This window comes from Actinomadura sp. RB99, from assembly GCF_014706005.1.
Classification (GTDB): Bacteria; Actinomycetota; Actinomycetes; order Streptosporangiales; family Streptosporangiaceae; genus Spirillospora.
Genome location: NZ_JABMCA010000010.1, coordinates 82,488 through 137,576, shown reverse-complemented (window position 1 = coordinate 137,576; position 55,089 = coordinate 82,488). Strand labels below are relative to the sequence as shown.

The 55,089-nt window shown below is 72.3% G+C and carries 54 protein-coding genes and 2 pseudogenes (1 of these 56 cut by a window edge); 19 read left to right on the top strand and 37 right to left on the bottom strand.

The window, feature by feature from the left end:
- On the bottom strand, nt 1–548 hold the 5' portion of the coding sequence (locus amrb99_RS12500) for an AraC family transcriptional regulator (RefSeq protein WP_190856080.1). The gene continues 418 nt to the left of window position 1, outside the view; the window shows 548 of its 966 coding nt (coding positions 1–548); its start codon is at nt 546–548; its stop codon lies beyond the left edge, outside the window.
- Between the two features lie 126 nt (nt 549–674).
- Between amrb99_RS12500 and amrb99_RS12495 the strand changes: the two genes are divergently transcribed.
- Nucleotides 675–1,607: an NADP-dependent oxidoreductase gene (locus amrb99_RS12495; protein ID WP_190856079.1), complete on the top strand. Its 933-nt coding sequence runs from the start codon at nt 675–677 to the stop codon at nt 1,605–1,607.
- 387 nt (nt 1,608–1,994) lie between these two features.
- On the opposite strand, the gene amrb99_RS12490 is transcribed toward amrb99_RS12495, so the two are convergent.
- Both amrb99_RS12490 and amrb99_RS12485 read right to left on the bottom strand, forming a co-directional pair.
- A complete protein-coding gene (locus amrb99_RS12490; RefSeq protein WP_190856078.1) occupies nt 1,995–2,435 on the bottom strand; it encodes an ATP-binding protein in 441 nt (146 codons plus the stop codon).
- A 16-nt stretch (nt 2,436–2,451) separates the two neighbouring features.
- The gene (locus amrb99_RS12485; RefSeq protein ID WP_021597910.1) at nt 2,452–2,805 is read right to left on the bottom strand and encodes an STAS domain-containing protein; all 354 of its coding nucleotides are present in this window, start codon (nt 2,803–2,805) and stop codon (nt 2,452–2,454) included.
- A gap of 248 nt (nt 2,806–3,053) precedes the next feature.
- Between amrb99_RS12485 and amrb99_RS12480 the strand changes: the two genes are divergently transcribed.
- Nucleotides 3,054–5,360, top strand: coding sequence for a DEAD/DEAH box helicase (locus amrb99_RS12480; protein WP_190856077.1), 2,307 nt, complete (start codon nt 3,054–3,056; stop codon nt 5,358–5,360).
- 60 nt (nt 5,361–5,420) lie between these two features.
- Here amrb99_RS12480 and amrb99_RS12475 read toward each other — a convergent pair whose 3' ends face one another.
- From amrb99_RS12475 to amrb99_RS12435, 9 genes and pseudogenes are all read right to left on the bottom strand, one after another.
- On the bottom strand, nt 5,421–5,792 hold the full coding sequence (locus amrb99_RS12475) for a hypothetical protein (protein ID WP_190856076.1): 372 nt from the start codon (nt 5,790–5,792) through the stop codon (nt 5,421–5,423).
- A gap of 173 nt (nt 5,793–5,965) precedes the next feature.
- Complete coding sequence (locus amrb99_RS12470) at nt 5,966–7,204, bottom strand: hypothetical protein (RefSeq protein ID WP_190856075.1); 1,239 nt, start codon at nt 7,202–7,204, stop codon at nt 5,966–5,968.
- Nucleotides 7,205–7,465: 261 nt separating this feature from the next.
- The gene (locus tag amrb99_RS12465; RefSeq protein WP_347256651.1) at nt 7,466–7,858 is read right to left on the bottom strand and encodes an Rv3654c family TadE-like protein; all 393 of its coding nucleotides are present in this window, start codon (nt 7,856–7,858) and stop codon (nt 7,466–7,468) included.
- Between the two features lie 509 nt (nt 7,859–8,367).
- Entirely contained in the window at nt 8,368–8,721 is a 354-nt protein-coding gene (locus amrb99_RS12460) for a TadE family type IV pilus minor pilin (RefSeq protein WP_190856073.1), read from the bottom strand.
- A 23-nt stretch (nt 8,722–8,744) separates the two neighbouring features.
- A complete protein-coding gene (locus amrb99_RS12455; protein ID WP_190856140.1) occupies nt 8,745–8,924 on the bottom strand; it encodes a DUF4244 domain-containing protein in 180 nt (59 codons plus the stop codon).
- A 123-nt stretch (nt 8,925–9,047) separates the two neighbouring features.
- The gene (locus amrb99_RS12450) at nt 9,048–9,857 is read right to left on the bottom strand and encodes a type II secretion system F family protein (RefSeq protein ID WP_190856072.1); all 810 of its coding nucleotides are present in this window, start codon (nt 9,855–9,857) and stop codon (nt 9,048–9,050) included.
- Nucleotides 9,858–11,336: 1,479 nt separating this feature from the next.
- Nucleotides 11,337–12,047, bottom strand: a complete 711-nt coding sequence (locus amrb99_RS12445; protein ID WP_190856071.1) for a type II secretion system F family protein — start codon at nt 12,045–12,047, stop codon at nt 11,337–11,339.
- Nucleotides 12,044–12,634 (bottom strand): annotated as a pseudogene (locus tag amrb99_RS12440) (ATPase, T2SS/T4P/T4SS family); the annotation flags it as partial. The gene amrb99_RS12445 and the pseudogene amrb99_RS12440, both read right to left, overlap by 4 nt.
- A 256-nt stretch (nt 12,635–12,890) precedes the next feature.
- On the bottom strand, nt 12,891–13,178 hold the full coding sequence (locus amrb99_RS12435) for a hypothetical protein (protein ID WP_190856070.1): 288 nt from the start codon (nt 13,176–13,178) through the stop codon (nt 12,891–12,893).
- Nucleotides 13,179–13,343: 165 nt separating this feature from the next.
- Between amrb99_RS12435 and amrb99_RS12430 the strand changes: the two genes are divergently transcribed.
- Nucleotides 13,344–13,586: a GntR family transcriptional regulator gene (locus tag amrb99_RS12430; RefSeq protein ID WP_190856069.1), complete on the top strand. Its 243-nt coding sequence runs from the start codon at nt 13,344–13,346 to the stop codon at nt 13,584–13,586.
- A gap of 76 nt (nt 13,587–13,662) precedes the next feature.
- On the opposite strand, the gene amrb99_RS12425 is transcribed toward amrb99_RS12430, so the two are convergent.
- The 12 genes and pseudogenes from amrb99_RS12425 to amrb99_RS12370 all read right to left on the bottom strand — a co-directional run bounded on the left by amrb99_RS12425 (nt 13,663) and on the right by amrb99_RS12370 (nt 27,387).
- On the bottom strand, nt 13,663–13,944 hold the full coding sequence (locus amrb99_RS12425; protein ID WP_190856068.1) for a hypothetical protein: 282 nt from the start codon (nt 13,942–13,944) through the stop codon (nt 13,663–13,665).
- Nucleotides 13,945–15,192: 1,248 nt separating this feature from the next.
- Nucleotides 15,193–15,549: a hypothetical protein gene (locus amrb99_RS12420; protein ID WP_190856067.1), complete on the bottom strand. Its 357-nt coding sequence runs from the start codon at nt 15,547–15,549 to the stop codon at nt 15,193–15,195.
- A gap of 306 nt (nt 15,550–15,855) precedes the next feature.
- On the bottom strand, nt 15,856–16,071 hold the full coding sequence (locus amrb99_RS12415; protein WP_190856066.1) for a hypothetical protein: 216 nt from the start codon (nt 16,069–16,071) through the stop codon (nt 15,856–15,858).
- Between the two features lie 13 nt (nt 16,072–16,084).
- Nucleotides 16,085–16,498: a hypothetical protein gene (locus amrb99_RS12410; protein ID WP_190856065.1), complete on the bottom strand. Its 414-nt coding sequence runs from the start codon at nt 16,496–16,498 to the stop codon at nt 16,085–16,087.
- Nucleotides 16,491–17,339 (bottom strand): hypothetical protein, encoded by an 849-nt coding sequence (locus tag amrb99_RS12405; RefSeq protein WP_190856064.1) that lies wholly within the window; start codon nt 17,337–17,339, stop codon nt 16,491–16,493. Before amrb99_RS12405 ends, amrb99_RS12410 begins: the two co-directional genes overlap by 8 nt.
- Before the next feature lie 76 nt (nt 17,340–17,415).
- Nucleotides 17,416–17,610 carry a hypothetical protein gene (locus amrb99_RS12400; RefSeq protein ID WP_190856063.1) on the bottom strand — a complete coding sequence of 65 codons (195 nt, stop codon included), beginning with the start codon at nt 17,608–17,610 and terminating at the stop codon, nt 17,416–17,418.
- Between the two features lie 498 nt (nt 17,611–18,108).
- Nucleotides 18,109–18,501 carry a hypothetical protein gene (locus tag amrb99_RS12395; RefSeq protein ID WP_190856062.1) on the bottom strand — a complete coding sequence of 131 codons (393 nt, stop codon included), beginning with the start codon at nt 18,499–18,501 and terminating at the stop codon, nt 18,109–18,111.
- 2,724 nt (nt 18,502–21,225) lie between these two features.
- The gene (locus tag amrb99_RS12390; RefSeq protein ID WP_190856061.1) at nt 21,226–23,121 is read right to left on the bottom strand and encodes a recombinase family protein; all 1,896 of its coding nucleotides are present in this window, start codon (nt 23,119–23,121) and stop codon (nt 21,226–21,228) included.
- Nucleotides 23,122–23,228: 107 nt separating this feature from the next.
- Nucleotides 23,229–23,798: pseudogene (locus tag amrb99_RS12385) on the bottom strand (ATPase, T2SS/T4P/T4SS family); the annotation flags it as partial.
- Nucleotides 23,795–24,868 (bottom strand): septum site-determining protein Ssd, encoded by a 1,074-nt coding sequence (ssd, locus tag amrb99_RS12380; RefSeq protein ID WP_190856060.1) that lies wholly within the window; start codon nt 24,866–24,868, stop codon nt 23,795–23,797. The gene ssd and the pseudogene amrb99_RS12385, both read right to left, overlap by 4 nt.
- Nucleotides 24,869–25,868: 1,000 nt before the next feature.
- Nucleotides 25,869–26,489 (bottom strand): pentapeptide repeat-containing protein, encoded by a 621-nt coding sequence (locus tag amrb99_RS12375; RefSeq protein WP_190856059.1) that lies wholly within the window; start codon nt 26,487–26,489, stop codon nt 25,869–25,871.
- 106 nt (nt 26,490–26,595) lie between these two features.
- Nucleotides 26,596–27,387, bottom strand: coding sequence for an oxidoreductase (locus tag amrb99_RS12370; RefSeq protein ID WP_190856058.1), 792 nt, complete (start codon nt 27,385–27,387; stop codon nt 26,596–26,598).
- Nucleotides 27,388–27,635: 248 nt separating this feature from the next.
- On the opposite strand from amrb99_RS12370, the gene acs reads away from it, so the two are divergent.
- The 5 genes from acs to amrb99_RS12345 all read left to right on the top strand — a co-directional run bounded on the left by acs (nt 27,636) and on the right by amrb99_RS12345 (nt 33,086).
- On the top strand, nt 27,636–29,603 hold the full coding sequence (gene acs, locus amrb99_RS12365; protein WP_241755494.1) for an acetate--CoA ligase: 1,968 nt from the start codon (nt 27,636–27,638) through the stop codon (nt 29,601–29,603).
- Between the two features lie 211 nt (nt 29,604–29,814).
- Nucleotides 29,815–31,134: a Na+/H+ antiporter NhaA gene (gene nhaA, locus amrb99_RS12360; RefSeq protein ID WP_190856056.1), complete on the top strand. Its 1,320-nt coding sequence runs from the start codon at nt 29,815–29,817 to the stop codon at nt 31,132–31,134.
- 27 nt (nt 31,135–31,161) lie between these two features.
- Nucleotides 31,162–31,593: a phage holin family protein gene (locus tag amrb99_RS12355; protein ID WP_190856055.1), complete on the top strand. Its 432-nt coding sequence runs from the start codon at nt 31,162–31,164 to the stop codon at nt 31,591–31,593.
- 8 nt (nt 31,594–31,601) lie between these two features.
- The gene (locus amrb99_RS12350; protein ID WP_190856054.1) at nt 31,602–32,525 is read left to right on the top strand and encodes an alpha/beta hydrolase; all 924 of its coding nucleotides are present in this window, start codon (nt 31,602–31,604) and stop codon (nt 32,523–32,525) included.
- Between the two features lie 78 nt (nt 32,526–32,603).
- Nucleotides 32,604–33,086, top strand: coding sequence for a DUF309 domain-containing protein (locus tag amrb99_RS12345; protein ID WP_190856053.1), 483 nt, complete (start codon nt 32,604–32,606; stop codon nt 33,084–33,086).
- A 22-nt stretch (nt 33,087–33,108) separates the two neighbouring features.
- Here amrb99_RS12345 and amrb99_RS12340 read toward each other — a convergent pair whose 3' ends face one another.
- The 3 genes from amrb99_RS12340 to nth all read right to left on the bottom strand — a co-directional run bounded on the left by amrb99_RS12340 (nt 33,109) and on the right by nth (nt 35,964).
- Nucleotides 33,109–34,305 (bottom strand): MarP family serine protease, encoded by a 1,197-nt coding sequence (locus tag amrb99_RS12340; RefSeq protein WP_190856052.1) that lies wholly within the window; start codon nt 34,303–34,305, stop codon nt 33,109–33,111.
- A gap of 184 nt (nt 34,306–34,489) precedes the next feature.
- Nucleotides 34,490–35,071, bottom strand: coding sequence for a CoA pyrophosphatase (locus amrb99_RS12335; protein ID WP_190856139.1), 582 nt, complete (start codon nt 35,069–35,071; stop codon nt 34,490–34,492).
- A 140-nt stretch (nt 35,072–35,211) separates the two neighbouring features.
- Nucleotides 35,212–35,964, bottom strand: coding sequence for an endonuclease III (gene nth / locus amrb99_RS12330; protein WP_190856051.1), 753 nt, complete (start codon nt 35,962–35,964; stop codon nt 35,212–35,214).
- Between the two features lie 119 nt (nt 35,965–36,083).
- Here nth and amrb99_RS12325 point away from each other — a divergent pair, with 119 nt between their 5' ends.
- Nucleotides 36,084–37,355: a helix-turn-helix domain-containing protein gene (locus amrb99_RS12325; RefSeq protein ID WP_241755493.1), complete on the top strand. Its 1,272-nt coding sequence runs from the start codon at nt 36,084–36,086 to the stop codon at nt 37,353–37,355.
- A gap of 25 nt (nt 37,356–37,380) precedes the next feature.
- Here amrb99_RS12325 and amrb99_RS12320 read toward each other — a convergent pair whose 3' ends face one another.
- Entirely contained in the window at nt 37,381–38,823 is a 1,443-nt protein-coding gene (locus amrb99_RS12320) for a sigma-70 family RNA polymerase sigma factor (protein ID WP_190856050.1), read from the bottom strand.
- A 181-nt stretch (nt 38,824–39,004) separates the two neighbouring features.
- On the opposite strand from amrb99_RS12320, the gene amrb99_RS12315 reads away from it, so the two are divergent.
- From amrb99_RS12315 to amrb99_RS12305, 3 genes are read left to right on the top strand one after another with little or no spacing between them, the layout of a single operon-like run.
- Entirely contained in the window at nt 39,005–39,883 is an 879-nt protein-coding gene (locus tag amrb99_RS12315; protein ID WP_190856049.1) for an SDR family NAD(P)-dependent oxidoreductase, read from the top strand.
- Nucleotides 39,880–40,440 carry a carboxymuconolactone decarboxylase family protein gene (locus tag amrb99_RS12310; RefSeq protein ID WP_190856048.1) on the top strand — a complete coding sequence of 187 codons (561 nt, stop codon included), beginning with the start codon at nt 39,880–39,882 and terminating at the stop codon, nt 40,438–40,440. The genes amrb99_RS12315 and amrb99_RS12310 overlap by 4 nt, the downstream gene beginning before the upstream one ends.
- A 41-nt stretch (nt 40,441–40,481) precedes the next feature.
- On the top strand, nt 40,482–41,843 hold the full coding sequence (locus amrb99_RS12305; protein WP_190856047.1) for an alpha/beta hydrolase family protein: 1,362 nt from the start codon (nt 40,482–40,484) through the stop codon (nt 41,841–41,843).
- A gap of 1 nt (nt 41,844) precedes the next feature.
- Here amrb99_RS12305 and amrb99_RS12300 read toward each other — a convergent pair whose 3' ends face one another.
- Entirely contained in the window at nt 41,845–42,471 is a 627-nt protein-coding gene (locus tag amrb99_RS12300) for a TetR family transcriptional regulator (protein ID WP_190856046.1), read from the bottom strand.
- A gap of 1 nt (nt 42,472) precedes the next feature.
- Between amrb99_RS12300 and amrb99_RS12295 the strand changes: the two genes are divergently transcribed.
- Nucleotides 42,473–42,613 carry a hypothetical protein gene (locus amrb99_RS12295; RefSeq protein WP_190856045.1) on the top strand — a complete coding sequence of 47 codons (141 nt, stop codon included), beginning with the start codon at nt 42,473–42,475 and terminating at the stop codon, nt 42,611–42,613.
- Nucleotides 42,614–42,680: 67 nt separating this feature from the next.
- Nucleotides 42,681–43,367 (top strand): Crp/Fnr family transcriptional regulator, encoded by a 687-nt coding sequence (locus amrb99_RS12290; RefSeq protein WP_067483689.1) that lies wholly within the window; start codon nt 42,681–42,683, stop codon nt 43,365–43,367.
- A gap of 67 nt (nt 43,368–43,434) precedes the next feature.
- On the opposite strand, the gene amrb99_RS12285 is transcribed toward amrb99_RS12290, so the two are convergent.
- The 6 genes from amrb99_RS12285 to amrb99_RS12260 form a co-directional block, all read right to left on the bottom strand.
- Nucleotides 43,435–44,232 carry an MBL fold metallo-hydrolase gene (locus amrb99_RS12285; protein ID WP_241755502.1) on the bottom strand — a complete coding sequence of 266 codons (798 nt, stop codon included), beginning with the start codon at nt 44,230–44,232 and terminating at the stop codon, nt 43,435–43,437.
- Nucleotides 44,233–44,383: 151 nt separating this feature from the next.
- Entirely contained in the window at nt 44,384–45,202 is an 819-nt protein-coding gene (locus tag amrb99_RS12280) for an NUDIX domain-containing protein (protein WP_190856136.1), read from the bottom strand.
- Between the two features lie 131 nt (nt 45,203–45,333).
- Nucleotides 45,334–45,795, bottom strand: a complete 462-nt coding sequence (locus amrb99_RS12275; RefSeq protein WP_190856044.1) for a RidA family protein — start codon at nt 45,793–45,795, stop codon at nt 45,334–45,336.
- A gap of 53 nt (nt 45,796–45,848) precedes the next feature.
- Nucleotides 45,849–46,007: a DUF4177 domain-containing protein gene (locus amrb99_RS12270; RefSeq protein ID WP_151540233.1), complete on the bottom strand. Its 159-nt coding sequence runs from the start codon at nt 46,005–46,007 to the stop codon at nt 45,849–45,851.
- A gap of 49 nt (nt 46,008–46,056) precedes the next feature.
- The gene (locus amrb99_RS12265) at nt 46,057–46,422 is read right to left on the bottom strand and encodes a DUF4345 domain-containing protein (protein ID WP_190856043.1); all 366 of its coding nucleotides are present in this window, start codon (nt 46,420–46,422) and stop codon (nt 46,057–46,059) included.
- A gap of 156 nt (nt 46,423–46,578) precedes the next feature.
- Nucleotides 46,579–46,983: a helix-turn-helix domain-containing protein gene (locus amrb99_RS12260; RefSeq protein WP_190856042.1), complete on the bottom strand. Its 405-nt coding sequence runs from the start codon at nt 46,981–46,983 to the stop codon at nt 46,579–46,581.
- 133 nt (nt 46,984–47,116) lie between these two features.
- Here amrb99_RS12260 and amrb99_RS12255 point away from each other — a divergent pair, with 133 nt between their 5' ends.
- Together amrb99_RS12255 and amrb99_RS12250 are read left to right on the top strand one after the other, a co-directional pair.
- Nucleotides 47,117–48,067, top strand: coding sequence for an NADP-dependent oxidoreductase (locus amrb99_RS12255; RefSeq protein ID WP_190856041.1), 951 nt, complete (start codon nt 47,117–47,119; stop codon nt 48,065–48,067).
- 158 nt (nt 48,068–48,225) lie between these two features.
- Complete coding sequence (locus tag amrb99_RS12250) at nt 48,226–49,416, top strand: FAD-dependent monooxygenase (RefSeq protein ID WP_190856040.1); 1,191 nt, start codon at nt 48,226–48,228, stop codon at nt 49,414–49,416.
- Nucleotides 49,417–49,440: 24 nt separating this feature from the next.
- Here the strand turns inward: amrb99_RS12250 and amrb99_RS12245 are convergent, their stop codons facing one another.
- Nucleotides 49,441–50,022: a MarR family transcriptional regulator gene (locus tag amrb99_RS12245; RefSeq protein ID WP_190856039.1), complete on the bottom strand. Its 582-nt coding sequence runs from the start codon at nt 50,020–50,022 to the stop codon at nt 49,441–49,443.
- Nucleotides 50,023–50,102: 80 nt separating this feature from the next.
- On the opposite strand from amrb99_RS12245, the gene amrb99_RS12240 reads away from it, so the two are divergent.
- The gene (locus amrb99_RS12240; RefSeq protein ID WP_190856038.1) at nt 50,103–51,350 is read left to right on the top strand and encodes an MFS transporter; all 1,248 of its coding nucleotides are present in this window, start codon (nt 50,103–50,105) and stop codon (nt 51,348–51,350) included.
- A 77-nt stretch (nt 51,351–51,427) separates the two neighbouring features.
- On the opposite strand, the gene amrb99_RS12235 is transcribed toward amrb99_RS12240, so the two are convergent.
- A complete protein-coding gene (locus amrb99_RS12235; protein WP_190856037.1) occupies nt 51,428–52,504 on the bottom strand; it encodes a slipin family protein in 1,077 nt (358 codons plus the stop codon).
- 220 nt (nt 52,505–52,724) lie between these two features.
- Here amrb99_RS12235 and amrb99_RS12230 point away from each other — a divergent pair, with 220 nt between their 5' ends.
- Together amrb99_RS12230 and amrb99_RS12225 are read left to right on the top strand one after the other, a co-directional pair.
- Entirely contained in the window at nt 52,725–53,720 is a 996-nt protein-coding gene (locus amrb99_RS12230; protein WP_347256650.1) for an ArsA-related P-loop ATPase, read from the top strand.
- Between the two features lie 79 nt (nt 53,721–53,799).
- Nucleotides 53,800–54,960, top strand: coding sequence for an ArsA family ATPase (locus amrb99_RS12225; RefSeq protein WP_190856036.1), 1,161 nt, complete (start codon nt 53,800–53,802; stop codon nt 54,958–54,960).
- Nucleotides 54,961–55,089: the final 129 nt, after the last annotated feature.

Below are 55,089 nucleotides of genomic sequence, written 5' to 3'. Positions count from 1 at the left end.
GGGGGGACGATCCCGTCCGCGCCCGGCCGCCCGCCGGACAGCTCCGCGCAGAGCAGCGCCACCGCCGAGCGCAGCTCCGGATGCCGGCCGTGCCGCGCCCGCACGTGGATCACCGGCGGCAGGCCGCGCAGCAGCGGATGCGGGCGCGCCTGGTCGAGGTCGTACGCCCCGCACAGCATGACCGTCCGCGCCCCCGGCCCCTCGATGGTCAGCTCGCCGAAGCCGCCGCCCCCATCCGGCCCGGTGTGGAGCCTGGTCGGCGTCGTGGCCGGATCGTCCGCGAGGACGTGCTCCCGCCCCGACCGCAGGAACACCACGTCGCCCGCGGCCAGCTCGACGGGCTCGCCCGCCTCCCCGACCCCGCCCAGTTCGCTCGGCCCGCTCGGCCCGCTCGGAGGGACGAGCCAGCAGGCGCCCTCCAGGATCACGTGGAATCCGGGGCCCGCGACGGGGCGGAGCCGCATGGCCCAGGGGGCGCGCGCGTCGGTGCGCGTCGCCGCCGGGAGGCCGGTCCGCATCGAGGCGATCACTTCACTGAGCACGTCCATGCCCGGAATGCTACGCGGGGCCCGAGACGGACGGACATGAATCGGCGACTGCGAGACATTCAGCGTCTCCAGCTCGCTCCGTAGCGTGATCGGTGTCAGGTCCACGCCCACACCAGGAGAGACATCATGCGTGCGGTCACCCAGCGGGCCTTCGGCGGCCCGGAGGTCCTCGAAGTCGTCGAGACCGAGCGCCCCGTGCCCCTGCCGTCCGAGGTCCTCATCCGCGTCCGCGCGACGGCGGTCAACCCGGTCGACGCCTACATCCGCGCGGGCTCGTTCCCTCTCCTCGGCGAACCGCCGTTCGTCCTCGGGTGGGACGTGTCCGGGGTCGTGGAGGAGGTCGTCCCGGGCGTGACGCGCTTCCAGCCGGGCGACGAGGTCTACGGCATGCCGCTGTTCCCCCGCGCCGCCGGCGGCTACGCCGAGTACGTCGTGGCGCCGTCGCGGCAGATCGCGCGCAAGCCCGCCGGACTCGGCCACGTCGAGGCCGCCGCGCTGCCGCTCGTGGGCCTCACCGCCTGGCAGGGCCTCGTGGACGCCGCCGGAGTGCGGGAGGGCGACCGGGTCCTCGTGCACGGCGCCGGCGGCGGCCTCGGCCATGTCGCCGTGCAGATCGCCAAGGCGCGCGGCGCGCACGTCGTCGCGACGGCGAGCGCCGGCAAGCACGACTTCGTCCGGTCGCTCGGCGCCGACGAGGTCATCGACTACCGGACGGCCGACTTCACCGAGGCGACCGGCGACCTCGACATCGTCTACGACGCCGTCGGCGGCGGGTACGGCGAGCGCTCGCTGCGCGTCCTGCGGCCGGGCGGCCTCCTCGTCACCGCCGTGGACCGCGAGGACGCCGCCCTCGCGGCCGCCGCCGCCGCTGCCGGGCGCCGCTTCGCGGGCATCACCGTCGAGCCCGACCACACCGCCCTCGAAGCGCTGACGGCGCTCGTCGAGGACGGCCTGCTCCGCCCGCACGTCGCCCAGGTCCTGCCGCTCGCGGACGCCGCGAAGGCGCACGAGCTCGTCGAGTCCGGCAGCACCCAGGGCAAGATCGTCCTCACTCCCTGACCGCCCCGCCCGACGCCGAGCACGGGGCACGGGTGCGAGGCGTGGAACGTGGAGCGCCGGGCGCTGGGGGTGATGCCGGGCGGGGGGTCACGCTGGGGGCGGGGTCACGCTGGGGGCGGGGTCACGCCGGGCGCGGGGTCACGCCGGGCGCGGGGTCACGCCGGGCGCGGGGTCACGCCGGGCGCGGGGTCACGCCGGGCGCGGGGTCACGCCGGGCGCGAGGTCACGCCGGGCGCGAGGTCACGCCGGGCGCGGGGTCACGCCGGGCGCGGGGTCACGCTGGGGGCGGGGACGGCGAAGGCCCCGCCGGAGCGGGGCCTTCGCCATGCGGTCTGGGGGATGGGCGCGAGCGCGCGTTCCGAGGAGCGCCCCCCGGCAGCGCCGAGGTCAGATGGTCGCCTCGGCCTCCGCCGGCCAGCTCATCCTGATCTGGACGCCCTTCGGGGTGGTGGCGATCTCCACGTCGTCGGCGAGCCCGGCGATGACCGCCAGGCCGAGTTCGGCGGTGCCCTCGCCCAGATCGAAGTCCAGGTCGTCCTCGTCGGGCCGGGCCGGCGGCCCGCCCGCCGCGTCGTCCCCGGGCACGGCGTCGCTCACCGTGACCTCGAAGCGGCGGCCCGCCCCGGTCAGCTCGAGCCGGACGGGCTCGTCCGGGCAGTGCAGGCGGTGCGCCTCCACGGCCCGCGAGCACGCCTCGCCGACCGCCAGCCTCACCTCGTCGAGCAGCGCCTCGGCGACGCCGCTGCGGCGGGCCACCGCGGTCACGATCAGCCGGGCGGTCCGGACGTGGACGGGCAGCGCACTGAAGGAGAGTTCAACGGTCGCCATCGTGGTGTCAGGCCGCCTACTTCGCGCCCTTGCGCTTCTCCTCGGCCTCGGCGATCGAGTCGTGGATGCCGAAGACCTTGGTCAGCCCCGTGATCCGGAAGATCTTGAGGATGCGCTCCTGGGTGCAGACCAGCTCCAGCGAGCCGTCGTGCGCGCGGACCCGCTTCAGCCCGCCGACCAGGACGCCGAGGCCGGTCGAGTCCAGGAACTCGACCTTCTCCATGTCCACGAGCAGGTGGAACTTGCCCTTGTTGACCAGGTCGATGAGCTTCTCGCGAAGCTTCGGCGCCGTGTAGACGTCGATCTCGCCCTCCACGTTGATGACGGTGAGGCCATCGTCGGTGGTGTAGTCGTTCACCTTCAGGTCCACAAATCCTCCAGCGCCGTGCAGCACAATCCGATCCCGCCCTCCGGGCTCCGCGGCGGCGGCCCGGGCGGCGAGACATCGCCGTGATTCAACCACGCTCCGGCGCGGCGCACGCACGTTATCGACCAGTCGGGCGAAAGTTCGCGCCGTCCCGTCTGACCTGCTGATCCACAGATGAGCACAGGGGGAACGGGCCCACCGGCGCCGGGGCGTTCCCGTTGTTTTGCCCCGGCTGGCAAACTGAAAACCTGATGGCCGCCCAAAGATCTTCAACCCCTCTCGACCGGCTGCTCGCCGACCCGTCGCGGCGGGACCGCATCACCCATGTGGAGCGTGTTCCCGCACGTGAGGGCCGCCGTGCACCGTGGCCGTCATGGTCGCCCCCGCTGCTCGTGGACCGGCTGGCCGCCGCCGGTATCGAGGCCCCGTGGGAGCACCAGGCCGCCGCCGCGGAGCACGCCCGCGCCGGCCGCTCTGTGATCATCGCCACAGGAACCGCGTCCGGAAAGTCCCTCGCCTACCTGCTGCCCTCCATCGAGGCGATCTATGCGGGCGAGGACGACCACCGCCGCGAGGGGACGATCCTCTACCTGTCGCCGACGAAGGCGCTGGCCGCCGACCAGCTCCGCGCGCTGCGCGCCCTGCGGCTCACCCGCGTCCGCGCCGCGACCTACGACGGCGACACCCCCCGCGACGACCGCTCCTGGGTCCGCCAGCACGCCAACTACGTGCTGACCAACCCCGACATGCTGCACCGGTCGATCCTGCCCGGGCACTCCCGCTGGTCGTCGTTCCTGCGCCGCCTCCGCTACGTCATCGTGGACGAGGCCCACGGATACCGCGGGGTCTTCGGCTCGCACGTCGCGCAGGTCCTGCGCCGCCTCCGCCGCGTCTGCGCCCGGTACCACGCCGACCCCACCTTCATCCTGGCGTCCGCCACCACGTCCGAGCCCGCGTCCACCGCGTCCCGCCTCACCGGCCTCGACGTCGTCGCCGTCGACGACGACGCCTCGCCCCGCGGACCGGCCACGTTCGCGCTGTGGGAACCGCCCCTCACCGACCTGCGCGGCGAGCAGGGCGCCCCCGTCCGCCGCACCGCCACCGCCGAGGCCGGCGACCTCCTCGCCGACCTCGTCGTCGAGGGCGTCCAGACCCTCGCGTTCGTCCGGTCCCGGCGCGGCGCCGAGTCCGTCGCGCTCGGCGCGAAACGCGCGCTCCACGAGGTCGCGCCCGCCCTCGCCGAGCAGGTCGCCGCCTACCGCGCGGGCTACCTCCCCGAAGAGCGCCGCGCCCTCGAAGCCGCGCTGCGCTCCCGCTCCATCGTGGGCCTGGCCAGCACGAACGCCCTCGAACTCGGGGTGGACGTGTCCGGGCTCGACGCCGTCCTCGTCTGCGGCTGGCCCGGCACCCGCGCGTCGCTCTGGCAGCAGGCCGGACGCGCCGGACGGTCCGGGCAGGCCGCCCTGTCCGTCCTCGTCGCCCGCGACGACCCCCTCGACACCTTCCTCGTCCACCACCACGAGGCGATCTTCGGGACGCCGGTCGAGGCGACCGTCCTCGACCCCGACAACCCGTACGTCCTCGAACCGCACCTGTGCGCCGCCGCGTCCGAACTCCCCCTCACCGAGGACGACGCCGCGCTCTTCGGGCCGTCCACCGCCGACCTGCTGCCCGACCTCGTCCGCCGCGGGTTCCTGCGCCGCCGCCCCAACGGCTGGTACTGGACGCGCCGCGACAAGGCGTGCGACCTCGCCGACATCCGCGGCGCGGGCGGCGCGCCCGTCCAGGTCGTCGAGACCGCCACCGGACGCCTGCTCGGCACCGTCGACGAGGCGTCCGCGCACACCACCGTCCACGACGGCGCCGTCTACATCCACCAGGGCGACTCGTTCATCGTCCAGACCCTCGACCTGGACGACTCCGTCGCGCTCGTCGAGGCCGCCGACCCCGACTACTCCACCACCGCGCGCGACGTCACCGACATCACCATCGCCGAGACGCTCCGCTCCACCTCCTGGGGCGACGCGACCCTCTGCTACGGCACCGTCGACGTCACCAGCCAGGTCGTCGCCTACCAGATGCGCCGCGTCCAGACCGGCGAGATGCTCGGCGAGAAGCCCCTGGACCTGCCGCCCCGCACCCTGCGCACCCGCGCCGTCTGGTGGACGCTGTCCGACCCGCAGGTCGACGCCCTCGGCGACCTCGACCTCGCGGGCGCCGCGCACGCCGCCGAGCACGCCTCCATCGGCCTGCTCCCGCTCTACGCCACCTGCGACCGGTGGGACATCGGCGGCGTCTCCACCGCCGTCCACCCCGACACGGGCCTGCTCACCGTCTTCGTCTACGACGGGCACGAGGGCGGCGCCGGCTTCGCCGAACGCGGCTACGCCGACGCGGCCGCCTGGCTCCGCGCCACCCGTGACGCGATCGCCTCCTGCGAGTGCGACTCCGGCTGCCCGTCCTGCATCCAGTCCCCCAAGTGCGGCAACGGCAACGACCCGCTCGACAAGCAGGGCGCCCTGACCCTCCTGGCCGTCCTCCTGCAAGCCGCCCCCTGACCGCACGCCCGCGCACGTCGACGCGACGGCCGGAAACGGGCAGCGCCTACCCTCTACCGCCTAGTTCGGTGCGACGCGCTGCGCGGGGACGGACGGCTGCTCGTCGAGCCCGCGGCGGGCCTGCGCCAGCGCCTGCTGAAGCTTGCGGCGTTCGAGCTCCAGCGTCTGCAGCGACTCCTCGTGCTCGTCCCGCAGGTCCCGCAGCTCCCTGCGGATGTTCATGCTGCGCCGGAACCCGAGGGCGGCGATCCCCGCGCCCGCCATGAACACGATGGCGACGACGACGCCCGCCAGGAACAGATGCCACTGCTCCGTGACGCCGGGCACCTCGTGCCCGAACGCGGTCACGTGGACCTCGCCGGTGTTGCCCAGGATGACGGCCACGGCCACGGCGATGGCGGCGAGCGTGACGACCAACCCCAGAATGATCATGCGGAGGGTCTCCTCTCCAGTGCCGGACAATGCGGGGGAATCCGACTGGCAAGGCAGCCTAGACCGTTCTCAATCCCCGTCCAAGACCACACCTGACTCCCCCGCCCCACCGCACCGTCGATGCGACGCCCGCCGCCCACCCGCGTCGTGGCCGGTCGATGGGGCGAGAGGAGCTACTTGCGGCGACGTCCGCGGCCGGAGGAACGGCGCTTGCCCGGGGCCTTCCCGGAGGACGGCCTGGCGATCTGGACGTCCACGCCGCCCGACTTGCCCAGCGCCGCGGGACGCCGCGCGGCCCTGCTCTTCGGCTTCGCCTTCGACGCCTTGGCCGCCGACGCTCCGCCGAGGACCCTCGTGTCACCGGCGCGGGCACCCGCGACCGCCTTCACGGACCCCGTCTTGGCGATGGCCTCGGCGCGGGCGATCCGCTCGCGGGCGCTCTTGACGCGCTTGCGCCCGGTCCCGCCGCGCGCGATCCGCGCGGCCGTCCCGAGGCTGTTCGATCCGGCCTGGGCGACGCGCAGCCGCCGCGTCCACGTGCCGAGGTGGGCCGCGACGATCAGCAGGACCAGCGCGATCCCGACGCTCTTGCCCCACTGCAGCCGGTCGGTCGCCGCGACGTTCACGGCCTTCGGCGCGTCCGTCGCGATCTGCGGCGCGGGGTAGGTGAGGCCGGGCGTCGCACCGTCGGGCTGGACGGACGGCAGCGTGACCGGCGACTCGTTGTTGAACGGCGTCAGCGGGGTGGACGTGCTCGGTCCGGTGGTCCCGGTCGGCAGCGACGGCGCGGAACCGGTCGGCAGGCTCCCGGTGGCGCCGCCCGCCACGGCACTGGCCGTCGTGGGGGACGAGAACAGCGAGCCGCCCGTCCCGGTCGACCGCCGGGCCCGCACGCCCACGGAGACCGTCCCGCTCGACCGCGTCAGCGACAGCCTGGCGGAGCAGCTCGTCCCGGAGCAGAGCGAGCCCATCGACCCCGACTTCGAGCCGACCCCAGACCCCGACAGGGAGTAGCCGAGCAGGTCGTCCTCATAGCCGCGGTTCCACTTCACCACGACCTTGCCGCCGGACACGCTCGCGGAGACGCCGGTCGGCGCGGCGGGCGCGATCCGCACGGTGAAGGTGTTGGAGTCGTAGACCTGGTTGGTGATCGAGCCCTTGAGGTAGGCCTTGTACTTGCCGTTGCGGCGCAGCTCGAGCGGGGCCGACAGGTCGCCGGCCCAGCTGCTCTCCTTGAGGAACGTGTCGCCGATCCCGGGACCGTCGACGCGCAGCTGCATCTTCAGCGCGAAGTCGTAGTGCGCCTTCACGGTGACGCTCGTCCCGCTGGTGATGACGGCGCCGTTCGCGGGGCTGATCACCGCCGTCGTCGCGGCGTTCGCGGGCAACGCCCCGAGAACCGGGATGCTCATCGCAAGGGGAGCCGCGAGCGCGACTGCACCGATCCTGCGAATGATGGTCACGGCCTCAATCCCTTCGACAGCGTTCTGCATCTCCACCCGCCGAGGACGACGCTCGCGGGGCGCACTGTGCCGAGTGATGACTATGGGCTCAGGGCAGCGTAACGTACCGGACGGTAGGAAAAATCACAGGAAGATGACAAAGAGGTCGCGGATACCGGGTCCACCTCACGCACCTCCCTATTGACACTCAGTGCAACGAGTCGCGCCGGGTCAGGTTACGCCCTCTGACCCCACGGGGCCAGCCCGGGCCCTCGAACGGACGCGGACGGCACCGCCCCCGAGCGGCACTCGCAGCGCCACCGTCACCTCGACATCGACGACCTCGCCGCGGACCCGGCACCGCGCCAGCCGCGCCCCGGACCTCGCCGCGACCTCGCGCGCCCTCCCGCACGCGTCCGCCGCCCCGTCCGCCGCCCGCGCCGCACCGGCCAGCGCGGCGAGGTCCGCCGCCGTGTCCCCCCGATGCCGCGCCGCCCGCACCCCGCCGACCCCGACGGCCGCCACACCACCGACCCAGATAACGACCATGAACGCCACCACCCAGACAGTCCCCGCCCCCCGATCACACCCCCACCTCCCCCAAACCCGCCGCCCGCACCTCACACCCCACCCCCTTCCAGAACCAGGCCCCACCAGAACACCACCAACCCCCCTTCTCCTCGCCGCCTTCTCCTCGCCCCCTTCCTCCAGGCCCCCTTTACGCCTGCCGCAGCACCCGGCCGTCGCCTCGCCACGCCGTGACGCCGAATTCCGCTAAGGCCCACCGATTCACCGCGCCCCCGGTCCCGTCGTGGGCGCCCAGTTCCACCTCGGCACGCGAGTCCGCCTAGGCACGCCTCCTAGCTGACACGGCGGCCGAATCAGCACGACATCCCAACTCGACACAGCGGCCGACTCGACACGATGTTCGGGCTCGACACGACGGCCGACTCGACACGAGGGCCAGCCCGACACGACGGCCGGCCCGACACGACGGCCGGCCCGACACGACGTCCCGGCCCAACACGACGTCCCGGCCCAACACGACGTCCCGGCCCAACACGACGTCCCGACTCGACACGACGTCCCGACTCGACACGTTGCGCCGTGCCATGCCTGGGGGCGCGGGGTGGTCATGTCGCGGGGGTGGGGTCGGTTGCGGCACCTGGTTCTGTGGCGGCGGCGACATGGGCGTGGACGGTCAGGGGCGGCAGGCCGGTAGCGGCGGGGGGTTCGACCGGCGCGGAGACGTCGACCTCGACGGTCGCGGCGTCGCGGTGGACCGTCACCGTGGCGTGCGGTGGGACCGCCTTGACCACCAGCTCCCGCACTGCGGCGAGAGACTCGCCGCGTGCCGCCGCCCGTGCACCGGTCCGCGCGGCGTCGATACAGGTGAGCTGGGCCGACGCGACCGCCACGCCCCAGAGCGCGATGGCGGTGACGAGCACCAGGCTGGGCAGTGCCAGCGCGATCTCGGCCGTCACCATGCCCCGGTCACGGGCACCACGGCCTACCCGGCCATCTGCAGGGCCTTCTTGATGATCCCGGTGAGCATGGTGTGGACCTCCGGACTCGTGACGATCTTGAAGAGCAGGGTCGCGAACGCCGCGGCGGCGATGGTGCCGACGGCGTATTCGGCGGTGGACATTCCTCGGTCTCCGGAAAGGCGTCGCCATCTCCGCACCACCATCTGTTTCGCCCGCATGGGGCCTCCTTGTTCTCCTTGGGGACGCCCGATCGCGTCTGATCCCAGGCTCGGGTGCGGCGGATCCGGTCACCAGGTGAACCGCGTTCTGTGGATAACTCGACGCGGTCACCACGGCAGGAGGATGGTCGAGGCGATTCCGGCGATCGCCGGCACCACTCCGAGCAGGACGAACGCGGGCAGGAAGCACAGCCCCAGCGGTGCGAGCGCCCGCACGCCCGCGGCGCGGGCGCGCGCGGCCGCCGCCGTGCGCGCCACGCGCCGCTGATCCCGCGCGAGGCGTCCGAGGGACGGCGCCAAGGCCGCGCCGCTGGAGACGGCCCGAACGGCGGTGCGAGCCAAGGGCGCCAGGACCGGCTCCTCAGTGAGCGCGAGCCATGCGTCCACGGGGTCGGCGCCGAGACGGATCTGGACGGCCACACCGCGCAGTTCCGCACCAAGGGGGCCGCTGACCGCGTCCGCGACGGCCTCGACGGCGTCGTGCCAGGGGGCACCGCCGCGCAGGCACGCGGCAAGGAGGTCCACGGCGACCGGAAGGTCCGCGATGAGTCGGGACTGCCGTCGTCGCCGGTCGGCACTTCCTAGCCGCCCGAAGGAGTACCGGACGGCTGCGGCAACGACGACGCCGAGCGCTCCACCCATCAGCCCACCGAAGGCCACCCAGCACAGGACACCGGCCGCCAAGCACGCAGCCCGCCGCAACGTCGCCTCGCGCCGCCCGCTTTCGGCACGCTCCTTGGCGTCCCCGTTCTCCGCATGCCGCGCTCGGGTGAAATCTGAGACGTCCGGGTCGCGTGTTCGCGGCCTCGGCGGCGCCTGGTCGAACTGCCCACCGAGTCGACGTCCGGCCGCGTTCGCTCCCTGTGGGAGAAGGAAGCCCGACGCCGCCGCGCAGAGCATCACCATGAACGTCACCATCGTTCCTCCGTTTCTCATGCCCTCAGCTCGCCGCCCGAGCCGCCTTCGCGCGATGCGCCTGGCTGCCCCTGTCGGGTCCACGCGGTTGTCGCCCGACGTTCCGAAGCCGCCTTGTCGGGTCTGCGGCGGCTGCGGTCCGATGTTCCGAAGCCGCCTTGTCGGGTCTGCGGCGGCTGCGGCCCGACGTGCTGAAACGACCCGTCCCAGCACTGCTGCGGCAGCCGCTGAGGCGGCGAGTCGCTGTTCGTCCGCCGAACCTGGAGCACCGAAGCGTCGTCGCCCTCCCCGGCGCGGGGCGCCACCTGCATCTCGGTCCTTAGCGAGCTGCCAGCGGCGCGGCCCGTCGCCCACTCGCGGTGGCAGCGTCCTGGGTGTGAGTGCGGTTCGTCTCGTCCTTGTCAGTGAGCGGCACGGCGGCCACGCTCAACCTCATCGGACGCGTCGCTGCTCCTTCGCCGCACGTGGGGCGCGGCCCTACCCGGTGCGGGGCCGGGCGCTGGGCTGGCTGGTGCTGCTAGTGGATTTGGTCATGGTGAGCGACGCAGCGGTGCGGGACGGCATCATCAGAAGCGTCGCTGCTTCATCTGCACCGCCGCGCTCCTTCGATGCCCTCCCGGGCGCCGGCCACCGAGCGTCGTCGCCACACTGGCGAGGTCGCATCGTTGAGCGGCGCCGCTGTCAGGGCTGGTGAGCGTGAGCGACACGGCGGTGGTGGGCCGACCCCCACGAAGCGATTTCCTACTTCATCTGCACTGCCAGGCTCCTTGGATGCACTTGTGGATGTGGGCCACCGAGCGTCGTCGCCACACTGGCGAGGTCGCATCGTTGAGCGGCGCCGCTGTCAGGGCTGGTGAGCGTGAGCGACGCGGCGGGTGTGGGCCGACACCACCGAGGCGGTTTGCTACTTCATCTGCACTGCCGGGCTCCGTCGATGCGCTTGTAGGCGTGGGCCACCGAGCGTCGTCGTCATGCTGGCGAGGTTGTTGAGCGGCCGGCCGGTGCGGTATCGGGGCTTGTGAGGGTGAGCGCGGCGGGGTGGGACGGCCTCACGGGGCGGTTTGCTGCTTCATCTGCACCGCCTAGCTCCTTCGATGTGTCAGTCGGGGGGGCACCGAGGCGTTGTCGCAGTGCTTGCGACGTCGCTTGCTGTGCGGCTGAGGGGTGCCGTTACTGGAGGAGGGTGAGTAAGGCGTGGGCATGGCCAGCCTCGTATAGGGCGCGTCGCTGCTTCTGTCGGCGTTGCCAGGCCTTTTTGTGCGCCTGGGATCTGGGGCATCGAGGCGGGGTTGGGTTGTCGGCTGCGTCGGGGCGTTCTAGACGGTGTTGCTGGTTGTCGGGTGAATGGTTCGGCGGTCGTGGCTCGGCCTCACGGAGTGTGACGCTGGTGCGTTGGCGCGGGCCTTTGGTGCGTCTGAGGGTGTCGCGGTGGCGTTGGAATGGTGGCGGGGGCGGGTTGCTGCGTTGTTGGTCAGGTGTGGGTCAGGTGGGTGACTCGGCGGTTCTGGCGAGGTGGCGGGTCCAGTAGAGGCCGGTCGCGTTGAAGGCGAGGCCCGTGAACAGGCAGGCGAGGCCGGGGAGGGAGCCGCAGAGGAAGGTGAGGGGATGGGCGCCCAGTGCGGCGGCCATGCCGACGCCCAGGAGCGGGAGCGCGGCGAGGAGGCGGGCCGTCGCGCGGGGGCCGGCCAGCTGGACCGAGACGTCCTGGCGTTGGGCTTCTTCGTCGCGGAGTGCGGCGGCCAGGCCGTCCAGGACGGTGGCGAGGGTGCCGCCGCGTTCGGTGCCGATGCGCCAGCAGGCCGCGAGGAGGCGCAGGCCCTCGGCGCCGGGCTCGCGGGCCAGTCCGGCCAGGTGGTCGGGGATCGACGGGGGCGGGCGGCCGGGGGTGAGGAGTTCCGCGGCCACGTGCGGGTCGAGGACGGCAGCGGACAGCGTGAACGCCTCTTCGGGGGTGCGGCCGGCGGCCAGTTCGGCGGCCATCCCGTCGCACAGCTCGATGATCGAGGTGCGGCGACGGGCGGGCCGGGTCCGGCGTTCCCTGAGCACTTCGATGCGGGTGCGGAGGGCTGGGGCCAGGGGTGCGGGGGCCGGGTCGGCGATGCGCGCGAGGCGCAGGCCGGCGGGGGACGGGCCGAGCAGCAGCCAGGCGGACGCGGCGGAGAAGAGGACGGCGAGCCCGGTCGCGGCGGTCATGGCGTCCACCCCAGCCGGGCCGCCAGGGCGTCGGCACCCGCAGCGGCGATCGTCTGGCCGGCGGCGGTGAACGTGACGGCGGGCAGGACGCCGACCAGGCCGTCGGCGGCGCGGCGCAGCAGGCAGACCTCGGCGACGCGGCGACGGCCGCCGCCGGGTTCGCGGACCAGGTGGACGACGATGTCGAGCGCGGCGGCGAGCTGGCTGTGGACCGCTTCGCGGGAGAGGCCGGCGGCGCACGCCAGCGCCTCCAACCGGGCCGGGACGTCGGCGGCGGTGTTGGCGTGCAATGTGCCGCAGCCGCCCTCGTGGCCGGTGTTCAACGCCTGGAGCAGGTCCGCGACCTCGGCACCTCTGACCTCGCCGACCACCAGGCGGTCCGGGCGCAAGCGGAGGGCTTGGCGAACGAGGTCGTTCAGCGTGACGCCGCCCGCGCCCTCCACGTTGGGCGGGCGGGCTTCCAGGCGGACGACGTGGGGGTGCGTCGGGCGCAGCTCGGCGGAGTCCTCGACCAGCAGGAGCCGCTCCCCTGGGTCGGCCAAGGAGAGCAAACTGCTGAGCAGCGTGGTCTTGCCGGTCCCGGTTCCCGCCGGTTTCACCAAAGGAACCCAAGAACCGCACCGTAACACGCACGGGCTCAGACGCGGGACGGCCCCCGCGCCCGAAACAGGGAACGGGGGCCGCTCGCGTGCCCTACGCGGGACGGTCACCACATCGCGCGATGCCGCCCGTGGTACCGCCGGGGCCGCCGGTCAACGGCCAGTGCCAGCACACCCGCCACTAGGAACCCGGTCGCCGCCGCGACCGTCCCCCACATCGCTAGCGTCACCACCGCGCCCGCGCTCACAGCGCCGCGCCTTCCTTGCCACCGGACCGCAGCCATGCAAGGCGGGCACGGCAACGCGCGTCATCCCCGCCCCGCGACGGGTAGCGGTACCACAGGATGTCCGCACGTTCCGTCTCAGCCACGCAGAACTCCCGCGTAGGGCCGAACACCTGGGATTCGAGCCCGGCCGTCTCGGACGGAAGTAGCGGCACACGCAGGGTCGCGGACCAGTGCCCGCCATCCTCGCTTTGGGCCGGTTCGTACCACCGCGCGGACACTTCCCCGCCCGTAGTCTTGTTGGCCATGTGGGGCTCCCTTCGCGAGCCTCGCTAGACCCGTCCGGCGTTCCGAGCGTCGGGCGGGTCGCTTCGTTTCCAGCCCCTCACCATAGTCCGCACTGTCAGCACTGTCAGCGGTGTAAGCACTGGTCAGACCGTAAGGCGGGTTCGGGCTGTCCGTAGTGTGGAACCGTGCTGATCGACCTTGACGGCCCCGAGCCGCTATGGCGGCAAGTGGCCGATCATCTCGCGGGCAGAATCGCGGCCGGGGAATGGGTCCGCCGACTGCCCAGCGTTCGCACGCTCGCGGATGAATACGGCGTCAGTCACACGACCGTTTCCGACGCGCTACGCGAGTTGTCACAGCGCGGACTTGTGGTGACCACACGGGGACGCGGGACGTTCCTTGCCAAGCCCCCAGCAGACAACACCTAGCCATTGCGCAGCGCTGCACAACCCGCAGACATTACAGAAGCCCCCGGGACGGAACCCGGGGGCTTCTGTGTGCCTGCTAGTCGCGGGAAGCCGCGAACGTGATGTCTTCCGCCTCACGGATGACCGTTCCGCCCGGCTCGATCAGTTCCGGCCGGTCCAACACCACCGCGTCAATCTGCGCCCGCCACTCGCGTTCTTCCGCCCGCGACATCCGTCCGTCATTGACCATCGCGGCAAGAAGGTCACTCGCGATTTCCGCGAGAACGTCAACCTTTGCCGCGTCAGTCACTTGCGACGGAATGCCATAGTCCGCCGAGTTGTCACCATTGAACGCGGACACGCTAAACTCACTGGCCATGGGGTGAAGCCTCCAGACAGGTTGATCCCCTAGGCCCCGGACCGTGCTGCAACACGGTTTCGGGGCCATCTTGTGTCAGCCATAAGAGCACCCGAAATCCCCCGCGTCAACCCGGCAGAGAACGGCGGAAACGGTGTCGCGTGAGGCACTTACGCGGGGGTGTGCAAGTTGCCTTACAGACCCCCGCGAGTTGTCAACACGGGAGCCCCGCGACTTGTGCAGCGCTGCACAACCCTCGTAAACACGTAAAACCCCGGGCTGCCCGGCGCGTAAAGCGCTAGGCACCCGGGGCTTAGTGATTACACCGTCACGTCAACCGGTGACACCAGAAATGACAAGCGACGGGAAAGGTAATGGCATCCTTTCCAGTCGAACCGGAAAGGGCGTCAACGGGCGATGGTAACTCTCTGTCTATCGTGGCGACCTGTAAACCCGTACAAACGCTCTGGTGCTAACCCCACGCGTTCGGTAACCCCTATAGAAGCCGGGCCAACCCCCGGGTCTGGTCACCCTCAGTTAGAGCAGTGAATGTCCAATGACATTGAACGTTGCTCATTCGCTCGCTAAGCGACGAACACGATTGACCGTTGCCCAGAGACGCCCCGGCCGCCCCGGGGCGGCAGGGGGCCAGTGGGGGCCGCGCACGGGCCGTCCTGTCCGCCGGTCGGCCGGACGCACCGTGCGCCGTGCAGCTCTGCCACCTCGCGGGGAGAGTCCAGCCCATTCCGCTTAGCCCAATCGGCACGCACCCGGGCAGGCGGGGGTAGGGCTAGGCGGCCCCCATTCGGCCCCTAAGCGCCGTACCCGAGTTACCCCTAGCCCAGCCCCCAGGGGGGCTCTTTCAAGCCGCGTACGCCGCTACAGCGCTAAGCATCTGGCAGCATGCCCGGGTGCTGTTCGCGGGGGCGCATGCGGGAGTTCCCCTTCGCTTTCCGCTTCGCGGCGGAACGCTGCCCGCCTAGAACCTGGTGGCAGGGATGGCACACGCTTTGCAGCATGCTTAGCCGGTGGTCGTTCGGGTCCCCAATGTGGTCAACCTCAGTAGCGCGTCCCGTGCATTTCCGCGTCCGCGCCTGGCATTCGCCCCGATCCCGTCGCAGGACCGCCGCGCGAATCCTCGCCCAGCCTCGCGGCATAGGGGCGCTTCGCCATGTGCCCATGCTCTCTATGCCCTCCTCACGGCTCTCATTTCGACTCAATCAGCCGAACGGCCCGGGGGTACCCCTACGCGAGTACCCCCGGGTTCAATCAAGCCGCATAACCGATGTCCACAAACGCGGGGCGCAGAACCAGCGCGGTAACCCCCGCCGCGCTCACGTTCACACGTGCCATTCCGTCACGCTGAACGAAACTACCGTCCAGGCGGACATACCGGGTTTCGCCAGCGGCAAGGGTGACCTTCCGCGTGAAAAGATTCTCGGACCCGTCAGCCGTGCATACAGACGGAACGGTCACAGTCGCGGCAGCCGACGCGGTGAGTCGGAGAATCTCCGAACCGTCACCTGCAATCGGGAACTGTCCGCCGTCCGCGACAGTCAGCGCGGTACCGGCAGGCTCCGCAGCATTCGGGCCGATCCGCACATCCGCGATGTTCGCACGTGCCATGTGTCTTTCCTTTCAACCGGCCGCCGGTCCGCCCGGCGGTCATGTCCATACGGGGCTGAGCGCCTTTCTCCCGCCAGGAACGGGCGGGGGCTGATATCCGATAACCCCCAGCCCGCCTCATGCCGTCTCAGCCGTTCTCAGCCTTCCGCGCGGCGTACTCCGCGTTGAATCGGTCGGCTTCCTCCTGAGTGATTGACCGGGCGTACCCCACTACCCATGGCCGGTGTTTGTGCTCGAAAATCACCGTCTGCCCGGCCCGAAACGGCCCCGGGGATTCCTCGCCGTTCGCGGGGGACTCCAGGGCGGTCACTTCCGATCCGCCTGAGAAAGCGTCCGGGCGATCTCCCCGAACGACATGCCCGCGCCCCGTAGTTCCTGGATACGCGCGTCATAGTCGGTCGCATCCGTCCATTGCGCGTCAATCGCGGCCACACGCTTAGCGGCATCCCCCGGACTCACGCCAGCGTCAAGCAACGCCTGTGCGAGCTTCTCACGCGCGGTTGTGATTTCCTGTTCACTCATCCCGAATTCCTTTTCAGTTTGTCCGACGCTTCCGCGACGCGGTTCGAGCGGCAATCTGCTGCCAACTCAGACCATTTTGGCGCATCACCATGAGCTGATCACGAGAGAAGTCCCCAAGATCGAACCCATAGGCACCCGCGTAATCGTCACCCTGTGGAGTCCCTAGAAGGGACTCCACTACTTCCATACGCGGCGCACCCGAACCGTTGACCAGGTTCACGGTAAGGGCCGCCAGCGACGCATCAAAGGCTGCGTTATCCGCCTCTTGTGCGGTGACGGCTTTCCGAATGCGCGCGGCCACGTCCTCATCAGAAGCACCCGACTCAATCAGCGCGTCAATCTCCGCGTTGCGTGCGGCCGTCCGGTTCCGAATTTCGCTACGGTGATTGATTCCCCGGGCCGGAACCCTGAAAAGGTCGTCACTCATTGTCGGCAGCCTCCCCCATACGCGCCGAGTTGTTCCGGACAAGACGCGATTCCGGCGGCAACCCGTCCACGTATTCGATAACCGCCGAGCGTTCCAGCATGAGCGCAATGTTATGCGCAACATCCCGTTCAGCCGCGTCCCGCTCCGTACCACGCACCCGTCGCATTGCCGGAAGACGGCCCCGTGAATCCGCTGAGCCGTAGTGCTCGTCCATCCAACGGGCCGCGTTCCGCACAATCACAGCGGCCGACGTGTACCCCCGCCCCGCGCCGTCTTGAATGACTTCATTCGGTAGGCCAAGCACGCCCGTTTGTGTGTCCGTACCCTGCGCGTACTGTTCCAGGTCCCGCCGGTATGAGAAGGCTGCAATGAACGCGTCACGCGCCGTGTGAAACGCCTTTTCGGCCTCCAGATAGGCGTCAGCGGCCGAACTGATCGCTTCCTGCGCACCCGGAATGGCGACCGGCGCGACCTTAACGAACACCTCCCATGCGCGGGCGTCCACCTTTTCCTTCTCCCGCATCAGCCGGAACCACTCTCCGACAATCGCGGGCCGCTTGTCCTCGGCATCCGCGACGTACCCGCCCTTAGGACGGGTGGGGGGCTTAGTGCCGTTCTGAATCGCGGCGACATAGACGCGTTCCTTGTCCTCCGCGACGGCGCGCCAACGCTCGGAAAGCAGGTCATCGTGTTCGTCGTCGTACTCGATCAGCGCGTCAATAGCCGTTTCCAGCGTGGCCCGCGCCTCTACCCATTCCGGCGTGATGTCGTCCGGTACCATGCCGAACGGAGTACGAACCCTAAGGCCGTCGCTACGCTGGTTTCCGGTCAACAGTTCCATTGCGTCTCTCCTCTTTCGCGGGCATTACGGGTGTGAGCCCGGGGAAGCGCACCCGCCACACTTCCCCGGGCAAGTCTCATTCGGCGTCCGCGTCGTCAAGCGCGCGAAAGGACACCATGTCTTGATTCCAGGCATACGCGGGCCGTTCATCCGCGTAATAGGACTTCGGCCGGACCGGCACACCGCCGGTCGGATGCTCCCCGGGACCAATCCGGCCCTCAACAATCGCGGCTGAAAGCACACTGTCCAGGTCCGGGGTATTCGCGGTCATGTGCGGTTCGCAATCTCGCCGGTCGCCGGGTCGATCCAAGCGAGCACATACCCGGCCGCTTCGATCTCCCGTCGCCATGCCGCGCGGGTTTCTCGGAGATCCTCAGCGCTCAGAGTGTGCGTGTAGCGGACGCTCGCCCAACGGCGCAGCTCCCCGATAGAAGGCCACACGTAGCCCAGATGCGGCATGGGCAGTTCGCGGCGGCTCACGACTTACGCCCCGAATGCGGGACGTACCGGCGGCCGTCCGCGAAGAACAGCCCCGAATAGCCCTTGATTGCGTACGTGTCGGCTTTAGAGCCGGACACGCGGCACGGCCACCACGGCGTCATTCGCGGCATGTCCAACGGCGTTGCGCTAGTCGTCATCGTCGTTCCATTCATCGGAGTTCACAGCCGCCCCCTTGCGGTCGGCCGGGTCAGTGCAGAACAGCATTTGTCGCTCTCATGAATTGGTAACTAATAGCCACGGGCCGGCGCCTGACCGTAACAATTCGTGTTTACTGATCTCGGGCCGCTGTCTTCGCGATTTTGTAATACGCGGTGATCTCCCGGCGTCCGCCCTGATGCCACACCCGCCGGTCATCTCGGAGAAGGCTTTTCACGGCGTTATGCGCCTGGATGTTCCACGGAATCGCGTGACCGGTCGCGGCCCGGTACTCATCCTGTAGCGGATTTACGCGGCGGACGATCTCAGCGTCAATGTCTGGGCCGCCGGAAAGCGCGTCCGCAAGCGGCCCGTCCGTACGCCAGAACCCCACGCCCGTACCTCGGGCGTAGCGCAGCGTCCCGCCATACGCGGTAATGATGTCGTCCGCTATCCAGCGGGTCACTAGGTTTTTCTTGTCCGTCGCGGAAAGCGTGGACAGTTCGGCATGTGTCGGCCGGTTCATTTCAAGATCAACCTTAGAAACAGAAAAGCCCCGGCACCCGTCCGCGCTGCAACTCGCGGACAGGCCCGGGGCATGTCGTGGGACGGATTACATCTCCGGCGGGATGCCCTACGCCACCCGGTTGCAGGCGGGTAGCGGACTCGCTGAGTCGCGGGAAAGTGCGTGACGAAAGCCGAACCGCCCCCGCCCGGGGAGAGTGTCACCCGGGCGGAGACGATTCATGGAAAGGGCAGCATGGGTAAGCTGCACAACCCCCGCACGGGGCGAGGGAAGAATGTGAGTAGCGCGGAAGAACAACACGCGCGGCGTGAATCCCCGTCCACCAGCCTGCCGGGGATGGCCCCCGTCTAAGCGGTCGGGCACCGGTCAAGGTCTTACGGCTTTCGGCTTCCGTACCAAGCATTGTCCGCCGCCGGTCGTGGTCCCGGATTCGCTAATGGGATGCAACGGGATGACGTGCCGCGCGGGAAGTACTCTCGTACGGGAAACGAAAAAGGGGCGGCCCCCAGGTCGACCGCGCGCCGAATCGCGGTAAACCAGGGAACCGCCCCTAGCCCGATAACCCCGGGCAAAGGTGGTTTGTGTGCGCAGCATTCAACGGTTCGGCGTCGCTGCGGTATGACGGGGCTACCGTCATACCTAAGTTATGTGCCGCCACACCGCAATAGTTCGCGAAACCGCCGAGAAATTCAGTTCATTACCGCGACGCGCGCGCGGGAACGGGCCGCATTCGCGCGGTGAGTCGGCCGGTACGCCGTCCGGCGGCACCCGAGACCGCAGTAACGCGCACGGTTGCCCTTAGGCGTGAAAGGACGGTTGCAGGTTGCGCACGGGATAGGGGACACGTTGACCTCCCGAGGTGATGAGTTGCCGGTGTGGGTGTTCTGTGCCGCCGCCGCCCGGGTGTTCGCGGGGATCCTGCGGAACCCTTCCGCCGCCCCCGCCGCTTGTGCAGCGCTGCTCAACGGGCCGTATGACGCTATGACGAGTTGGACCCAAAATCCTGTTTCCCTTTAGCTTTTCTTATTAGAAACCTAGATTTTCATCAGAAACGTCATACCGTCATTAGCCCAGGTCAACACGCTGCATTCGGCCGGACCGATCAACCGCGCCGTCATGCGCCGTCATGCCGGACGGCGGGGGAGGTTCGCGGACGGCCAGACGTCCCTACCGCGAACGGCCGGGACCGGCCCGGCCGTGCCGACTGGACGCCGTGCGTACGTGATCCCGGAGACGTACACCGCCCCCGGCCCGGTCGGCAGGCTCCCCCGCGTGTCGGCACGGGCCGGAAGCCGTCTCCCGCCGTCGCCCCGTCCCTCCCGGGGCACCCCTGCGGCCCCCGGCCGTGAGAGAGCCCCGAGCGTCCCGGGGCGTGGCCGTGCGGAGTCCCGGCAGGCTTCCCCGTCCCGTCGCCTCACGGAGCCGCAGGGGGCCGCACGGGGCCACCAGGGGGCCGCACGGGGGACGGCGGACAGTCGCCCCCTGGTCGCTCGGCAGCCTGCCCCCGAGACGGCCCGGCACAAGCCCGCGAGTCGTCCACCAGTCGCACGCCCCCACGCACTTCGCGGCGCGATGCGCCCGGGAGGGCCGGGGCGGTTCCGCATGGTGCGTGAGGCGACTTACGCGCCATGCGAAAGTGCCTCACGCAAGGCACTTATGCACGCCACTACCACCCCGCTTCGGAAGTCGAGCAGATCATCCGCGACGCGTAGCCCTCAGCGGCCCCACAAACCCCGTAGACGCGCGAACGCCCCCGGACCTTAGTGGATTACCGGGGACGTTCCGCTATCCCGCTAGTGGGGCTCTCAGCCGTTCCCAAGCGGCGGACTCTCATCCGGGGCGACGGAGGGCGCGACGCACGGGCGGCCCGGGACCGTAGGCGTCCCCGTGGTGGCCGTGCCGGACGGGGACGGGCTTGCAGTCGCGGACGGCGACGGGGCGGCGCTCACGCCATCTCAGCGCCGTCCGGACGTCCAGCGCCGGACGGGTCGCCGCGTACATTGCCCGTCACGGCGAGAGCCACCGCGACCGCGACACGCGGCGGGGTCCCGCGCCATGGACACTGAGCGGCAGGCTCACGCGCGCCTACCCAACCCCGGGGCTCCCCCGGACACGGTGGGGACGGAGCGGCGGTCGCTGGCACAGCGCGGGCAGTACCCCTTGCGGTTCAAACGACGGTGCGCCCTGTTGCACCCGGCGCACTTCGGGCGACGGTCCGCACGCGCCGGGGCGGCCGTCCCGCGCGGGGATCTCGGCGGATTGTGACCCCACACGAACCCTTGGGCGAGCATGTTGCGGGCAAGCGCGTCAGCAGCTTTGCGGGCCGCATCCCATGACGCGTAGGCACGCCTTGTCTCGCGCCGCGTTCCGTCCGACCTGAGAACGGCTGTGGCTACATGCACTCTGCTCCCGACGCGAACCGTGTTGATCCATACGCGGGTAAATCCGCTCTCGGTAAAGCCTGAAAGCAGCCGGGTTCGTTGGTCGGGCATGGGTCGGGTCCCTCCTGGTCAGAGGTTGACTCAGGGGCCAGGGCCAGGGCCGTTTCTGCCCGGTCCCGCCTGGTTTGAATGGGGGACGATCATGATGCACACACGAAACCCGCAGATCAACCCTCGTCTTTGTGCAGCGCTGCACAAGTCCGGTCCTGGTAGACGGAACCCCGGACACGCGAAAGCCCCCGGGGCCATTGCTGGCACGCCCGGGGGCAGGTTCGCGGGGAGGTCAGGCAGCGTCCATCGCTTCGGCCATCTCCTCAGCCGTGAGCGAGTCACGGGCAGCGTCCATCTCGTCAACGGCGTCCGGACCGTCGTCCGGCCCGGTGATGACCCATGACCATTCCGGCCCGCTGATTGAGACGGTGCAACGGGTGTCATCGAACCGGCGCGCGTTCTTCACCTTCGCGGGAGCGACTGCGACCGTGACGCCGTACTCGTGGTACAGGGCACAGCGGCCCGCTTCGTCCCGACGCGCGAACACGTCCGCGAACGTCTCCCCCGTGGGCTCCCACTCAGCACTACCGGCCCGCGCCTGCTGAGCTTGCAGCCTCGCAAGCTTCGCTTCGAGTGCGGGCACCTGGGTTTGCAGCCGCTTCCCGAACGCTGAATCAGCGCCGAACCCGGCAGCCTGCTCCGCGAGGTTGGCAAGCGCCGTCTCTGTCGCATGAATTTCCGCCGACACGTCCGCGACCTCAACTCCCCGCCGCATCATCGGCACGTCCCCCAGCACGGCCATGACCTGCTCGCGGACGAACGGCGAGAGGTACTTAGCGGTGACCGTGACTCCACACCCCCGCTTGCACTTGTACATGCTCGCGTCCGGACGGCTCTTGCAAGCGTTGAAGTACAGCGGGCCGCCGCAGACACCACACCGTGCGACGTGCAACAGCTCATGGTCCGTCTGCCGCGTGTTGTGGCGACGGGTGCGCCCCTCGATCGCGGCCCGCACGGCGTGGTGCTCGGCATCAGTGATCAGCGGCGGCCCCACCTTCACCACGTTGCCTTCCGCGTCCAGCATCGGGCGCATCGCCTTACGTCCAGGCGACGTCCGGCGGCCACGCGCGTCTGTCTTCTCCTCCTGAGAACGGGGGTCGTGCATCAGAGTCCCGGTGAGGGTCGGGGAGACGAGCAGGTCACGAAGCGCCGTGTCCGACCACTTCACGCCCCGCGCTTCGCGCCCCTTCACGACGCGGGCGTAGTCAGAGGGAGACAGCACACCGTCCGCGTTTAACTCGGCAACCAGGGTGCCAACGCGCGTCCCCTCTATGACCCGCTTGACCCACCCCCGAACGCGTTCAGCCGTTTCCGGGTCTTCCGCGAGGTACTTGCCGCCGTCGCGCTTGACGATCACGTACCCGTACGGGGCCGCGCCCCCGTGCCACCGCCCGAGGCTGCGGAGGGACGCGTGGGAGGAGATCACGCGCGCTCTGATCTGCTCGCGCTCCCACTCGGCGAACACGGCCAGCATCGGGGCCACCAGGTCAAGCGTGGTGGGGTTCACCATGCCGTCTTCAGTCCACAACCCGACGCGGTGAGCCTTGACCAGATCCTTGAGCAGGAGGAACTCACGGGCGTTGCGCGCGAAGCGGTCTAGCTTCCACGCGATGACGTGATCAACCTTCCGGCCGCTGATCATCGCCAGTAGCTTCGCGCCGTCTTCGCGGTCGGCCAGCGGCTTAGCCCCGGACACGTCCACATCGGACAGGACGGCCACCACGTCCCACCCCTTGAAGGTGGCGAACGCGCGGCACAGCGCCTCCTGCCTTTCGACGGACGTTGACTCTTCCGTCTCGCGCGACAAGCGGACGTAGATCACCACACGTTCGCCCGTCGTCCGGGCGGCCCGTATGGCGTCGTCTGCCGCGATCCTCACGGCGTCCGGGTTAGGGGACGGCTCAGCCGGTACCGCGCGGGTTTCGGGCTTCGCGGGCAGCGCGGGGGGCTGCGAGACGGCGGCCCCCTTCTCTGCCCCCGCCGAGACAGCGCAGTGACCGCACGTGGTCATCACGACGTCCCCGGGGATCGCGGCACCCGCCATGCCGCCGCACAGCGTGCGCGCGTTCAAGTCTTGTGGCTCAGCGTTGGTCAGATGGATACGGCGTCCTGCGCCGAGCTTCACCATGCGATAGGCGGTAACGGACATGGCTGTCTCCCCAGCTAGGCGGGCCGCTGGGATGGTTCTGTGCCGCAGCGCGCCCGGGTGTTCGTGGCTGGGGTTCCTTAGGCGAGACCTGCGCCTCCGCTGATGAGGAACGCGGCGCGGGTCTCGATGAGGGCGGAGAGCAGGGCGGCGCCTTCGGGCGGGACGGTGCCGGTCGCCACGAGCTCGCCGAGGGTGAAGGCGCGCCGGCGAGGGAGGCGGAGGGAGACGCAGGTGCCGTTCGCGGCGACCGGCGGGAGGACGGCGTGCAGCCGGATGCCGCCGGGGAGCCGCGCGTCGGCGTACGGGGCCGCGTCGTCGAGGCGGCGGCCCGCGGCGGCGGTGAGGCGCTGGGCCAGGCGGCGCACGGCGGCCTCGTCCGGGAACCGGACGCCGGTGCGGACGAGCCCGTCGCCGGCGTCGATCCACACCTCGCCGGGGCCGTTCACCAGGACGTCCGTGACCTCGGGTGCTCGGAGCAGCGGTTCGAGGGGGCCCGCGCCGACGAACTCGGCGCGCAGTTCGTCGGTGAGCGCGAGGACCTCGCGGTCGCCGAGCAGCCTGTCCTCGGCGCGGAGCGCCGCCGCGACGCGTCCCGCGGTGGCCTCGCCGCCGGCGTCGGCGAGGCGGTCGCGGACGGCGGACGAGAGCCTGGTCATGCCGCCTCCTCGCGGTGGGCGTAGGGCTGCAGGGCCAGGTCGGCGAGGAGGCGGGCGCAGAAGTCGGAGAGGGGGCCGCGGCGGCAGGCGCGGGCGAGGTCGCCCTCCTCGATCGCGGCGGGGAGGCGGCGGTCGCGCTCGTAGACCCCGGCGACGGGGAGGCCGAGCGCCTGCGTGACGGCGCCCGGCGTCAGGCCGCCGGGGGACGGGCCCTGCACGATCAGGCGGAGGTCGGCGGTGTCGCGGCGCAGGGCGGCGGCGAGGCCGTCGGCGGCGACGGTGGCGCGGACCTCGGCCGGGACGAGCAGGAAGGTGACGTCGGCGGCGCGCAGCGCGGCGCGGCCGATGTCGCCGGGGAAGCGGGGCACGTCGGCGATCACCAGGTCGAAGCCGCGGGAGGCGGCGTCGAGCAGGGACAGCACCGCCGCGTCGGCGACCGGGACGGACGCGCCGCGCCGCCACGACAGCACGGACAGGTCGCCGGTGGACGGGAGGGTGTCGCGGAGGGTGGCGGCGTTCAGCCGGCCGTGCCGTTCGGCGAGGTCGGGCCAGCGGGCGCCTTCGTGGCCTTCCAGGCCGAGCATGAGGTCGGCGCCGCCGCCGAGGGGGTCGGCGTCCACGAGGAGGGTGCGCAGTCCGCTGCCGGCGGCGGCGAGGCCGAGGGCGGCGGAAAGGACGCTGGCGCCCACGCCGCCGCGGGAGCCGACGACGCACAGGGTGGTGGCGCGGCCGGCGTCGGGTTCGCTCGCGGCGGCGAACGCGTCGATCAGCCATTGCTCGTGGTCGGGCAGCACGGCCACGTCCTGCGCGCCGATGCGGACGGCCGCCTGGTAGGTCTCGGGCGTGGCGGCGCCGGCGACCAGGACGACGCCGCCGCGGCGGGGCAGGCCGGCGGACGCGACGTCCCCGGCGGCGTCGGCGCCGACCAGGACGAGCGCGGGCCAGGCCCAGGCGGCGCGGGCGTCGGCGGTGGCGGCGACCTCGGCGTGCGCGTCGGCGGCCGCGGCGAGGCGGAGCAGGGCGTCGGCGGTGGCGGGGTCGGCGGTGACGATCAGTGCCGCGATGTTCATCGGTCCTCCTGTGCGTTCAGAGGACTCCAGCGTGCGGCGCCGTGCCGGGCGGGCGGAAGCGTTCCGTGAATTGTGGATAACTCTCCGCGGCCCTCGGGCGGGGCCGGGAGAACGAGGCGGCGGGCGGACGGTGGCGTGGAGGATCTGGACACGCCACCGTCCGCCCGCCGCATGTTTGGGCGACCCCCGCCGGGGGGGAGAGCGGGGGTCGCCTAACGGTCCGGCTCCGGGGGGGTAGAGCCGGTCCGTTTTCCCAGGAAAGTCTCGTGAGATCGGCGGAGCCGTTAGCAAGGCCGGTCTATAGGGGAGGCAAACTCGTTGTCTCCCAGTCTAAGCAGATACAACATATGCTGCCCGACCGCCGCCAGTTCCGTCGAGTCGCAAAGTCGCCCGTAGGGCGGGTGTTTATCCCCATCTGTCGATGCCGCCCCCCTCTTGGTCCCCGTGCCGGGTGGCGGAACGGGGACCACTGGGGTCGTCCCCACCCATACGGAGTGCAACGGGACGGAAGTCGGAGCGTACCGGAGAACCAAAGATTTTTCCGGCCGAGCACCCGATCGGCGACCAAAAAGAAACGGTCACACTGCGTGATCGCTTTGGCGGGCGGACCCTTGGTTGCGGATAGCCCGAAATTGCGCGTTTCGCCCCTTATCGGCGGAAGAAGGCGGACCGGCCGCCGCGGCGGGCGGGGGTCACGGGCCGCTCGGACTTCCGAAAAGGGGCTTGTCAACTGGGCAGATGAGGCGTAGACAGGATCTACGGACCACGCGTCCGGGCACGGCAGCCGGGCACCCACGCGCGACCAGCCGCGGGAGGCGCGCCGAGACGGGCTTGACCCGATCCGGCGATAGTGAGGTGCACGCTTGGTAACCCGGTGTGACGTGATCGGCGACGGCGCTCCCTGGCGAGCGCCGTTCGCTGTGTCCGACACCGCACTCCGCCGAAGCCGCCGGAGCCGCCGGAGCCGTCGAACGCGCCGCCCGAGCCGCCGCGTAGGACGTCAGTCGCCCCGCACGTCCAGGCCGAGGGCCGTCGCGAGCACCACCGCCTGGTACGGGTCGATCACCGCCCCCTTCAGCTCGACGGTGTGCGGATCGATCGACGAGATGTCGCTCCCGCGCAGGTCGCAGCGCGAGAGATCGGCCTGGTGCAGCCAGGCGCCCGACAGGTCCAGCCCGCGAAGCGTGGCGCCGGCGCACCGCGCGCCGGTGAGGTCCGCCTCGCGCAGCCGGACGTCGGTGAACGACGCGCGCCGCAGGTCGGCGCCGGGCAGCCCGGTGAACGACCAGTCCCCGCCGGTCACCTTCATCAGGTCGTGCGTGCAGCCGTCGAACATCCCGCCGACGACCTTGCAGCCGGCGAAGGTCGCGTCGAAGAAGCCGCAGCGGACGAACGTGCAGTTCAGGAACGCCGCGTCGGTGTGCGTGGACGCGTTGAACCGGACGCCGCGGAAGGTGCACTCGGTGAACACCGCGCCGGTGCCCGCCGCCTCCGTCATGTCGACGTCCACGAACAGGACGCGCTCGTGCCGCTCACCGGTCAGGTCGCGCGAGTCCCAGTCGGCGGACGCGATGGTGGTCTCGGTGGGCGCCGCCGCGCGCCCGTCCTTCCGTTCGGCCATGGGGACAGCATGGACCTCCCCACCGACGGAACAGCGGGCCACCCACGAAACGGCGGCCCCGGGGGGAACAGCCGCCACAGCGGAACAGCGGCGAGAGCCGGTGCGATCAGCCGCGCATGAAGGCTTCGCAGATGGCCTGCGAGTCGCGGGCGGCCGCGGCGACCGCCGCCGAGCAGTGCACGAGCCACCGCGCGACACCCTCCGACGTCCCCGACGCATAGGCGCGGAGGGCTTCGGCATAGTCGTCGGCGAGTTCGGCATGGCCGACCTCTGGCGCGACCAAGGATTTCGGGTCGAGGCCGCGGGCGACGAGCGTGATGCGCTGCGCGGCGCGGGCGATGATGCCGTCGCCCCAGCCGAAGGGCCGCAGCGTCAGCAGCTCGCCGTGCACAATGGCGGCGACCACGAGCGCGGGCGCCTTGGTGGGCTGGGTGAGGAGCCCGCTGAGCGCGTCCAGGCGCGCCGCCACCTCCGCCGGGGACGGCGGGTCGCCCAGCCCGAGGACGTCCTTCACCGGCTGGTCGCCGGCGCGGGGACGTCCGAGGTCGGCGCTGTCGACGGCGTCCGCCGCGGCCAGCACGTGCAGCCGCGCGAGGACCTGGCGGGGCGCCTGCCGCCACGTCTCGGTGAGCGTGCCGAGTTCCGCCGACACCCGCAGCGCCCCCTGGACGACCGGGTCCGTGGGGTTCTCCGTGGTGCGCAGGTCCTCAAGGGTGACCGAGGCGCCTTCCAGCACGGCGGACGCGCGCGCGCCGCGCAGCGCCGACTCCGTGGACACCTCGGCGCTGCGGCGCCGCAGGATGCGGTGGCCGAGCAGCCGGTCCACGGCGGAGCGCGCGTCGGCGACGGCCTCCGCGACGCCGGGCAGGTTCGCTATCTGAACAAGGGCATCGGTCACGGCCCGACCCTATGCGGTCGCCGGTGCCGCTCGCGCAACCCCCTGCGCGCGCGTAGAACCGAGGCGGTTCCCGCGCCGCGGCACTGGGAAGGCAAGGTGTGTCGGGCATCACAGCACCATCCGGAGCCGTGAGCGCCGGTCGCGCTCTTCCTCGACACTCGGGAATGCGGCCTTGTGGGGGCGGGACCTTCCTGGTGAAGTGGGGATACCGGGCGACCCCCGTTCAGCTAGCAAGGAGTGAGTACGCGTTGAGCCAGAGCCAAGAGACACTGTCGAACCTTCTGCAGGAGACGCGGAGCTTCCCCCCGCCCGCCGAGCTCGCCGCAGCGGCGAACGTCAAGGCCGAGGCGTACGACGAGGCCGCCGCCGACCGCCTGGGCTACTGGGCGGAGCAGGCCGACCGGCTGACCTGGTCCAAGCGCTGGGACGAGATCCTGGACTGGAGCAACCCGCCGTTCGCCAAGTGGTTCGTGGGCGGTGAGCTGAACGCCGCCTACAACTGCGTCGACCGCCACGTCGAGGCCGGCCTGGGCGCGAAGATCGCCTACCACTGGGAGGGCGAGCCCGGGGACACCCGCACCCTCACCTACGCCGACCTGCAGCGCGAGGTGAACAAGACCGCGAACGCGCTGCTGGAGCTGGGCGTCCGCAAGGGCGACCGGGTGGCGATCTACCTGCCGATGATCCCGGAGCTGCCGATCTCGATGCTCGCGTGCGCGCGGATCGGCGCCACCCACTCGGTGGTGTTCGGCGGCTTCTCCTCCGAGGCGCTGCGCACCCGCATCGACGACGCGCAGGCCAAGCTCGTCATCACCGCCGACGGCGGGTACCGGCGCGGCAAGCCGTCCGCGCTGAAGCCGACCGTGGACGAGGCGGTCGCGCAGACCCCGACGATCGAGCACGTCCTGGTGGTCCGCCGCACCGGCGAGGAGGTCGCCGAGAACGAGCGCGACGTCTGGTGGCAGGACCTGGTGGAGCGGCAGAGCGACCAGCACACCGCCGAGCCCATGGACGCGGAGCACCCGCTGTTCATCCTGTACACGTCCGGCACGACGGGGAAGCCGAAGGGCATCCTGCACACCACGGGCGGATACCTGACGCACGTGTCCTACACCCACAACGCGGTGTTCGACCTGAAGCCGGAGACGGACGTCTACTGGTGCTCGGCCGACATCGGCTGGGTGACGGGCCACTCCTACATCGTGTACGGGCCGCTCGCCAACGGCGCGACCAGTGTGATGTACGAGGGGACGCCGGACACGCCCAACAAGGGCCGCTGGTGGGACGTCATCCAGAAGTACAAGGTGTCGATCTTCTACACGGCGCCGACGGCGATCCGCACGTTCATGAAGTGGGGCGACGACATCCCGGCGCAGTACGACCTGTCGTCGCTGCGCGTGCTGGGGTCGGTGGGCGAGCCCATCAACCCGGAGGCGTACGTCTGGTACCGGGAGAACATCGGCGCGGGCCGGACGCCGGTGGTCGACACGTGGTGGCAGACCGAGACCGGCGGCATCATGATCAGCCCGCTGCCGGGCGTGACGGCGGGCAAGCCGGGCGCGGCGATGCGCCCGCTGCCGGGCGTCTCCGCCGAGGTGGTGGACGACCGGGGCGAGCCGGTGCCGAACGGCGGCGGCGGGTTCCTGGTGCTCACCGAGCCGTGGCCGGGCATGCTGCGGACGATCTGGGGCGACGACGAGCGGTACGTCAAGACGTACTGGTCGCGCTTCGAGGGCAAGTACTTCGCCGGTGACGGCGCGAAGAAGGACGAGGACGGCGACATCTGGCTGCTCGGCCGCGTCGACGACGTGATGCTGGTGTCCGGGCACAACATCTCCACCACGGAGGTGGAGTCGGCGCTGGTGTCGCATCCGAAGGTGGCGGAGGCCGCGGTCGTCGGCGCGACGGACCCGGTGACCGGGCAGGCGATCGTGTCGTTCGTGATCCCGCGCGGCAGCGCCGGCGAGGAGGTCGAGGGCGAGGAGTTCCTCAAGGAGCTGCGCGACCACGTCGCCAAGACGCTCGGCCCGATCGCCAAGCCGCGGCAGATCATGATGGTGCCGGAGCTGCCGAAGACCCGGTCCGGCAAGATCATGCGGCGGCTGCTGCGGGACGTGGCGGAGAACCGCAGCATCGGCGACGTCTCGACGCTCGCCGACAGCACGGTGATGGACCTGATCTCCGAGAAGCTGCCGAGCGCCAAGACCGAGGACTGACCGGCGCCCGGAGCGGAGCGGAGCCCCCAGCGGGGCGGGAGGCGACGGCCGGTCGTCCTTGCTTCGGCGGAACCGGTGGAACGGCCCGGGGACGGCCCGTGGCGGAGCGTGGAACGGCGCTCCGGCACGGGCCGTCGCCCTTCCGCAGGGCCGGGTGCGCTGGTCGGACGGGTAGCCTGGTGATCAGGTGTGCCGGGAAGTCTGGTCGGCGATGGACGCCCCCTCTCGCGTCGGTGTGCGGGCGGGGCTCCGCGTCCGGACCGTCGCCATCCCTGGGGGTATCCACGTGCCGCGCCCGACCACCACGCCCGAGAAGCGCCGTATCGCCCATGTGTGGCCGTTCCGTCCGACGGTCCGGTACGGCGGGCAGGTGGCCGCCGCGCTGCGCACCGAGACGGTCGGCGGCATCGTCATGCTGCTCGCCACCGTGGCCGCGCTGGTCTGGGCGAACACCCCGTGGGCCGATGCCTACAAGAGCCTGCAGAGCCACGAGCTGAGCCCGCACTGGCTGGGGCTGGAGCACATGGACGTGCAGCACTGGGCGTCCGGCGGGCTGCTCGCGGTGTTCTTCTTCGTCGCGGGCCTCGAACTGCGCGAGGAGCTGGCGCACGGGGAGCTGCGCGACCCGCGCGACGCGGCGCTGCCGGTGATCGCGGCAGTGGCCGGCGTGGCGATGCCCGCGCTGATCTTCGTCGCGGTGAGCGCGGGGGAGCCCGGGGCGCTGCGCGGCTGGGCGGTCCCGACGGCCACCGACATCGCGTTCGCGCTGGCCGTGCTCGCGGTGACGTTCTCGTCGTGCCCGGCGCCGCTGCGCGCGTTCCTGCTGACGCTCGCCGTGGTGGACGACCTGATCGCCATCACCATCATCGCGCTCTTCTACACGGAGACACTGCACTGGACGTGGCTCGGCGCGGGCGTCGTCCTCATAGCCGCCTACGGGCTCCTACAGCGCAGGAACATAAGGTCGCCGTGGCTGTACCTGCCGATCGCGGTGCTCGCCTGGTACTGCGTACAGCGCAGCGGCATCCACGCGACCGTCGCGGGTGTCGCCCTGGGGATGCTGACCGGCGTCAAGGAGACGCCCGATGGCCGGCCCACGAACGCGGAGCGGGCCGACCACGTCCTGCGGCCGCTGTCGGCGGGCTTCTGCGTGCCGGTGTTCGCGTTCCTGTCGGCGGGCGTGGCGCTCAGCGGGTCCGCGCTCGCGGCCGTTCTGGGCGATCGGGTGGCCCTCGGTGTGATCTCCGGCCTGGTGATCGGTAAGTTCGTGGGGGTCCTCGGCGGCGCCTGGACGGCCGTACGGGTCGGCCTGGCGACGCTCGGGGCGGACCTGCGCTGGCGGGAGATCGCGGGAGTCGCGATGCTCGCCGGGGTGGGATTCACCGTTTCCCTGCTGATCGGCGGTTTGGCCTATACCGACCCGTCCCGATTCGAGAGAGTGACGACTGCGGTCCTGATCGCGAGCATCATCGCCTCGGCGGCCGCCGCCGTCGTCTTCCGGAGGAGGGCGCGCCCGCGCCCGGCGGAGTGACGGCCGACCTTGAAGGAGAGGAGCGCCATGTCCGAGGCACTGCCCGGCGAGAGCGTTGAGGACAAGTCCCTCGGCGAGCTCGTCGCGCTGGCGTCCACCAATGTCTCCGCGCTGGTCAGGGCGGAGATCGACCTGGCCAAGCTGGAGCTGAAGGCGGACGCCAAGAAGGCCGCCTACGGCAGCGTGATGTTCACCATCGCCGCGCTGATCGGCGGGCTGATCGTCATCCTGCTGTCGATCGCGCTGGCGTACGGGCTGGTCGCCGCCGGGCTCTACCACTGGGCCGCGTTCCTGGTCGTGTCCGGCATCTACCTGGTGCTCGCGATCGGCCTGATCGGCTTCGGCTACCTGCGCATCCGCAAGATCGACGGGGCGAAGCGGACGCGGAAGACGCTCAAGGACGACTTCGCGGCGCTGCGGCACCGCGGCGACTCGGACACGCCCGCCCTGACGGACTGACCCCTGCCATGTCCGGGCACGACGTGTCCCTGGTCGAGGTCGACGGGCCGTGGACGCACCGCGCCGTCAGCGCCGGCGGGACGCGGTTCCACGTCGCCGAGGCCGGCGAGGGGCCGCTGGTCCTGCTGCTGCACGGCTTCCCGCAGTTCTGGTGGTCGTGGCACCACCAGCTGGTGTCGCTGGCCAACGCCGGGTACCGGGCGGTCGCGGTGGACCTGCGCGGGTACGGCGGCAGCGACAAGCCGCCGCGCGGCTACGACCTGATCACGCTGGCGGGGGACGCCGCGGGGCTCGTGCGCGCGCTCGGCGAGGCGAACGCGGTCGTGTGCGGGCACGACTGGGGCGGGCTGCTGGCGTGGACGACGGCCGTCTACCACCCGAAGATCGTCCAGCGGCTGGCCGTGGTGGGGGCGCCGCATCCGCTGCGGCTGCGGCAGTCCGTGCTGGGCGACCCGCGCGGGCAGGGCTGGGCGACGCGCCACACGTTCGGCTTCCAGCTGCCGATGTGGCCCGAGCGGCGGCTCGTCCGCGACGACGGGGAACTGGCGGGGCGGCTGCTGCGCGACTGGTCCGCGCCGGGATGGCCGGACGAGCGGACGGAGCGTTTCGTGCGGAAGGCGGTGCAGATCCCGGGGACGGCGCACTGCGCGCTGGAGTACCACCGCTGGCTGATCAGGTCGCAGGCCCGTCCGGACGGCATCCGCTACGCGCACCGTATGCGCGCTCCCATCAACGCGCCCACCCTCCAGTTGCACGGCGCCCTCGACACGTGCACGCTCCCGTCCAGCGCCCAGGGGTCGGGACGGTACGTGGCGGCGCCGTACCGGTGGAAGCTCATCGAAGGGGCGGGGCACTTCCCCCACCAGGAGCGTCCGCGCGCGTTCGACGCGCAGCTCCTCGGGTGGCTCTCCGACCCTGAGCCCGAAAGCTGACGCAGGGCCCGAAAGCCGACGCGGGACGCGGCTCTCCGGCGGTGCTCCCGCGATCGAGTCGCCGCGTACGGTTGAGATATGCGGGATCGTGACGAGTCCGGACGCCCACGCAACGCACGGCCGCGCGACGCGTACGGCCGTCCGCTGCCGCACGGGGCCTCCGGGGTGCCGACCATGCCGGACGACCTCGACATGCCGCCCGAGGAGGCCCTCGTGGAGGCGCAGCGTCTCCTGGACGAGGACCGGCCCTTCCATGCGCACGAGGTCCTCGAAGCCGCCTGGAAGGGCGCGCCGGAGCCGGAACGGGAGCTGTGGAGAGGGCTCGCCCAGGTCGCCGTGGGGATCACCCACCTGCGGCGCGGGAACCTGCGGGGCGCGCAGGCGCTGCTGAGCCGCGCCGCCGACCGCATCGAGCCGTACAGCAACGGGTCGCACGGCACCGAGTCGTACGGTGAGGCCCCTCCGCACCACATCGACGTGGCCGGCATCGTCCGGCGGGCGCGCGCGCTGGCGGACCACCCCGAGGACGCCCCCGTGAAGCTCCGCCTGACAGCCCACTAGCCGCGGGCCGGTCGGCCGTGTATCAGTCCGAGCAGCTCTGCGTGCCGACGGGCTTGGTGAGGGACGCGCCGTCCCTGGCGTCCGGCGCGACCTCCTCGGCCGTCAGCGCGTACCCGGTCGACGGCGTGTCCAGCGCCGCCGCGAAGATCACGCCGTAGACGCGGCCCTCGGTGGACAGCAGCGGCCCGCCGGAGTTGCCCGGCTCGACCTTCCCGCGGATCGCGTAGATCTCGCGGCTGACCTGCCCGGCGTGGTAGATGTCCGGGCCGCGCGCGGTCTGCCGGGCGCGGATCCGGGCGGCGCCCGGCGTGAACGGCTGGTTCTTCGGGAACCCGGCGATGATCGCGCTGTCGCGGACCCGCGCCTCCCCCGCGAACTTGAGCGGCTGCGCGTCCAGCTCCGGCACGTACAGCACCGCGATGTCGCGCTTCGGGTCGTACAGCACGACGCGGCCGCGGGTCCGGTTCCCGGTGCGGGACTCCACGATCGACGGCCCCTGGGCGCCCGCGACGACGTGCGCGTTCGTCATGATGTGCTGCGGCGCGAACACGAACCCGGTGCCCTCGATGCGGCGCTGGCACTGCGGCGCGGTGCTGACGACCTTGACGATGCTGTTCTTGGCCTCGCGGAGGCCCGCGGTGTTGAGCACCGACTCGTCCGGCGGCGGCACCTGCACCACCGACTCGCCGCCGAGCCCGTTGAACACCTGCGGGAACTCGCTGCTCTTCACGAACCCCTGGAACGAGGTGAACCAGGTCTGCGCCTGCGCGGGCATCACCCCGTTGATGCCCTTTATGATCGTCGAGCCCTTGACCTGGGTGCGCACCGGCTTGAACTCCGAGTTCGCCACCAGGTTGCCGAAGAACCAGGCGACGACCAGCAGCGACAGCGCGCTGACGAAGGTGCCGCCGACCGCGTCGGCGGTGCGCGCGTTCAGCCCGGTCACCCGGTTGCGCAGCACCGCGCCGACGGAGGAGGCGATCAGCTGCCCGAGCGTGGCGGCCAGGAAGGCGACCACGATGGCCAGCAGCGCCTGCTGCGCGGCCCCGTTCACCGTGGCCTCGGCGATCGGCGGTGCGATCAGCACCCCGATCACGCCGCCGCCGACGAAGCCGACGAAGCTCAGCAGGCTGACGATGAAGCCCTGCCGGTACCCCGAGACTCCGAACAGCACGACGAGCACGAGCAGGATGAGATCGAGAACGTGGTCGTGCAGCACCGCTTCACCGTATAGGGCGCCGGGCCTGCTTCACGTCCCCTCAACGGACCAGTTTGGAGTGCGGCGGATGACCGTGCAGTGCGACGCGGCGCGGGCCCCGTCCGTACCCGGGATGACGCCGGCTCCCTGACCTGCGCGGACTCCGGGCGGGTCGGGAACGGTCCAGGCCGGGTGGCGCCCGGGGTCAGCCGCGGGCCGCGAGGGACAGCACCTCGGGCGGCAGGTCCTCGACGCGACTCGCGTCCCAGGGGCGGTCCCAGCCGCCCGCGACCAGCACCTGCGTCAGCACCGCCGCCGTGAACCCCCACACCAGCATGCCGCCGGCGCGGAACGCCGGGCCCATCTTGATCCCGGACGGGTGCCGGACCGTCAGCCGGTTCGCCGGGTCGGCCAGATCGGCGATCGGGACCCGGGCGACCAGCGCGACCTCGCCCGGATGGCCGGGCGCGACCTCCGACGGCTCCCGCCACCAGCCCGCGACGGGCGTGACGCGGTGCCGGCTGTGCGACAGGTACAGCTCGGGGAGCGTGCAGAGCACGTCCACGCCGGACGGCTCGACGCCGGCCTCCTCCCACGCCTCCCGCAGCGCCGCCGCGACCGGCCCGTCGTCGCCGGGGTCGATCCGGCCGCCGGGGAACGCGGGCTGCCCGGCGTGCTTGGACAGCGTCGCGGCCCGCTCGGTGAGCAGCACGTCCGGGCCGTCCGGGCCCTCGCCGAACAGGATCAGCACGGCGGCGGCGCGGGCTCCGGGCGCCGGTTCGAACATCGGCGGGACCGGCAGCCGCGGCGCCTCGGCGCGGAACCGGTCGAGCCACGGCGGGCAGGTGGATGCGATCTCGGTCACGCCACTCCCAACTCCGGAACGCCCGCGTTCCTTCCCGGCGGGAACGGTTCCATCCCCGCCCGTCACGAGAACGGGCCCGGCTTGACGAGCTTGCGGGCGGTCTCGGCGTCGACCGGGCCCGTCCCGTAGGCCGGGCAGTCCCTGGCGAGCGGGCAGGCGCCGCAGGCGGGACGGCGCGCGTGGCAGATCCGGCGGCCGTGCCAGATCAGCCGGTGCGACAGCATCGTCCAGTCCTTGCGGGGGAACATCTCCCCGATCTCCTTCTCGACCTTGACCGGGTCGTCCTCGGCGGTCCAGCCGAACCGGACGACCAGGCGCCCGAAGTGGGTGTCGACGGTGATGCCGGGCACGTCGAACGCGTTGCCCAGCACGACGTTCGCGGTCTTGCGGCCGACGCCCGGCAGCGTGACGAGGTCCTCCAGCCGGCCCGGGACCTCGCCGCCGAACCGGTCGCGGAGCGCGGCCGACAGCCCCATCACCGACTTGGTCTTGGCGCGGAAGAACCCGGTCGGCTTCAGCAGCGCCTCGACGTCCTCGGGGTCGGCGGCGGCCAGGTCCTCCGGCGTCGGGTACTTCGCGAACAGCGCCGGGGTCGTCAGGTTCACCCGCTTGTCGGTGGTCTGGGCCGACAGCACGGTCGCGACGAGCAGCTGGAACGGGGTGCCGAAGTCCAGCTCGCAGTGCGCGTCGGGGTAGGTCTCGGCGAGCACCCGGTTCATCCGGCGGGCGCGCCGCACCAGCCCGATTCTGGTCTCGTTCCGGAACCTGCGCGCCCGCGCCGCCCCGCCCTGCACCTGCGACCGCTCCGTCGTCATACGGCAAGCCTAGGACCTCGCCGGTACCGGCGGCGGCGAAGAAATTTCGGGCCAAGCGCGTAATCGCGGCGGGTTCCCGCCGTCTCTTCAGCACGTAGTACCCCGCGAAGGAGATCTCATTGTCTGAGTCCAGCCAGGTGGTTTCCCTTCCCGCGCGCCGCATCGACCTCGGGCTGTCGTTCGACGGCTCCGCCCGGCTGGCCGCTCGGCTGCGCCCCCAGGTGCCCGCCGTCGCCGAGGAGGCGGCGCGCCGGATCGAGAAGCGGCTCCCCGAGTTCGTCCGGCCGCACGACCCCCGCTACGGCCGGGTCATGGAGGCGGCGGTGGAGTGCGCGATCGGCCACTTCCTGGACCTGCTGGCCGACCCCGGTGTCTCGTCGGCCGACGTGCTGGACTTCTGGCGGCGGGTCGGCGCCGGCGAGGCGGGCGAGGGGCGCACGCTCGACGCGTGGCAGACGGCGGTCCGGATCGGCGCCGGGGTCGCGGTCGAGGAGCTCACCGAGCGCGCCGGGCGGCTCGGCTACCGGGCCGACGCGTCCACCATGGCGGGCATCACGCACGCGATGTTCGACTACATGAACCAGCTCGCGGCGGCCGTCTCCGAGGGGCACGCCGACGCCGCCGCGCGGGCGGCCGGGTCGCAGCAGGACCACCGGCGGCGGCTGCTGGACCTGCTGCTGGACGACCCCGCCCCCGCCGCCCGGGACCTGCGGGAGGCGGCCGGCGAGGCGTCCTGGCCGCTGCCCCGGACGGTCGCGGCCGTGGCGCTGCGCGAGCGCGGCCCCGAGACGCGGCGGCCGTCGCTGCCGCCGGACGTGCTGCTCGGCCTGCACCGCGCCGAGCCGTGCCTGATCGTCCCGGATCCGGAGGGGCCTGGCCGCTCCCGGCTGCTGGAGCGGCGGCTGGACGGCTGGAGCGCCGCGATCGGCCCGGCCGTGGAGCTGACCGGGGCGGCGCGGTCGCTGCGCTGGGCGCGCGACGCGCTGGACCTGGCCGACCAGGGCCTGATCGACCGGGATCCGCTCGCCCCGGACACCCCGATCGCCGCCGAGCTGCACATGCCGATCATCGTGATGATGCGGGAGCGGGACCTGGTCGAGAAGGTGATCGAGCGCCGGCTCGCGCCGCTGCTGGCGGCGCGCCCGGCGCAGCGGCACCGGCTCGCCGAGACGCTGCTGGCCTCGCTGGAGTGCGGGTTCAACGCGACGGCGGTCTCCGGCCACCTGCACGTGCACCCGCAGACCGTCCGGTACCGGTTCCGGCAGCTGGAGGACCTGTTCGGCGACAGCATCAACGCGACGTCGGACCGGCTGGAGCTGCACATGGCGCTGCGGGCGTGGCTCGCCCTCAATCCCGAGCCGTCCGCGCGCGAGCAGCTCCGCTACGGCTGACCGCCTCCGGTGTGCGCGGGGACGGTCAGTTCACGGCCCAGCCCTGGGCGGCCATCCCCGCGTACGAGGACGGTTTGAGCGTCACCGGCTGCAGGCCCGACCAGCTCGCCTGGAGGAACCAGCCGTCGCCGTTGGCGAGCCGGTACACGCCGCCGAACTGCACCAGCTTCCACACCTGGTTCGCGCCGCCGCAGGAGGCCATCACCACGGAGTACTGCTGGCCGCCCTCCCACATGGGCCCCGCCGAGAGCTGCCCGCGCGCCATGCACTTCCCGGTGGACACGCTGGTCAGGGTGAAGCCGCCCGAGGTGTTCTTGCGGCGCCACGTCGTCGCGGTGCCGCTGCACGCCCGCTGGACGACGTTCGTCCCGCTCGGGGCCAGGCAGGACTGGAGGGTCGTGTTGCGCACGCGGTACGGGCCGGTCCCCGCCGGATCCGCGGCGGCGGGCGCGCCGTTCGGGCCGCCGGGCCGCCCGCGTCCGGCGGACTTCTTCCCGGACGCGTGGTCGGGCGCCACCCCCTCCCGGTCGGGCGCGGCCGTGCTCGCGGGGGACGCCGACGTGGTGGACGGCGGCGCTGCGCGGGTCGTGCCCGGCGGCTCGTCGCCGCCGCCCGTGCCGAGCAGGACGGCCAGGACGCCCGCCGCCGTGGCCGCCGCGACCCCCGCCGGGACGGCCCAGGCGGGGAACGACGCGGCGGGGGCGAGGCCCCCGAACGGGGCGGCCGGGGCGGCCAGCAGCACGGCGCCGATCGGGAGCGCCCGCCGCAGCCGCCCGTTCAGGTCGGCCATCTCCTCCGCGGTACGGCGGCACCGCTCGCATGACTCCAGGTGACGGCGGAGCGCGCGGCCGCGGCGTCGCCCCGGGCGGCGCACGGACGCGGCGAGCTGCGCGGTGTACTCGGCGCAGTCCGGATGCCCCTCGCAGCTCGCGGCGAGGTACGCCTGCCGGAGCCCCTCGCGGGCCCGGAACGACAGCTGGGCGACCGCACCCGCCTCCATCCCGAGGATCTCCGCGACGCGCTGGACGGGCTCGTCCTCGATGACGGTGTGCCACAGGACGGTCTGCCACCGCTCGGGCAGCGACCGGAACGCGCGGACGAGGGCGTCCAGCTCGTCGACGTCGGGCAGCTCGTCGGGCGGCCCGTCGGCCCACTCGGCGACCTGGTCGGTGACGACGGTGCGGCGGTCGGAGCGCGCCCAGTCCACGGCGGCGTTCCGCACGACCGTGTAGAGGTACGGCCGGCACGCCTCGCGCGGGCCGCGGCCCTGCCGCAGCGCCGCCAGCGTCCGGGCGAACGCCTCGCTGGCGAGGTCCTCGGCGAGGTACTGGTCGCGGACGAGCCCGCGGGCGTAGCCGAGGACCGCCGCGTGATGCCGCCGGTACAGCTCGTCCGACGCCCGTTCGTCGCCCGCGCCGGCGGCGGCCGCGAGATCGGCGTCCGGCTCGGTCCCCGCGCCTGTCACCACGACGACATCCAACCCAGAGCACACATCTGATCACAACCCTCGTAGGTCGCCATCCGCCGCACCATAAGACGCCCGATTACTCACTTAATTACGAGGTTTTCGGAAGTTTCCTGAGCATCAGGACCCGTACCCCGGCCCACGTTAAAAAGACGGGTGTGTTTTTTTATGCTACGGTCCCGGCATGATCTACGACTCCGCACGCTGGACGGCCACCCTGGCGGGCCGGCGCGTGCTGATCACCGGCGCGGCGCGCGGCATCGGCGCGGCGCTCGCCGCCCGGCTGCACGAGCGCGGCGCGCGAGTCGCCCTGGCCGGCCTCGAGCCGGACCTGCTCGCCCCCGTCGCCGCCGGCTGCGGGGACGCCCCCTGGTGGACCTGCGACGTGACCGACCGCCCCCGGGTCCGCACCGTCGTGGACGAGGCGGCGCGCGCGCTCGGCGGCCTGGACGTCGTCGTCGCCAACGCCGGTGTCGCCGCGCAGATGCCGGTGATCGGCGGCGATCCGGCCGTGCTGGAGCAGAGCCTGCGGGTCAACGTGCTCGGCGCCCACAACACGCTGTCGGCCGCCGGCCCCCACATCAGCCACCGGCGCGGCTACGCCCTGACCATCGCGTCGCTCGCCGCCGCCGTCCACCTCCCGCTCCTCGGCGCCTACAGCGCGTCCAAGGCGGCGGCCGAGGCGCTCGGCGACACGCTGCGCATCGAGCTGCGGCCGTGGGGCGCGAAGGCCGGCGTCGCCTACTTCGCCGAGCTCGACACCGACATGACCAGCCGCGGTTTCGGCACCGAGGCCGCCGCGGCCCTCGCCCAGGGCACGCGCGGGGCGATGGTGTCGCGGGTCGCGCCCCTCAAGGCCGGGATCGACGCGCTGGAACGCGGGATCGCCCGCCGGTCCCGCCGGATCGTCGCGCCGTGGTGGGTGGCGGGAGCGCTGCCCGCGCACGCGGCGCTCCAGCCGCTGCTGGACCGGCTCGTCCAGCCGGGCCTGCGCCGCGCGCTGGAGATCGCGCGCGACGAGCACGCCGCCCTGACCACCCCGCAAGCGGACCGCGCGCTGTGACCGCCGCACCGGACGCGCCGCGGGTGGCGCCGGGCGGCGTCCGCGACGTCGGGCCGCTCAACTGGCTGATCTGCGCGGTGTCCGGCCGGGTCGCCGGGACCGGGCCGCCCAACCTGTTCCTGACCCTGGCGCGGCAGCGCGGCCTGTTCCGCGGCTGGCTCTGGTTCGGCGGGCGGCTCATGCCGGGCGGCAGGCTCAAGCGCCGCGAGACCGAACTGGTGATCCTGCGCGTCGCCCACCTGCGCGACTGCCGCTACGAGTTCGACCACCACGTGCGGCTCGCCCGCCGCGCCGGGGTCCGCTCCGCGGACGTCGAACGCCTCGAGGAGGGCCCGGACGCCGACGGCTGGACCCCGCGCGAGCACGCGATCCTCACCGCCGCCGACGAGCTGCACCACCGTCAGGACCTGTCCGACGAGACCTGGGCGCGCCTCCGCGCCCGGCTCACGGAGGCGGAGTGCGTCGAGCTGTGCATGCTCGCCGGGCACTACGAGATGCTCGCGACGGTGATCACCGCGCTGCGCGTGCGTCCCGATCGCCCCCGCCCGCGACGCTGACTCCGGCCCCGGCCCGACCCCCAGCCCCCAGGAGGTCCCGAATGCGCACCCGACGGCTCATCACCACGACGCTGCTGCTCACGGGGACCCCCGGCCTGGTCCTCGCCGGAGCGGGGCGGCCCGCCGCCGCCGCGCCGACCACGGCGTCCGTGCGGTTCGCCGACGCGGCGGGCATCCGCGTGGAGCGGGTCCAGCGGATCGACGACCGGCAGTACGCGATCCGGGTCGGCACCGCCGCCCTGGGACGGGCCGTGGACGTCCGCGTCCTGCTCCCGGCGGGCTACGACCCGTCGAAGACCGCGCGGTATCCCGTCCTGTACCTGTTCCACGGGACGGGCGGGCGCGCGTCCGACTGGGTCCGGAAGGGCGGCGCCGAGGCCACCACCGCCGGGAGACCGCTGATCACCGTCATGCCGGACGCCGGATTCGACGGGGACGGCGGCGGCTGGTTCACCGACTGGGCGGACCCGGGTACGAAGCTCGGCCCGTCCCGGTGGGAGACGTTCCACGTCGGGCAGCTCGTCCCCTGGATCGACCGCAACCTGCGGACCGTGGCGGCCCGGCGGGGCAGGGCCGTCGCGGGCCTGTCGCAGGGCGGGTTCGGCGCGATGAGCTACGCCGCCCGGCATCCCGACATGTTCGGCTCCGCGACCTCGTTCTCCGGCGCCCCCGACATCGCCCACGACCCGCTCACCGCCGCCGGAGCGTACGGCGTGATCTCCTACGTCGCCGCCGTGGAGGACGGCGTCCCGCCCGACGCGGTCTTCGGCTCGCGGGTCGCCGACGCGGTCAACTGGCGCGGCCACGACCCCGCCACCCTCGCCGCCAACCTGCGCGGGACCCGGCTGTCGCTCTACACCGCCACCGGCCTCCCCGGCCCGCTCGACCAGGGGGTGCCCGACCCGGCGGCGGTGGGGATCGAGGCGCTCACCCACCAGTCGACCCTGACCTTCCACCGCCGGATCCAGCGGCTGGGCATCCCGAGCCGGTTCGACGACTACACCTTCGGCACCCACACGTTCCCGTACTGGGCACGGGACCTGCGCGAGGAGATCGGCCCGCTGATGAGCGCGTTCGCCCACCCGTCCCGCCCACCGGCGCGCGTCTCGTACGAGTCGATCGACCGGACCTGGACACAGTGGGGCTGGACGATCTCCCTCGACAGGCGCGCACCCCGGGAGTTCAGCCGGCTCAGCGGCGCCACGTCCGCCGGCTTCACCCTGAGGTCGAGCGGCACCGCGACCGTCACGACGCCGCCGTCCTACCGTCCGGGCGCCCGCTACACCGTCACGGTCGGAGGCCGCCGCGTCACGGCCACGGCCGCCGCCTCCGGCCGCCTCACCGTCACCCTCCCGCCGAACCCCCGGGTCACCACGGTCCGCGCCGAGATCGCCCGGCGCTGACTCAGCCGTCGAGGACGCCGGAGCGGGCGAGGGCGCGCACGTGCTCGACGATCGGGGGCCCGACGGCGCGCAGGGCCGCCACGTCGCCGGACGCGACCGCGGGCGTCACCATCGTCCCGACCGCCGCGACCACGACCTGGCAGGCGAACCGCGCCCGCTCCCCGGACGCGCCCATCAGGTCGGCGAGCGCCGCCGCCAGGTCGCGCTGGACGGCCGACCGGCGCGCCACGGCCTCCGGGCCGGCGGCGAACACCTCCACCAGGAACACCCGCGCGTAGCCGGGCTCGGACGCGAGGACGTCCAGGTAGACGGTGATCGCCCGCTCGAACCGGTCGGCGGGGTCGGCGCCGCCCTGCGCCGCCTCCGCGAGCCGGTCCCGGACCAGCTCGCCGGCCTGGTCGAACGCCGCCATGAAGCAGTCGAGCTTGGAGGAGAACAGCCGGTAGAAGCTCTGCCGGGACACCCGGGCCCGCTTCAGCACGTCCTCCACGGACGTGCCAGCGTACCCCTTCTCGGTCATCGCCTCGGCCATCGCCGCCAGCAGGCGCCCCCGGTGGACGCGGTCGACCTCCGCACGGGACAGCGCGTGGCGGCCCCGCGGGAGCCGGGCGGGCGAGGACTGCGGCACGGTGATCACGATAGAGCACCCGCCCGCGGCGCTGGGCCGTCCGGAAAACGGGGAAGAGACCGGTGTGATGGCATTCACCGGATGGTCCGTACACTGGGCGAACGGGATCGTGGAGGCGGTCCTGCGTTTCGGCGCGCCGTGACCCTACCTTCACGTACGCGGTGGGACGTACGTCACACTATGCATGTAGGTGTTCGAGGAGGAGAAGCGTGACCGACCGCGACGTGGACGTTCTGAGCAGAGCCCCGCTCTTCGAGGCCCTCGACGAGCAGGGTGCCAAGGCGCTGCGCGCCAACGTGACGGAGGTGCGTCTGGCACGCGGTCAGACGCTCTTCAACGAGGGGGAGACGGGCGACCGGCTGTACGTCGTCCTGGAAGGCAAGATCAAGCTGACCCGGACGGCGCCCGACGGCCGCGAGAACCTGCTGAGCGTGCTCGGCCCGAGCGAGATGTTCGGCGAGCTGTCGCTGTTCGACCCGCGGCCCCGCACCGCGAGCGCGATCGCGGTGACCGAGTGCCGGCTGGCCGGGCTCGGGCACGACGACCTGCGGCCGTGGCTGACCGGGCACCCCGAGGTCGCCGTGCAGCTGCTGCGCGCGCTCGCCCAGCGGCTCCGCAAGACCAACGATGTGATGGCCGACCTGGTCTTCACCGACGTGCCGGGCCGGGTCGCGAAGGCGCTGCTGGACCTCGCCGAGCGGTTCGGGCAGCCGTCCGAGGCGGGCCTGCACGTGCACCACGACCTCACCCAGGAGGAGCTGGCGCAGCTCGTCGGCGCGTCCCGGGAGACGGTCAACAAGGCCCTCGCCGACTTCGCGCAGCGCAACTGGCTGCGGATCGAGGCGCGCGCCGTGGTGATCCTGGACATCGAGCGGCTGCGCAAGCGCTCCAAGTAGGGGCGCCGCCGGCCGCCCGGCCGTCCCGGCCCCCGCTCAGCGGCGCGCGGAGGGTCAGGCCGGAGCGTCAGCGGCGTTCGTTCAGGTAGTCCAGCTGCGACTGGACGGACCACTCGGCCGCCGGCCACAGCGACCTGTCGACGTCCGCGTAGACGATCTCGACGACCTCGCGGGCGGTGCCGGCGCCGGCCGCGACGGCGGCCTCGACCTGCGCGAGGCGCTCGCGGCGGTGGTCGATGTAGTGGTCGAGGGCGGCCAGCGGGTCGTCCAGTTTCGGGCCGTGTCCGGGGAGGATCACGGCCGCGTCCCGCTCGGCGGAGAACGCCCGCAGCCGGTCCAGCGAGCTCAGGTAGTCGCCGAGCCTCCCCTCCAGCACGGTGGTCCCGTAGCCGAGGACGGTGTCCCCGGTGAGGACGGCGCGGTCCGCCGGCAGCCAGAACGTGAGCGAGTCGTCGCTGTGCCCCGGGGTCTCCATGATCCGCAGTTCGAGGCCGCCGGTGGTGACGACGTCGCCCTCGCCGAGCCCCTCGTCGCCGAGCCGGTGCCGCGGGTCGAGGGCCCGCACCTTGACGCCCGTCCCCTTGCCGCCCCCCGCGAGCTCGGCGAACCGCGCGGCGCCCGCCGAGTGGTCGGGGTGGCCGTGGGTGAGCAGGACGAGCCCGACCCGCCGCCCCTGCCCGGCGATCAGGTCGGCGACGCGGCGCAGGTGCTTGCCGTCCTTGGGGCCGGGGTCGACGACGACGACCTCCTCGGCGCCGGGCTCCCCGATGATCCAGGTGTTGGTGCCGTCCAGGGTCATCGCGGACGGGTTCGGCGCGAGCACACAGGTCGCCCGTTCCGTACCCATCCCATCGATCTCGCTCATATCGCCCATCCTGCCCGAGGCCCGATCGGGGTGGCGGACCGGGTTCCAGCCGAGCGCCTCCAGGCGCCGCAGCGCGGACGTGCCCGCCAGCCGCCACATGACGGCCCGCGACCAGCCTCCACGAGCGGGCACCCGGCGCGGCACGTCCCGGCTAGCCCTTCGGGTAGTACTCGGCGGCCTTCTCGGGCAGCACCAGCCACGCCTCGCCGTCGATGATCTCGGCGGTGGGCTCGTGCACGATGATCTCGCGCGGCGCGGCGAGCGCGTCCGCGACCGTGTCGAACGCCGCCAGCTCGCTCAGCGTCGCCAGCGTCGGCGGCAGCATGAACCACTCGCCGGCCTGCGCCCGCTCCACGGCCTCCGCCGGACGCACCCACGCGACCTGGTCGGCCTCGGTGCTGACGTCGCGCGCGCGCTGCCCCTCGGGCATCGCGGCGACGAAGAACCGGGTGTCGTAGCGCTTCGGCTCGATCTTCGGGGTGATCCAGTGCGCCCACGGGCGCAGCAGGTCCGAACGCAGCACGAGGCCGCGCCGGTCCAGGAACCCGCCGAACGACTGGGACCGGTCCAGCAGCGCCTGCCGGTCGGCCTCCCAGTCGTCGCCGCGGGTGTCGTCCACGACGGAGTCGCCGGTCGGGCCGGCCAGCAGGACCAGCGTCTCCTCGAACGTCTCCCGGACCGCCGCGCACACCAGCTCGCGGGCGGTCTTCTCGTCGGCCTTGAACGCCGCGCCCCACTCGGCGGGCGACGGCCCGGACCAGGCGAGGTCGGCCTCGCCGTCGCGCGGGTCGACCGAGCCGCCGGGGAAGACGTAGGCGCCGGGCGCGAACGCCATGGACCGCACCCGGCGCAGCATGAACGCCTGAAGCCCGTGCCGGTCGTGATCGCGCAGGACGACGACGGTGGCGGCGTGCCGGGCCGGGGCCGGCTGCGCCCTGCCGGACAGGATGTCGTCGATCTGGTCCCGCATCGTCTCCGGCAGCTTCAGCCCGTTCACCATCGCCCCGCCCCACTCGTCGCACTCATGGCGGTTCATTCGGACATACCGAATGGCGTTCCGTCAAGCCCGGCGACAGGTCCGGCGGCCGGTCCGGGCGCGGGTCAGGAGACCTCGGCGATCAGCTCGACCTCGACGGGCACGTTGCGCGGCAGCACGGCGACGCCCACGGCGCTGCGGGCGTGCTTGCCCGCGTCCCCGAACACCTCGCCCAGCAGGTCGCTGGCGCCGTTGATCACCTGCGGCTGGCCGTAGAAGTCCGGGGCGGACGCGACGAACCCGACGACCTTGACGATCCGCACCACCCGCGACAGCTCGCCGAGCTCGGCCTTCAGCGCCGCGACGCAGTTCAGCGCGCAGATCCGGGCCTGCTCGGCGGCCACCTCGGCGGAGACCTCGGCGCCCACCTTGCCGGTCACCTTGATCTCGCCCTTCACCAGCGGGACCTGCCCGGAGGTGTAGACGAGCGAGCCCGTCCGCGCGGTCGGCACGTACGACGCCAGCGGCGTGACGGCCTCGGGCAGCTCCAGCCCCAGCTCGATGATGCGCTCTTCGGGCGTGCTCATGGCGTTCCTCCTCGTTGAGGCGTTCTCACGTGCTTGCGGTGACCTTCGGCAGGCTACGACTGGATCTCGCGCTTGAAGTAGGCCACCAGGTTCTCCGGGTTCGGGCCCGGCAGGACGGTGACGAGCTCCCACCCGTCCTGGCCCCAGTTGTCGAGGATCTGCTTGGTCGCGTGCACCAGCAGCGGAACGGTCGCGTACTCCCACTTCTTCATGGGTTTCAGCCTAGCGATCAGCGGGTCGCGCCCCCGCCGGAACCCGCCCTCAGAGCACCGCCAGCAGCGCGCCCGCGGCGGCGGCCTCCACGCAGAAGTAGAACCACGTCGGGTAGAAGCCGCCGGACCGGTCCGCGGCCCATCCGACGAGGCGCCCGGCGGCCATCCCGCCGAGCGCGCACGCCACCGCGATGACGGCGCCCTGCCGCACGCCGTGCGCGTCGGCCGCCGCCGCGGCGAGCAGTCCCGCCATCGCGACGCCGAACCCACCGTAGACGGCGCGGACCTCCGTCCGGGCGGCGGGCGACCCCAGGACGACCCCGAACGGCCTGATCAGCGCGGCCGGCGCGGCGAGGCCGTAGACCCCCATCCCGAGGAAGAAGACCGCGACGACCGCGATCACGGCGGTGGGCATGCTCGACCTCCGGGGTTCGCCGAATGCGTTCGCCCCGGAGCATGGCGCGCCGCGCCGGACCGGCGCTTCCAAGAACGTGCTACGCCCTCACGCCGCACCGGCTTGTGCCGCACCGTGGGCCGCACCGGCTTGTGCCGCACCGTGGGCCGTGCCGGGTCAGTCGGTGGCGGTCGCGTCGTAGTGTTCGCGGGCGGAGCGGATCTCGGCGATGTTGTGCTCGGCGAAGTGCCGGACGGACGCCAGCAGCGGCACGAGTCGCTCGCCCAGCAGCGTCAGCGTGTACTCGACCTGGACCGGCACGGACGGGGTGACGCTGCGCGCCACGAACCCGTCCCGTTCGAGGGAGCGGAGCGTCTGCGTGAGCATCTTGGCGCTGACGCCCGGCAGGGCGCGCGCGAGGTCGGCGTACCGGCGCGACCCCTGCGTCAGCTGGAACACCACCACCGAGGTCCACTTGTTGCCGAGGACGGCCAGGACGTCATGGGTCGGGCAGGCGTCCATGTAGGAGTCGAAGGCGGCCTTCGCCTCGCGCCGCCGTTCGGCCGCGGTCATCGTCGTCATGCTGCGGACTCACCTCCGGGTGCCGATCGCACTCCGAAGTAACCTCTTCCACCGCCGCGATGTTCCGGGCGACAGTGGCCGTACCGCGGGGGCCTTCCCCGCTTCCCTCCCACGTCAGGAATGGAGTTTCGGCATGCGCGCGATCATCGTGGAGAAGCCCGGCGGACCGGCCGCGCTGGAGGTCGCCGAGGTCGGGGAGCCGACCCCGGGACCCGGGCAGGTGCGGATCCGGACGGCGGCGGCCGGCGTGAACCCGGTCGACGCGGCGACCCGCGCCGGGCTGCTCGCCGACGCGGGGCTGATGCCCCCGTTCGGCTCGCGGGGCCCGATCGGCATCGGCTGGGACGTCGCCGGGACCGTCGACGCGGTCGGCCCGGACGTCACCCGGTTCGCGCCCGGCGACCCGGTCGTCGGGCTCCGGGACCGGCTGGACGTCCCGCTCGGCGCCTACGCGGACGCGATCGTCCTGGACGCGTCCGCCGTCGCGCGCGCGCCGCGCTCCGCGTCCCCCGCCGAGGCCGCGACGCTCCCGCTGAACGGGCTCACCGCGTCGCAGGCCCTCGACCTGCTGGACCTCCCGGCCGGCGGGACGCTGCTGGTCACGGGCGCGGCGGGTGCGCTCGGCGGGTTCGCGGTCCAGCTCGCCGTGCTGCGCGGGCTGCGGGTCGTCGCGGCGGCGTCGGCGGCCGACGAGGCGCTGGTGCGCGAACTGGGCGCGGAGTGGTTCGTCCCGCGCGGCGTCCACCTCGGCGACGCGGTGCGCGCGCTCGTGCCGGGCGGGGTGGACGGCGCGCTGGACGCGGCGCTCCTGTCGGTCTCGGCGCTCGACGCGGTGCGGGGCGGCGGCGTGTTCGTCGCGGTGAGCGGCGGTCCGGCCGCCCCGGTGCCGCTGCGCGGCATCACCGTCCACAACGTGTGGATAAGGGCGGACGGCGCGCGGCTGGAGCAGCTGTCCGCGCTCGTCGACGCGGGGCGCCTCACGCTCCGCGTCGCCGGGACGTTCCCGCTGGAGGAGGCCGCCAAGGCGCACGAGCGGCTGGAGGCGGGCGGGCTGCGCGGGCGGCTCGTGCTCACCGCCGCCTGACCCGGCTCGCCGCCGGTGGGCTCCGGCCGGCGTCCTGCCCTGGGCCGGCGTCCTGACCCGGGCTGACGCCGCCGGGCCCCCGGCGGTCAGCGAGCGGTGCGCCGCCGGTCAGGGCGTCCGCCGAGTCTCTGTGTCAACGACGACGAACGGAGACGACGATGACCATGAACGTGCTGATCTCGGGTGCGAGCATCGCGGGCCCCTCCCTGGCCTACTGGCTGAGCCGCCACGGCCACCGGGTCACGGTCGTAGAGCGGGCCCCGGGCATCCGCCCCGGCGGGCAGGCCGTGGACTTCCGCGGCGAGGTCCACCTGAGCGTGCTCGAGAAGATGGGCGTCCTGGACGAGATCCGGCGGCGGCAGACGCACGGCGGGGCGCTCGACATGGTCGACGCCGAGGGCCGGGTCCAGGTCAGCCTGCCGGACTCCTTCACCGGCGGCGACGTGGAGATCCACCGCGGCGACCTCGCCGAGATCCTCTACACGCTGACCCGCGACCGCGTCGAGTACGTCTTCGGCGACTCGATCGCGACCATGACCGACACCACGGACCGCGTGGACGTCACCTTCGAGCACGCGGCGCCCCGCGCGTTCGACTTGGTCATCGGCGCGGACGGGCTGCACTCCAACGTCCGGCGGCTCGCGTTCGGGGACGAGTCGCGGTACGTCAAGGACTCCGGCCACCACGTCGCGATCTTCGAGGCGCCGAACCGGCTCGGCCTCGACACCGGCAAGCTGTACAGCGAGGTCGGGCGCGGCGTGTCGGTCTACCCGACGCGCGGCGGCGCCGGCGCGAACGTGATGTGCGTGTTCACCGACGACCGCCTCAGGCCGCACCACCGCGACGTGGACGGGCAGAAGCGCGCGCTGGCCGACCGGTTCCAGGGGATGGGCTGGCACACCGGCACCCTGCTGCAGGACATGTGGGACGCCCCGTACTTCTACTGCGACTCGATCAGCATCGTCCGGATGGACTCCTGGACGAAGGGCCGCGTCGCGCTGCTCGGCGACGCCGGGTACGGCGCGACCTGCGGCGGGATGGGCACCGGGCTGGCGGTCGTCTGCGCGTACGTGCTGGCCGGGGAGCTGGCGGCCGCCGGCGGCGACCACCGCGCCGCGTTCGCCGCCTACGAGAAGGCGATCAAGAAGTTCACCACGGCGTGCCAGCGGGTCGCGGGCGGCGCCGGGTCGTTCTTCGCGCCGAAGAGCGCGGGCTCGCTGCGCCGCCGCGCCACCCTGTACAAGCTGCTGACCAGGGGCCCGCTGACGAAGGTCCTCGACAAGCTGGCGACGCAGGCCGCCACCGCGATCAAGCTGAAGGACTACCCCGACCCGGCGCTCGCGGCATGACGGCGGGCCCTCGCGGCCCGGCCGTCACCCCTCTCGGGCCTCCTGCTCGGCGCGCACCATGACGCGCCGCAGGAGGTCCGACAGCGTGCGGCGCTCGTCCGCGGTGAGGCCGCCGAGCAGCCGGTACTCCTCGTGGCCGACGCCGCCCATCGCGCCGAGCCACGCGGCGCGCCCCTCCTCGGTCAGCTCGACCAGGACACGCCGCCGGTCCGTCGCCGACGGGGTCCGGCGGACGAACCCGCGCCGCTCCAGCGCGTCCAGCCGGCCGGTGACCGAGTTCGGCGGCATGCCGAGGTCGGCGGCGAGTTCCGAGGGGGCGGCGCGGCCGTGCCGGCCGCCGAGCGCCTGCAGCGTGTCGTACTCGTGCCGGTGCAGGTCGTACTCCAGGAGCGACCGGTCCTTCACCCGTCTGATGTGCTCGACGAAGCGGATCATCCGGGTGACGGAGCCCTCGATGTCGGGATCGAGGTCGGTCAGGATCCGCGTCCACCGCGCGACGTGCTCGTCGGTCCGGTCGCGCGGCTCGCCCGCGCCGGCCCGGTCGCGCGGGGCCGCCGCGCCGTTCCGGTCGCGCGGTCCAGGCCCGCCGTCCCTGCTGCCGTCCATGCACGGATCGTACGACCCTCGCTACTTCGACAGCGAATAATTCTTTGACGAATAGTTCGGTGGCGAATTACATTGCCGCCATGGCCCATCCGCTGCGCGGCCGCGACTTCCGGCTGCTGTTCACCGCCCGCGTGCTGTCCCTCACCGGCGACGCCGCCGTGCCCGCCGCGCTCGCCCTCGCCGTGCTGCGCGCCACCGGCTCCACGTCCGCGCTCGCCCTCGTGCTCGGCTGCGCGATGGTGCCGCGCCTGCTCCTGCTGCCCGTCGGCGGCGTCCTCGCCGACCGGCTCAACGCCCGCGCGGTCGCCGTCGCCACCGACCTCGCCGGCTGCGGCGCCCAGCTCTTCGCCGCGATCGAGCTGCTCGGCGGCCACCCCCGGCTCTGGCACCTCGCCGCCGCCCAGGCGGTCGGCGGCGCCGCGTCGGCCTTCCAGACCCCGACGATCTCCCCGATGATCACCGGCACGGTCGAGGCCGGCGGGCTGCGGAAGGCCAACGCCCTGCTCGGCACCGCCAACGGCGCCACCCGCCTGGCCGGGCCCGCGCTCGCCGGCACCCTCGTCCTCACCGCCGGGCCCGGCTGGACGTTCCTGCTCGACTCCGCCTCGTTCGCGGCCAGCGCCGCGCTGCTCGCCCTCGCCCGCGTCCGCCGCGCCCCCGCCCCGGACCGCGCGGACGGCGGATCGGGCCGCCGCCTGCTCCGCGACCTCGCCGAAGGCTGGGGCGAGGTCCGCTCCCGCGACTGGTACTGGACGAGCCTGATCGCGCACGCGGCCTGGAACGGCGCGTCCGCCGTGCTGCTCACCCTCGGCCCCGCCATCGCCGTCGACCGGCTCGGCGGCGAGGGCACCTGGGTCGCGACCGTGCAGGTCGGCGCGGTCGGGCTGGTCGCGGGCGCGCTGCTGGCCGCCCGCGTCCGGCCGCACCGGCCGGTGCTCGTCGCCAACCTCGGCCTCGCCGCGTTCGCGCTGCCGCTCGCGCTGCTCGCGGCCGCCGCGCCCGCGCCGCTGGTCATCGCGGCGTACGGGCTGGCGCTCACCGGGCTCGGCGTGCTCAACCCCACGTGGGAGACCGTCGTCCAGCTGACCATCCCGCAGCGGTCGCTGGCGCGGGTCACCTCCTACGACTGGCTGCTCTCCCTCGGCGCCGCGCCGCTCGGCTACGCCCTCGCCCCGTGGGCCGCGTCCGCGTGGGGCGCGTCCGTCCCCCTCATGATCAGCGCGGTGCTGGTCGGCGCGACCTGCCTGGGGACGGCCGCGGTCCCCGGCGTGCGGGCGCTGACCATGCCGAAGGCCGCCGAGCCCGAGCCCGTCCCCGCGGCGCCCTGAGCCCCGCCCGCAGCGGGCGTACACGTCACGCGCGCGCCCGCAGCGGGCGCGCGCGTGAACGAGAGAGGCGGCTGGCGTCAGAAGTCGGTGGGAGGCTCCTGCTCAGCGGCGCCGCCCCCGGCCGGGCGGTCGCCGCCCTCGATGCCGCGCCGCTCGCCCTCCTTCGGCCCCCGCACCTCGTCGGACTTCTCGCCCCGCGCCACCCCGTGGTGCGGCCGCGGGTCGTCCAGCCCGATGACCGGCGGGACGTCCTCCGCCGACTCCAGCGTCGACGGCTGCTCCGCCGCCTTCGCCAGGTCCTCCTCCGCCTTCGCGAGCCGCTCCCGCAGGTCCAGCCGGTTCGCCGCGGACTGGGACCCGCCGTCCCCGCCGCCGCTCATCTTGTCGAAGAACCGCAGGATCTCCACCGGCAGCGGCATCACCAGCGTGCTGTTCTTCTCCGCCGACACCTCCACGACCGTCTGCAGCAGCCGCAGCTGCAGCGCCGCCGGGTCCTGCGACATGATCTCCGCCGCCGCGGCCAGCCGCTTGGACGCCTGGAACTCGCCGTCCGCCGTGATGATGCGGGCGCGCCGCTCCCGCTCCGCCTCCGCCTGCCGCGCCATGGACCGCTTCATGCCCTCCGGCAGCGAGACGTCCTTGATCTCCACCCGCTCGATCAGGATCCCCCACGGATCCTGGGTGATCTCGTCGATGATCGAGCGCAGCCGGACGTTGATCTTCTCGCGCTCGCCGAGCAGCTCCTGCATGTCCGCCTGGCCGATCGCCGACCGCAGCGACGTCTGCGCCACCTGCGAGATCGCGTACCCGTAGTTCTGCACGTTCACGATCGCCTTCACCGGATCGACCACCCGGAAGTAGACGACCGCGTCGACCCGCACGCTCACGTTGTCCTGGGTGATGCCGTCCTGCGCCGGCACCCCCATCGTGACCGTCTGCTGGTTCACCTTCTGCATCCGCTCGGCGTACGGGATGATCGCCGTCAGGCCGGGGCGGCGGACGGCACCGGGCCGCAACTGCCCTCCGCGCTGCACCTGGCCGAACCGGAACACGATGCCGTGCTCGAACTGCTGCACGACGCGCAGCGACGAGGCGAGCGTGATCAAACCGCCCACCACGACGATCAACACAATGATCAGGGCCACCGTTGCCATCACGGGCCACCTTTCGCTCGTGGACGGTCCGTACCCGTCGGGGTGCGGACGTACCGGCCCGAAGGCCGGCCTCACGTTTCCCAGCTAACCTCGCGGGCACGCCCGGCACAACGGCCCCGGCGAGCGATCTACCGACGCGTAGGGCATCGTGTCAGGGATCACTTGCATCGGGGAGGGCGCCCTCTAAAGTCCTTGCCGAGTGAACGATATGGTCGATCGGGTGAGCGCGAGAGACACCGACTGGGACGGCGTACGCCTCCACGTCGTCACCGGCAAGGGCGGGACGGGAAAGACCACCGTCGCGGCCGCACTCGCCCTGGCCCTGGCCTCCGGCGGCCGCAAGGTCCTGCTCGTCGAGGTAGAGGGCCGCCAGGGCATCGCCCAGCTCTTCGACTGCCCGCCGCTGCCCTACGAGGAGCGCCGCGTCGCGGTCGCGCCCGGCGGCGGCGACGTCCACGCGCTCGCCGTCGACACCGAAGAGGCGCTCATCGAGTACCTCGAGATGTTCTACAACCTCAAGCGCGCCGGGAAGGCGATGACCAAGCTCGGCATCGTCGACTTCGTCACCACCATCGCCCCCGGCCTGCGCGACGTGATCCTCACCGGCAAGACCTCCGAGTCCGTCCGGCGGAAGAAGAAGGACGGCTCCTTCATCTACGACGCCGTCGTCATGGACGCCCCGCCCACCGGCCGGATCACCAAGTTCCTCAACGTCAACGACGAGGTCTCCGGCCTCGCCAAGGTCGGACCGGTCCGCAACCACGCCGACACCGTGATGAAGGTCGTCCGCAGCCCCGAGACCGCGGTCCACTTCGTCACCCTGCTGGAGGAGATGCCCGTCCAGGAGACGATGGACGGCATCCGCGAGCTCACCGAGGTGGGGCTGCCCGTCGGCGGCGTCATCGTCAACATGGAGCACCAGCCCGTCCTGTCCGAGGACGACCTCGCCGCGGCCGCCGCCGGCACCCTCGACACCGACGAGATCCTGCGCGGCGTGAAGGCCGCCGGGCTGGAGCACGACGCCGAGTCCATCGCCGCGGTCCTGGCCGCCGAGGCCGGCGAGCACGCCCGCCGCACCGCGCTGCAGCGCCGCGAGAAGGAGCGGCTGGAGTCCGTCGACCGGCCCCGCTACACGCTCCCGATGCTGTCCGACGGCATGGACCTCGCCGGCCTGTACGACCTGGCCGCCGCCCTCCGCGCCCAGGGCGCCGCATGACCGGGCGGACCGCGGTCCCGCGTCCCTCGTCGCCGGGCGGCCGCCCTCCGCAGGAAACCAGCGTGATCCTGGAGATCGAATGAGCCCGGCCAAGAACCCGCCCGCGCTGGACGTCGACGCGCTGCTCGACGACCCGCGCACCAAGATCATCGTGTGCTGCGGGTCCGGCGGCGTCGGCAAGACCACCACCGCCGCGGCCCTCGGCGTGCGGGCCGCCGAGCGCGGCCGCGACGTCGTCGTCCTCACCGTCGACCCGGCGCGCCGCCTCGCCCAGTCCATGGGGCTGTCCGAGCTCGACAACAACCCGCGCCGGATCGAGATCGACGGCGACGGCGAGCTGCACGCCATGATGCTCGACATGAAGCGGACCTTCGACGAGATCGTCGAGGCGCACGCCGACCCCGACCGGGCCAAGCAGATCCTCGCCAACCCCTTCTACCAGTCGCTCTCCTCGTCCCTGTCCGGCACGCAGGAGTACATGGCGATGGAGAAGCTCGGGCAGCTGCACCGCTCCGGCGCCTGGGACCTGATCATCGTCGACACCCCGCCGTCCCGCAACGCCCTCGACTTCCTGGACGCCCCCGAGCGGATGGGCCGCTTCCTCGACGGCCGCTTCATGAAGATCCTCGCCGCCCCCGCCAAGACCGGCGGCCGGTTCGGCGTCAAGGTGATCAGCGCCGGGTTCGGCATGTTCACCGGCGCGATCAACAAGGTCCTCGGCGTCCAGCTGCTCCGCGACGTGCAGACGTTCGTCGCCGCGTTCGACACCATGTTCGGCGGGTTCCGCGAGCGCGCCGAGAAGACGTTCCGGCTGCTCCAGACCCCCGGCACCGCGTTCCTCGTCGTCGCCGCGCCCGAACCGGACGCGCTGCGCGAGGCGTCCTACTTCGTCGAGCGGCTCGCCGAGGAGCGGATGCCGCTCGCCGGGCTCGTCGTCAACCGCGTCCACGAGTCCGCCGCCGACGGGCTGTCCGCCGCGCGCAGCCAGGCCGCCGCCGAGACCCTGGAGGAACGCGGCGAGCACCCCCTGACCGCCGCGCTGCTCCGCCTGCACACCGACCGGATGCAGCTCGCCGCGCGCGAGGAACGCCTCCGCGACCACTTCGCCTCGACGCACCCGACCGTCCCGGTCACCGCCGTCCCCGCCCAGGCCGAGGACGTCCACGACCTCGAAGGCCTCCGCCAGGTCGGCGAAGACCTCTCGGTATTTTCGCAAGACCGGCCCAAGCGCCTCGCCTAGCGGCTGTGTCTCCGCAAGCCCGGCCCAGGGCGCTCGCCTAGCGGCTGTGTCTCCACAAGCCCGGCCCAGGGCGCTCGCCTAGCGGCTGTGTCTCCACAAGCCCGGCCCAGGGCGCTCGCCTAGCGGCTG

What these genes read in the sequence shown, in the direction of transcription:
- amrb99_RS12395 (WP_190856062.1), bottom strand. Translation starts at nt 18,501, where the DNA reads ATGAACCGGCCGACACATGCCGAACTGTCCACGCTTTCCGCGACGGAC.
- amrb99_RS12445 (WP_190856071.1), bottom strand. Translation starts at nt 12,047, where the DNA reads ATGACCGCCGCGACCGGGCTCGCCGTCCTCTTCTCCGCCGCGTCCGCC.
- amrb99_RS12280 (WP_190856136.1), bottom strand. Translation starts at nt 45,202, where the DNA reads ATGCGGGACCAGATCGACGACATCCTGTCCGGCAGGGCGCAGCCGGCC.
- amrb99_RS12375 (WP_190856059.1), bottom strand. Translation starts at nt 26,489, where the DNA reads ATGGCCGAACGGAAGGACGGGCGCGCGGCGGCGCCCACCGAGACCACC.
- amrb99_RS12460 (WP_190856073.1), bottom strand. Translation starts at nt 8,721, where the DNA reads ATGGTGACGGCCGAGATCGCGCTGGCACTGCCCAGCCTGGTGCTCGTC.
- amrb99_RS12405 (WP_190856064.1), bottom strand. Translation starts at nt 17,339, where the DNA reads ATGGAACTGTTGACCGGAAACCAGCGTAGCGACGGCCTTAGGGTTCGT.
- amrb99_RS12345 (WP_190856053.1), top strand. Translation starts at nt 32,604, where the DNA reads ATGCGGGATCGTGACGAGTCCGGACGCCCACGCAACGCACGGCCGCGC.
- amrb99_RS12480 (WP_190856077.1), top strand. Translation starts at nt 3,054, where the DNA reads ATGGCCGCCCAAAGATCTTCAACCCCTCTCGACCGGCTGCTCGCCGAC.
- amrb99_RS12235 (WP_190856037.1), bottom strand. Translation starts at nt 52,504, where the DNA reads ATGGCAACGGTGGCCCTGATCATTGTGTTGATCGTCGTGGTGGGCGGT.
- amrb99_RS12355 (WP_190856055.1), top strand. Translation starts at nt 31,162, where the DNA reads ATGTCCGAGGCACTGCCCGGCGAGAGCGTTGAGGACAAGTCCCTCGGC.
- amrb99_RS12495 (WP_190856079.1), top strand. Translation starts at nt 675, where the DNA reads ATGCGTGCGGTCACCCAGCGGGCCTTCGGCGGCCCGGAGGTCCTCGAA.
- amrb99_RS12425 (WP_190856068.1), bottom strand. Translation starts at nt 13,944, where the DNA reads ATGGCCAGTGAGTTTAGCGTGTCCGCGTTCAATGGTGACAACTCGGCG.
- amrb99_RS12305 (WP_190856047.1), top strand. Translation starts at nt 40,482, where the DNA reads ATGCGCACCCGACGGCTCATCACCACGACGCTGCTGCTCACGGGGACC.
- amrb99_RS12225 (WP_190856036.1), top strand. Translation starts at nt 53,800, where the DNA reads ATGAGCCCGGCCAAGAACCCGCCCGCGCTGGACGTCGACGCGCTGCTC.
- amrb99_RS12435 (WP_190856070.1), bottom strand. Translation starts at nt 13,178, where the DNA reads ATGGCCAACAAGACTACGGGCGGGGAAGTGTCCGCGCGGTGGTACGAA.
- amrb99_RS12390 (WP_190856061.1), bottom strand. Translation starts at nt 23,121, where the DNA reads ATGGTGAAGCTCGGCGCAGGACGCCGTATCCATCTGACCAACGCTGAG.
- amrb99_RS12240 (WP_190856038.1), top strand. Translation starts at nt 50,103, where the DNA reads ATGGCCCATCCGCTGCGCGGCCGCGACTTCCGGCTGCTGTTCACCGCC.
- amrb99_RS12415 (WP_190856066.1), bottom strand. Translation starts at nt 16,071, where the DNA reads ATGAGTGAACAGGAAATCACAACCGCGCGTGAGAAGCTCGCACAGGCG.
- ssd (WP_190856060.1), bottom strand. Translation starts at nt 24,868, where the DNA reads ATGAACATCGCGGCACTGATCGTCACCGCCGACCCCGCCACCGCCGAC.
- amrb99_RS12420 (WP_190856067.1), bottom strand. Translation starts at nt 15,549, where the DNA reads ATGGCACGTGCGAACATCGCGGATGTGCGGATCGGCCCGAATGCTGCG.
- amrb99_RS12245 (WP_190856039.1), bottom strand. Translation starts at nt 50,022, where the DNA reads ATGGACGGCAGCAGGGACGGCGGGCCTGGACCGCGCGACCGGAACGGC.
- amrb99_RS12350 (WP_190856054.1), top strand. Translation starts at nt 31,602, where the DNA reads ATGTCCGGGCACGACGTGTCCCTGGTCGAGGTCGACGGGCCGTGGACG.
- nth (WP_190856051.1), bottom strand. Translation starts at nt 35,964, where the DNA reads ATGACGACGGAGCGGTCGCAGGTGCAGGGCGGGGCGGCGCGGGCGCGC.
- amrb99_RS12490 (WP_190856078.1), bottom strand. Translation starts at nt 2,435, where the DNA reads ATGGCGACCGTTGAACTCTCCTTCAGTGCGCTGCCCGTCCACGTCCGG.
- amrb99_RS12285 (WP_241755502.1), bottom strand. Translation starts at nt 44,232, where the DNA reads ATGAGCGAGATCGATGGGATGGGTACGGAACGGGCGACCTGTGTGCTC.
- amrb99_RS12470 (WP_190856075.1), bottom strand. Translation starts at nt 7,204, where the DNA reads ATGAGCATCCCGGTTCTCGGGGCGTTGCCCGCGAACGCCGCGACGACG.
- amrb99_RS12450 (WP_190856072.1), bottom strand. Translation starts at nt 9,857, where the DNA reads ATGGTGACGTTCATGGTGATGCTCTGCGCGGCGGCGTCGGGCTTCCTT.
- amrb99_RS12265 (WP_190856043.1), bottom strand. Translation starts at nt 46,422, where the DNA reads ATGCCCACCGCCGTGATCGCGGTCGTCGCGGTCTTCTTCCTCGGGATG.
- amrb99_RS12410 (WP_190856065.1), bottom strand. Translation starts at nt 16,498, where the DNA reads ATGAGTGACGACCTTTTCAGGGTTCCGGCCCGGGGAATCAATCACCGT.
- amrb99_RS12260 (WP_190856042.1), bottom strand. Translation starts at nt 46,983, where the DNA reads ATGACGACGATGACCGCGGCCGAACGGCGGCGCGAGGCGAAGGCCGCC.
- amrb99_RS12335 (WP_190856139.1), bottom strand. Translation starts at nt 35,071, where the DNA reads ATGTTCGAACCGGCGCCCGGAGCCCGCGCCGCCGCCGTGCTGATCCTG.
- amrb99_RS12475 (WP_190856076.1), bottom strand. Translation starts at nt 5,792, where the DNA reads ATGATCATTCTGGGGTTGGTCGTCACGCTCGCCGCCATCGCCGTGGCC.
- amrb99_RS12275 (WP_190856044.1), bottom strand. Translation starts at nt 45,795, where the DNA reads ATGAGCACGCCCGAAGAGCGCATCATCGAGCTGGGGCTGGAGCTGCCC.
- amrb99_RS12455 (WP_190856140.1), bottom strand. Translation starts at nt 8,924, where the DNA reads ATGGTGGTGCGGAGATGGCGACGCCTTTCCGGAGACCGAGGAATGTCC.
- amrb99_RS12315 (WP_190856049.1), top strand. Translation starts at nt 39,005, where the DNA reads ATGATCTACGACTCCGCACGCTGGACGGCCACCCTGGCGGGCCGGCGC.
- nhaA (WP_190856056.1), top strand. Translation starts at nt 29,815, where the DNA reads ATGGACGCCCCCTCTCGCGTCGGTGTGCGGGCGGGGCTCCGCGTCCGG.
- amrb99_RS12270 (WP_151540233.1), bottom strand. Translation starts at nt 46,007, where the DNA reads ATGAAGAAGTGGGAGTACGCGACCGTTCCGCTGCTGGTGCACGCGACC.
- amrb99_RS12250 (WP_190856040.1), top strand. Translation starts at nt 48,226, where the DNA reads ATGACCATGAACGTGCTGATCTCGGGTGCGAGCATCGCGGGCCCCTCC.
- amrb99_RS12400 (WP_190856063.1), bottom strand. Translation starts at nt 17,610, where the DNA reads ATGACCGCGAATACCCCGGACCTGGACAGTGTGCTTTCAGCCGCGATT.
- amrb99_RS12255 (WP_190856041.1), top strand. Translation starts at nt 47,117, where the DNA reads ATGCGCGCGATCATCGTGGAGAAGCCCGGCGGACCGGCCGCGCTGGAG.